The sequence below is a fragment of the Aestuariibaculum lutulentum genome (genome assembly GCF_032926325.1).
GTDB lineage: Bacteria > Bacteroidota > Bacteroidia > Flavobacteriales > Flavobacteriaceae > Aestuariibaculum > Aestuariibaculum lutulentum.
The window spans coordinates 2,202,501-2,260,171 of record NZ_CP136709.1 but is presented as its reverse complement, the minus strand read 5'-3'; the positions used below and the strand labels follow the sequence as shown (position 1 = coordinate 2,260,171).

Below are 57,671 nucleotides of genomic sequence, written 5' to 3'. Positions count from 1 at the left end.
GACTGGACTTTTCTAAGGCTTTAGTAAAAATAGTGTTTGATGCTTCAGTGGCTTCAATAGTTTTATCTTTCACCCTTAAATTTGAAAAATATAATTTCTGGGGTGCATCTAACGTGTCAAAATCTTCGGGGTTAAAATAACTAAGCCCATCGATACCTCCCAAATAAATATTTCCTGAAACATCTCTAAATCTTGCATGAGAATCAAACTCTTTCCCTTGAATATTGTCGGCCTCATAATAATGAGAAAAACGGTAATTTTTTGTATTGAATTTAACAATCCCGTTATTGGTACCCAACCATAAATTACCTTCCAAATCGTCTTGAATACTATAAATTAAATCATTTGGAAATTGTTTTTGTTTTCTCCAAGATTGAAAAGTATTATCGGCTTTCAACAAGCTAAGTCCATTGCGCGTGCCTAACCAAACCCGATTGTAATTATCGAAGACTATATCATTTATTGCATTATGAGCTAATGTATTTTCTAAAGAGTCATTTCGTTTATAATTTAAAAAAATAGGGGCACTATACGGCTCTTTTTGAAAGGACAATTGACTCAATCCATTTTGAGTTCCTATCCAAATTCGGTTTTGTTTATCAACACGAATACATTGCGTGGCATTACTTACCAATGAATTTTCGTCATCGCTATCGTTATAATAACGAATCACATTAAAAGTACCATCCTGCTCGTATTCCAATCTAAAAATTCCTTGTTCATAAGTAGCCCCCCAAAGATTATTTTTGTCATCTAAGGCTAAATCCATCACAAAATTCATATTTATAGAATTAGAATTTCCTGCATCATAATAAAAGTTTTTAAATACAGGCTGGTCTGGATTAAAGGTTTTTAAATTAATCATACTCAACCCTCGAGTGGTACCAAACCACATTCTCTGATTCCTTATATCGTGAACTATAGCTCTAACAACCGAACCAGCTATAGAATTTGCTGTATTTTTATTATCGATATAATGGTAAACCTTTTCAGGAGTTATTAAGTTTAAACCACCATCAGATGTTCCTATCCATAAATTATCGTAATCCTTATAAACAGAAAAAATAACGTCGTCATTTAACACCTGCCTCCCCTTTTTACTTTTAGATATATTCTTAAAATAGGGCTCTTGAAAATCTAAAATATTAAGTCCGCTAGCTGTTCCTACTAATATTTTTTTATCCGATAATCTATGTAGAGATTGAACAGTATTATTGGTTAACCCTTTATCGGACTCTTCTAAATATTCAATTTTATGAAGTACCTGGTTGTTCAACGAATTAAATAAATACAACCCTCTTCCCGTAGCCACCCATATTTGATTTTTGCCCTCCTCCAAAAAATCAACAACATGCATAGTTTTAAAGGCGCCTGAAGTCTCTAATTCAACATTTTTAAAAGTTTCTTTATCTATGTCATATATATAAAAACCCTCATAACTTCCTATAAAGAGCTGATTTCCTACCCTGTAAAACGCCTGTATATTCCCCTCTAATGACATATTAACTTCAGGATTTTGATTGAGATGTTTAAACCCTTTCACTTGTCCATTTACATCCCCTATCCAAATCCAACCATAATCATCTTTATAAAAACAAGTAACCTCATTCGCATCGTAAACCTGTTCAGCAACATACCCATCTACCCCTCTATTAAACGGGTTTACATTATAAATCCCATGATTTCTGGTGGCCACTAAAATATTCCCCCCTGCTTCCGGACTTATATCTGTTATTATTTCTTTAGAAAGCGTTCCATGCAAATCAATTCTGTCAAACCTATCATTCAAAGTACTATAAACACATAACCCGTTTCCCTTGGTACCAACCCATAATAACCCTTTGAAGTCTAATGCCATTCCAGAAATATAATTTCCGGAAAGGCTTAAACTATCGGCAACACGATTTCTATACTCTTTAAAAATAGTTCCGTCAAAACGATTTAACCCATCGGCAGTACCTACCCAAACAAATCCCTGTTTATCAACAGCCAAATCGTTAACAGAAACCTGAGACATCCCATCATTTAGACTAAAGTGTTTAATTCTATATGTCTTGGTTTGCGCAGCTAAAAATATTCTGGAAAACATCATGAGACATAACCATAAACAGATATATTTTTTATCTCTTTTCAATAACAATATCTCCGATAATTTTGTCATAATCTAAACCTAAAACATTCTCATTAAGAACATCTTATAATATTAAATTTAACAAAAAATAAAATACCCATTGTCTACAATTTAGAAGATATTTATTCTTGATGCTCTTTTAAAAATTCGTTAAACCTCTTACATTATTTTAATTTAACTCTCATATTCACTATCTTACGCATTATGATTTACGAAGACAAAGCAAAATATTCAGACATTCTAAAAAATTCCATTAATTATTTAGAAAACCATGGTTTTGAAAATATCAAAGCAGACATTGACGGTTACGAAACCCCAAAATCCTATACAAAATCTGGCAGCAACATCTCCATCACTCCAGATGTAGTTGCAATAAAAGAGGGGCGTAAATATTATTTTGATATTAGCTTAAAATCTGAAAAACCCAATCTGTTAAAATCAAAATGGATTTTTCTAAATACTCTAAGTGCCATGAAATCTTCAAGGTTTAGACTAATTACTACGCGTGGGCATTATGCATTTACTCAGGAAATGTTAAATTCTATCAACCTAAATAATGAAAATTTAATTAAACTTTAAAACTCCTGAAACCGTTTAAAACCTGTGACTTCAGCCAAAATCCTGTGTCTTAAAAAGAGGACAAAAAAAAGAATTTAATAATTTTTGTAACATTTTTTTGCCTTATTACGTATAACTATATACAAAAGTAATATTCATATAATTATTTACAGGAGCACTTTTTAAATGAGACAACTTAAAATTACGAAGCAGGTTACCAATAGAGAAACAGCTTCGCTAGATAAGTATTTACAAGAAATTGGTAAAGTTGACTTAATTACAGCCGACGAAGAAGTAGAATTAGCACAACGTATTAAAGCTGGAGATCAGGTAGCTTTAGAGAAATTAACAAAAGCTAATTTACGTTTCGTTGTATCGGTAGCTAAACAATACCAAAACCAAGGTTTAACCCTTCCCGATTTAATTAACGAAGGTAACCTGGGGTTAATTAAAGCCGCTCAGCGTTTCGATGAAACTCGTGGTTTTAAATTCATCTCGTATGCTGTTTGGTGGATTCGTCAATCTATCTTACAAGCATTAGCAGAGCAGTCACGTATTGTACGTTTGCCTTTAAACAAAATTGGTTCTATTAACAAAATTAATAAAACCTTCGCTTTCTTAGAGCAAAGCCATGAACGTCCGCCAAGTGCCGAAGAAATTGCAAAAGAGTTAGACATGACTATTAACGATGTTAAAGAGTCTATGAAAAACTCAGGACGTCACGTAAGTATGGATGCACCATTAGTTGAAGGTGAAGATTCTAACTTATACGACGTATTAAACAGTGGTGAGTCGCCAAACCCAGATAGAGAATTATTACACGAATCGCTTCGTACCGAGATTGAACGTGCTCTGGAAACTTTAACGCCTCGTGAAGCCGACGTAATTCGTCTGTATTTTGGTTTAGGAAATCAACACCCAATGACGCTTGAAGAAATTGGAGAAACCTTCGATTTAACTCGTGAGCGTGTTAGACAAATTAAAGAAAAAGCTATTCGTAGATTAAAACATACGTCTAGAAGTAAAATATTAAAAACATATTTAGGTTAGTAAACTTTTTACGACTAAATAAACGTAACAACAGTTACACATAACTGTTCGTTTTTTGATTGATGAAAGAACCCCCGGCTGATTACCGGGGGTTTATTTTTATATATTATTTAACCTATTTAGTTACAAGCTTTTCTATATTTGCAAAAAATTTACAAAAACACAACACAACATGAATTCTAAATTAATTGCCCCATCGTTATTAGCTGCAGATTTTGCTAACCTTCAACGCGATATTGAAATGGTTAATCAAAGTGATGCCGATTGGTTTCATATAGATATCATGGATGGTGTTTTTGTTCCTAACATTTCTTTTGGTATGCCTGTTTTAGAAGCTATTGGCAGACATGCTAAAAAAACTCTGGATGTACACTTAATGATTGTAGATCCTGACCGATACATTAAAACTTTTGCAGACTTAGGCAGCGATGTATTAACAGTACATTATGAAGCCTGTACTCACTTACACCGTACACTTCAAGCTATTAAAGCCGAAGGTATGAAAGCCGGAGTTTCCTTAAACCCACACACTAATGTGAATCTTTTAGAAGATACTATCAACGATATTGACTTAGTGCTTATTATGAGTGTTAACCCAGGTTTTGGAGGTCAAAGCTTTATTGAAAACACTTACGAAAAAGTAAAACAGCTTAAAGCATTAATTGAACGTAAAGGTGCCTCGACCATCATTGAAATTGACGGTGGTGTAACTAATAAAAATGCCAAAGCATTAGTTGATGCCGGTGCCGATGTTTTAGTTGCCGGTAGCTACGTATTCAAAAGTGAAACACCAATTGAAACGATAAAAGATTTAAGAGAAATCGCTAACTCTTAATATTTTTTCACAAAGTACTTCAACAAATCTCTTGTTGTAACAATACCAATTAACATGCCTTCCTCAACAACGGGAAGTGCATGAAATGAACTATTTGCCAAAATAGTAGCTGCTTCTTTAATAGTTGTATCTGCTGTAATGGTAATGACATTTTTTGTCATCACTTGCTCAATGGTATAGCTGTTATAAACAACCGTATTGATATCGTGTTCATCAGCGGTAGCTTCAGCTAAACTTATCTTTTGAAGATCGGTAAAACTTAGCATACCAATTACAACATCTGCTCCCACTACAGGAATATGCTTAATACGGTATTTATTAAAAAGCATTTCGGCACGTTCTAAATCGTCCGTTCTATTCAGAGCTATGACATTTTTCGTCATAATATCTGCCACAGGTATTAAAGCGTTCATAGTCTATTAGTTTTTTGGTTATATATTATTAGTGGTTGGTTTTAAGCTTGGGTATTACAATCAAAAATGATTCAGCAAATACTTTATCAAATCTGTTGTGGTTACAATACCTACCAGTCTATTACTATCTACAACCGGCAAGGCATGAAACTCGTGTTCGGCAAATATTTCTGCCACTTCTTTTATAGTACTTGTTGAAGTGACCGTCAAAACGTTTTTAGTCATAACTTGTTTAACTTTAAACATTTTGTACACCAAAACATCCGCATCATCCTGTTGGTCTTCTGTTAAATCTGCAAAACTTAATCTCAGCAAATCATTATAACTTAACATACCTCTTAGATAAAACCCAGAAACTATGGGTATATGTCTTATATGATGAGTTTTAAAAAGGTGCTCGGCAGTATCTAAATTATCATTCTCTTTTAATGTAATAACAGGCGTTGTCATTATCATCGAAACTGGTGTAGTACGTATCATCTTCTTTACTGTTTTACACCATAAAATTAGCAAAGACCCTGTTAAAGTTTCATGATAAAAATCATGTTATAATTCTAATATCCTACTATATTGAAGTTAAGCATCTGTTTAACCTTCACATAGATTTCAGGAAATTCTAACTGGAAAGTATTAGGGGTTTCTATGAAGTTTTCAATGACTACTGCTAAAAATTCAAACTGATTGGTGAAAGCATATTTTCTGAAGTAACCCGAGGTCATTAAACGAGCTCGAAGGGCTTCATCATTAACCAGTAAATCTGATAATTCTTTAAACGTATCACTAAAGATTGTAGAGCTCACATCGCGCTCTTTTATGCTATTAATATGTATGGCATGGGTTAGCTCATGGATTCCCAGGTTTAAATTATCGTCTGCTGTTTTATACCCTTCTTTAAAATCTTCCCAAGACACTACTAAAGCTTCCAATTTAGGATTAAACTCCCCTTTGTGATAGGCATCATTGGTTTTTGAATAGAACTTTGTCGGATAAACAACAATTTTAGAAATCAGACCGATATAAAAATCTCTAAAACCGAAAGTAAGCATCACTGCTGTGGCTGAAATTAAAACCTTTATTTCATCGTTTATTTCAACACCTGATCTACCTATAAATTCTTTATCCTCGATAAAGCGAAATACACGGTGTTCAAAATAACGTTTAGATTTGTTTGGTAGTTTATTATAAAAAGTAAATTGTTTCTCAAGAATTAAACGTTGACTTTTATCCAGACGTTTTAAATAAAGATATACATGATTATACATGGGTTTTCTGTACTTCATCACATAAGCCATCTCCACCATTTTAAAGATATAATTAAAAATAATCCCTAAAAGGAAAACAACTAAAATACCAAGTAGTATCGTACTACTCATATCCACATCCCTTGATAGTACCAGATTCAACATAAAATAACTTAATGTATTTGGGGTTACATTGGCTAACTTAATCAAAAAAACGGCTTGTCGTTATGCAAACTCTTAAAAACCTATAATTAACTAGAAAAAAGCCTTACCGCGAACGGTAAGGCAAAAAAAAAATTGCTATTTGCTATATAACTCTTCCTCTCAATAACAAATAGATTATACTGCGTAACTAATTATAAAAGCCCTTTCCCATATAGATAAAGATTAGTTCAACAATTGATTTAAAAGCGTTAAGTAGAAAGCCTGAAAAGACTTTCTACTTATAAATTTGTTAATTAATTTCTACTACCTTTTTAGGAATCTCTTTAACAGGTTCTTTTTTTAAAAGGTTTAATTTTAAAATGCCGTTTTTGTAAGTCGCTTCAATCTCTTTACTAACATCTACAGTTTCTGGAAGTCTTAAAGAGCGTTTAAAAGAATTATAACTAAACTCTTGACGGGTATAGTTATCTTCTTTCTCCTCTTTCTCCATTTTTTTCTCACCACTTACATACAAGACATTGTCTTCAATAGTCACTTCAAAATCTTTTTTATTGAATCCTGGGGCAGCAAATTCAATTTCAAAATCGGTATGATGTTCTTTCACGTTCATTGCGGGCATCAATCCTTCTTCTGCAAAAAAATCTGAATTAAAAAAGTCATCAGAGCCTAAAAAACTCTTTAAGTCAAGATTATTCCAAGGAAATAATCTGTTTCGGTTGTTAAACTTTGTTAGTGACATGACAATTAATTTTTGATTATTAATTTACTGCTCTAATGTAGCATTTAAGAACTCTTTATAATATGATAAATATCAGTTAATGAGCGTTTATCCGAATAAATTTAAAAGAAATTGAAGTTGTAAATTAACCTTTATGATGTTTGTCAGTAATGGATTAAATGATAATCGTTAACTTTAAAAATCTATAATATTAAATATCAATTTTAGGATGAGTGTGCATATTGAAGCCGAAAAAGGAGCTATTGCTGAAACTGTTTTATTACCTGGAGATCCATTACGTGCACAATGGATTGCCAATACTTTTTTAGAAAATGTGGTTTGTTATAATAAGGTTAGAGGCATGTTTGGCTTTACAGGATATTATAAAGGCAAGCGTATTTCTGTTCAGGCTTCAGGTATGGGAGTACCTTCAGCCTTAATTTACTATCATGAGCTAATTAACGTTTATGGGGTTAAAAACCTGATTCGCGTCGGTACCGCCGGATCTTATCAAAAACATGTAAAGCTAAAAGATATTGTTATTGCGATGGCAGCTTCGTCCACCTCAGCCATTAACGCCTCAAAATTTGGTCATTATACGTATGCGCCAACGGCAAGCTATAATCTATTTGAAAAAGCTGTTGATTATGCTAAAGCGAATCAAATTCCTTTCCATGCCGGAAATGTATTAACTGCCGATGTGTTTTATGATGACAATCCGGAGTTTTATAAAACCTGGGCAGACTATGGTGTTCTTTGTGTTGAAATGGAAACCGCTGGTCTTTATAGTATCGCTTCAAAAAGCAATGTCAATGCTTTAACTATTTTAACCATTTCAGACTCTTTAGTCTCCAAAGAAACAACTAGTGCGAAAGAACGAGAAAGCACCTTTGATAAAATGATTGAGATAGCTTTGAATATTGGTTAAAACAAAAACACTATGTAACTTTTTTAAATTACATAGCGTTTTTATAATGTGAATCCTTTTAAAAGGATTACATTTCCCAAAGCCTTAAGCTTTGAAAATAAAAACACCTCACTTACAAATTCAAGCAAGCTTGATTTGACGTAGGGTGTTTTTATTTATTCGTGACCGCGAAGGGATTCGAACCCCCAACCCTCAGAGCCGAAATCTGATATTCTATCCAGTTGAACTACGCAGCCAGTATCTCTTTTTAAGAGACGATATTATTATGCTAATTTTTGTCTAACAATAGTCGATATGGTTTTTCCATCGGCTTTTCCTGCCAATTCCTGAGATACAACCCCCATTACTTTACCCATATCTTTCATACCTTCAGCGCCAGTTTCAGCAATAACTTTCAGTACTATTTTCTCGATTTCTTCTTCCGATAAAGCTTCCGGTAAAAACTGACTGATAACTTCAGCTTCTGCTAACTCAGGAGCTGCTAAATCCTCACGTCCTTGCTCTAAATAAATAGTAGCGCTGTCTTTACGTTGCTTAACTAATTTCTGAAGCATTTTAAGCTCTTGCTCTTCGGTTAAACCCTCTTGAGCGCCCGCTTCGGTTTGCGCTAATAAAATAGCTGATTTTACTGCTCTTAAAGCCGTTAAAGCTGTTTGGTCTTTAGCTTTCATGGCTTCCTTTAACGCCGTCATGATATCTTGTTGTAAACTCATTGGTATATTTTATTTGATTGCGAATATAATAAGAAAAATAGTTTCGTTACCCGATTTAGAGGCATAAAAAAAACCCGTAAAGCTGAGAGAGGGACTTTACGGGATCCATAACATAGAAAGGGTAGTGTACTAAATTAATCTACATTGTCATGTAAGAATGAATTATTACTTCTTAATTGAATATCATCGTTATCGTCCAGACCAACGCTAGTTCTTGACATATTGGTTTCCGATGAATGTCTGGCTTCGTTTAAATTTACACCTTGACGCTTGTAAGCCGGAACTTTTTCTATATCGTCTATTTTTGCATTATTAAACTTATAGTTAAAGTCTTTCATTTTACGTCTGCGTTCTTCAGCACGTTCTTTTAACATATCTGAAATCGGACTGTTCATAGGATCAATTTCTTCGGCCGGATTGGCTTCAGAAACTTCCTGTTTAATCACCTTTTTCTCGAAAACCACATCTTGATCGTAATCTTCTAAAACATTAACCTGCTTCTTAGCTTTTGAGGTTTCTGGCTCTGCATAATCTTCCAATGCATAACGAATATCACCTTTTTCACTGGTTTCGTTTACCGGAATAAGCTCTACATAATCATTAACCTGAATTTGCTTCACTTCTTCATTCAAATCAAAACGTAATGGCTCTTTTGTTTGTTTTGGTTGTTCTTTTTCTTCGTTTAAAATTGGTAAATCGAAGGTTAAAGTGATTTGTTTTTCCTCATCAACATCAACAATCGGTTCTGGTTTCGACATTCTGGTTACCGGTTTGATAACAAAATCGTCGTCCTCTTCAATATGTGCTTTTACTTCTTCGTATTGCACATTAATGTTTCTAATAAATTGTGACGTTGGAATGATATCGAAATCATTTACAGGCTTTTGGTTGGTTTCCTGCTTTTTTTCGAAAACAGGCTCCTCCTCTTCCACATCAAAATCTAAAGTATGTCTAACCACAGGTGGTTCTTTCTTTACTTCTAACTCTATAATAGGCTCGATTATTACCGGATCTTTAGTTTTAGCTACAGGCGTTTTAGTTTCTGTATCATCACTACCTAAAGAGTGTATAACTTTTTTAGTTTCGGTATTAGAAATCTCGTCTTGTTGCTCTACATTAAAACCCGTTGCAATGATAGTTACTGCGATTGATTCTTCTAAAGCATCGTCTTCACCAACCCCCATAATGATATTTGCACCGTGACCTGCTTCATTTTGAATGTGATCGTTGATTTCTCCAATCTCATCAATGGTGATTTCATGCGAACCAGAAACGATTAATAATAATACGTTTTTTGCTCCGGTAATCTTATTATCGTTTAATAAAGGAGAGTCTAAGGCTTTACGAATAGCATCTTGAGCACGGTTTTGTCCAGCAGCAATTGCCGACCCCATGATAGCAGTTCCACTATTACTTAATACCGTTTTAGCATCACGTAAATCGATATTTTGAGTGTAGTGGTGTGTAATAACCTCGGCTATACCACGAGCAGCTGTGGATAACACTTCGTCAGCTTTAGAGAACCCGGCTTTAAACCCAAGGTTTCCATAAACTTCACGAAGTTTGTTGTTGTTTATTACAATTAACGAATCAACTACATCTCTTAATTCTTCAATTCCTTTTTGTGCCTGTTCGATACGCATTTTACCTTCGAACTGAAATGGCATAGTTACAATACCCACTGTTAAAATATCCAAGTCTTTAGACATTTTAGCAATAATAGGCGCAGCACCTGTACCTGTACCTCCACCCATTCCGGCAGTAATGAACACCATTTTTGTGTTGGTATCTAACATCGTTGCTATGTCTTCAAAACTTTCAACGGCAGAATTTTTACCAACTTCAGGATTGGCACCTGCACCTAATCCTTCGGTTAAATTTACTCCTAACTGGATTTTATTTGGCACACCACTGTTTTGAAGCGCCTGGGCATCGGTATTACAGATGTAAAAATCTACCCCTTTAATACCTTGTTGGAACATGTGATTGATAGCGTTGCTACCGCCACCGCCAACACCAATAACTTTAATAACATTTGATTGATTTTTTGGTAAATCAAATGCGATGCTTTCGAATTCTTTTTTGCTGCTCATAAATTCTGTTTTACTGGTATAATTTAATTTTTCTTTATTCTTCTATTTCTTCCTCGATAATCGAGTTTTAAAATGTCGAGATTTCTCTCGGGTTCTTATTAATTCACTTCTAAAATGCACTACTAATTCAGAAGTTGATTTATTCTGCGTTATCTAAAAAATCTTTAACGCGCTCTGTTAATTTATCTAAAAACGAACGACGTTCCTTTACAGGTTGTGGTTCTGGTTGTTCCGTTTGTTCTTCAACTTTCGCAATTTCTGCGGCATCTTCAACAACAGGAATTTCTTCTTCAACAACTTCTTCCTGTTGTTCTACACGTCTGCGTTCCTGACGTTTTAATCCGTCTAAAACTAAACCTACAGCTGTCGCATATAACGGACTTGTAATTTCATCATCACTATCGCCAGCTAAATGCTCGTTAGGATACCCAATTCTGGTATCCATACCTGTAATATATTCAACCAATTGCTTTAAATGCTTTAACTGAGCGCCTCCTCCTGTTAAAACAATGCCGGCAATAAGTTTCTTTTTTTGTTCTTCGTGTCCGTAATTTTTAATTTCTACGTAAACCTGTTCAATAATTTCAACCACACGTGCGTGAATAATTTTCGAAAGGTTCTTTAATGTAATTTCCTTTGGTTCACGACCTCGTAACCCCGGGATTGAAACAATCTCGTTATCTTTATTTTCTCCAGGCCATGCCGAACCAAACTTAATTTTTAATAATTCGGCTTGTTTTTCAATAATTGAACAACCTTCCTTGATGTCTTCAGTAATCACATTACCACCGAAAGGAATCACCGCTGTATGACGAATGATGCCATCTCTGAAAATTGCTAAATCGGTTGTACCACCACCTATGTCGATAAGCGCTACTCCCGCCTCTTTTTCCTCCTGACTTAAAACCGCGTTAGCCGATGCTAAAGGTTCTAACGTTATGCCTTCTAAATTTAAACCTGAACTTTTTACACAACGCCCAATGTTTCTAATAGAAGATACCTGACCAACTACCACGTGGAAGTTGGCTTCTAAACGACCGCCATACATCCCGATAGGCTCTTTAATTTCAGCCTGACCATCAACCTTATATTCTTGTGGTAACACGTGAATGATTTCTTCACCAGGAAGCATCACTAATTTATGCACCTGATTGATTAATCGGTCGATGTCATCATCATCGATAACTGTTTCAGAATTCGCACGGGTGATATAATCGCTGTGTTGTAAGCTTCGAATGTGTTGTCCTGCAATGCCAACAGTAACATTTTCTATTTTCATACCGGCAGCGGCTTCAGCCTCTTGAACTGCCTGCTGAATAGATTGAATGGTTTGCGTAATATTATTAACGACACCACGATGTACACCCAAACTTTTAGACCTACCAATGCCTAAAATTTCGACTTTACCGTAATCGTTTTTACGGCCAATCATGGCCACAATTTTTGTGGTTCCTATGTCTAATCCTACTGCTAAATTATGCTCCATTGCTTAAATTTTGGTACAAACTACTTGGTTGTCAAACTGTAAATTGACCTTACTATAATTCTTAAGCGTATTCTCTTTTAAATTCTTTTGATAGAACGCTTTAAGATTATTAATCTTCTTATCTAAAAATTTAGTATCGCCTAACTGTACTAAAAAGTTGCATTGTCTGAGTTTTAAAAATATTTTCTCGTCTTTGCTTTGATAAATTTCTATGACATGCTTTTCAAGGAAATCATCGGTTGTAATCTTTTTGGCTACAGTATAAACTTCTGCTAAATTATTTTCTTCAATAAAACCAGTAACTAGTGGCACTCGTGCGGAGTAATTACCAGATAAAGGCATGTATTTGCCATCACTATCTATGTAATAAGACGCATTGGTGCTAACTCTTGCAATAGGTGTTTTTTGCTCTACTTCTGCATTAAGTGTTCCGTTTACAGCGAGATACACTTCTGCATTTTTGATCATTGGATTAGATTTTAGGGCATTCTCTAATTCATTCAAATCTAAAGTTTCTTTAGCAACATTTTTAACTTCACCAAAATTTTGTATTAACAATTTACTAACAGCCTCATCTGTAATGTATAAATTGTCTTCTCCAACAAATTTAACGTGTGGATGCATAACCACTCTTGATGCATTTCTATTTGATGCAAAAGCAAACAGAAACCCAACCAATATGAGTAACACGCCCATTTTTATGTAATTCCAGTTAATTCGCAACGCTAAATTCCTTTTTAATTCGTTTTACTTCTTCGCCTATATCGCCTGCTCCAATAGTAAGAATAACTTGTGCCTCACTTTTATGAATCTCTGCTAATAGGTCTTCTTTATCTACTAATTTCTTATTGTTATTATCGACTTTATCTAATAACCACTGAGATGTTACATTTTCAATTGGCAACTCTCTTGCCGGATAAATATCTAACAATAACAACTCATCAAACTGTGCTAAACTTACAGCAAATTCATCTGCAAAATCACGTGTTCTACTAAATAAATGCGGTTGAAAAACAGCCAACACTTTTTTATCAGGATACATCTCCCTTACGGCCTGATGAACCGCATTAATTTCTTCCGGATGATGTGCATAATCGTCTATAAAAACCAAATCGTCTGTTTTGATCTGATAAGTAAATCGACGTTTTACACCTTTGTAGGATGCTAAAGCTTTGGCGAGCTGCTGGTTAGGGCAACCATACTCTACAGCCATCGCCAAGGCTATTAATGCATTCGACAAATTATGTCTCCCGGGCAGGTTAAATTCTAAATTTTCAAGTACTGTGGCTGGTGTTTTCACATCAAACACATAAGTACCGTTTACTATTTTTATATTTTTTACACTGTAATCAGCGTTATCTTCAATGCCGTAAGTAATTCCAGAAATAGGCAATCCGTTTTTAACAAACAACTTTCCATTCGGTTTTATGCGTTTCGAAAAATCTTCAAAAGACTTTTTCAATTCTGATGCATCGCCATAAATATCCAAATGATCGGCATCCATAGAGGTGATACAGGCTAAATCTGGTGACAAGGTTAAAAATGAACGATCAAACTCGTCAGCCTCTACAACTGATACCTCAGTACCATTTAAAATTAAGTTTGAATTGTAGTTCTCACTTATTCCACCTAAAAAGGCCGTAACAGGCACCTCGCAAACATTCATTAAATGACCAAGAATACTGGTTGTTGTGGTTTTTCCGTGTGTTCCTGCCACAGCTAAACAAAAGGTATTCTCTGTAATTAACCCAAGTATCTGAGAACGTTTTAACACCTGAAAACCTTCAGATTTAAAATAGTTCAACTCGGTGTGATGTTTAGGAATTGCCGGTGTAAAGACCACTAACGTCGTTTCAGTATTTTTAAAAGCCGATGGAATATTCGCAATGGCATCTTCAAAATGAACAGCCACACCCAAGTCTTCTAGACTCGATGTAATATCGGTAGGGGTTTTATCGTAGCCGGCAACCGCTTTTCCATTGGCTACAAAATAGCGTGCCAAGGCACTCATACCGATACCCCCGATACCTACAAAATAAACATTATGTATGCTGTTTAAATTCATTTAACTTTTTACCTTAAGAAGTTTTTCAACTTCATCTACTATATCATTTGTAGCATTTACTAATGCTATGCTTTTAATATTTTCTCCTAACTCTTTTTGCCTTTGTGGCGAAGCTACCAACTGCGAAAATTTATTCTTAAAATCTACTTCCAGTTCATCTTCTTTAATAATTATGGCTGCATTATGATCTACAATAGCCATGGCATTTTTTGTCTGATGATCTTCTGCCACGTTTGGAGACGGAATAAAAATAACCGGCTTACCAACAATACACAGCTCTGAAACAGAACTCGCTCCTGCACGTGATATAACAATATCGGCTGCAGCATAAGCAAAATCCATATTATTCAAGAACTCATGTACCTGTACATTTACTGTGTTGTTGTAAATTTTATATTGTTGATAATACAACTTACCACACTGCCAAATAACTTGAACGTTTTGTGTATCGAAGAAATCAAGTTCCTTTTCAATCAATTCATTAATACGTCTTGCCCCTAAACTTCCACCTAAAACCAGTAAGGTTAACTTACCTTCTTTTAAGTTGAACAACTTTTTTGCTTCTTCGGTTTTAGAATTGATATCTAACAAGCTTTTTCGAACAGGATTTCCTGTTTTTACAATTTTATCGGCCGGAAAAAAGCGTTCTAAACCATCGTAAGCGACACATATTTTTTGAACATGCTTTGCTAACAATTTATTTGTTATTCCGGGAAACGAATTTTGTTCCTGTATTAAACTCGGAATACCATTTTGCGATGCCATGTACAACAACGGTCCGCTTGCAAAACCTCCAGTTCCTATAGCCACATCGGGTTTAAACGATTTTACAATTTTTCGAGCGTTATACAAGCTACTCATTAACTTAAACGGAAACATTAAATTCTTCATCGTTAACTGACGTTGAATTCCGGAAATCCATAAACCTTCAATTTTATAACCGGCCTGTGGTATTTTTTCCATTTCCATTCTATCTTTTGCTCCTACGAATAAAAATTCGGCATCCTCAAAACGATGCTTCAATTCATTCGCAATAGCAATTGCAGGATAAATATGCCCTCCTGTTCCTCCGCCAGACAATACAATTTTATATGTTTTTTTTGTCGCCACTAATTAATCCTATTTATATCGTTTCAGATAAAATTTCCAACGGATTTTCTTCTTCCGTTAGCACTTCCTCTTGTTCTTTTATTTCTTCACGCTGAGCGCTTACACTTAATACTATTCCAATAGCCAAACAGGTCATCCAAATAGATGTTCCTCCACTACTAATTAATGGCAAGGTTTGTCCTGTAACAGGAAACAATTCAACCGCTACTGCCATATTTATTAATGCCTGAAATACGATTGGCAGACCAACACCAAGTGCCAGCAACTTACCAAAAACTGTATCGGCTTTTTGAGCTACTATTACAATTCTGAACAGTAACCACATATACATGACCATGATGAATACCCCTCCAATAGAGCCATATTCTTCAACTATGATGGCAAAAATGAAATCGGATGACGACTGGGGTAAAAAGTTCTTTTGAATACTTTTACCTGGTCCGACACCCTGAATGCCACCAGAAGCAATCGCTATTTTTGCTTTTTCAATTTGATAGTCGGCTTCGGTATCTTCATTATTCGAGAAATTCTCAATACGACTCATCCAAGTATCTACACGGTTTGGCATAACGCCCGGGAAGGCTTTTGCCACCAAAACAAACATGGCTAAGGCTAAAATTCCAGAGCCTATAATAACTGCTAAATAACGTATTGGATAGCCTCCTAAAAACACCAACATTAAAACCATTAAAAATATAATAGCCGCTGTTGATAAATTGGCTGGCAAAATTAATGCTAATACTAAAAATACCGGCATCCAAAGTGGTAAAATTGACTCTTTAAATGTGATAACCTCATCTTTCATTTTCGACATATATCGCGCTACATAAACCAAAAGCACAACCGCTGCGAATGTTGATGTTTGAAATGACATGCCAACAATAGGAATTTGAATCCAACGACTCGCATTGGCGCCATCGATAGTGGTTCCTTGTAACATCGTGATTCCCAGCAACACCAATACAACCGGAATCATGATAAGCGACAAGCCTCTGAAATATCGATACGGAATTTTATGTACGCCGTACATAATGGCAAAACCTAAAAACAAGTGCATGAAATGCTTGATAAAAAAGCCGAACGTATTGCTGCTCTCTCCTTTATACGCCAAATTACTAGCCGCACTATACACAGGCAAAAACGACAAAATAGCCATTAAAGCTACTATCGCCCAGATTAATCTATCGCCTTTTATGTTTTTAAATAATGCCTGCACTATTTTTACCTATTATTATTTCTTAATCTTTATAAATTTCTAACTGCTTCTTTAAACTGACGCCCGCGATCTTCGTAATTTTCAAACAAATCGAAACTTGCACATGCCGGAGACAGTAATACGTTATCTCCAGATTCAGATAACTTATACGCCATTTTCACAGCATCACTCATACTTTGAGTTTCAACCACAGTATCGACCATGCCTCCAAACGTATCGATAAGTTTATCATTATCGACACCTAGACAGATAATAGCTTTTACTTTTTCGTTTACAAAAGCGAATAACTCCTCATAATTATTACCCTTATCAACCCCGCCAACAATCCAGATTGTTGGCGCATCCATACTTTCTAACGCATAGTAAGTTGCATTTACATTTGTCGCTTTAGAATCGTTTATGTACTGCACTTTGTTTATTTTAAGTACCTGTTCTAAACGATGCTCAACACCTTGAAAACTCTCTAAGCTTTCGCGGATAGTCTGCTTTCTAATTTTAAGCAAATGCGCTACGGTTGAGGCCGCCATAGCATTTTTAATATTATGCTTTCCTTCTAATGCAAGATTGTTTGTTGACATATGTATCTGGTTGTTATCAATTGCTATAATCATCTTTTCCTCTTCTAAATATGCGCCCTTCTCTACTTTTTTTGTTATTGAAAACGGTAATAATGTCGATTGAACCGGATGTTCCTTTAACCAATTTGTGATGACTTCATCGTCGGCATCATAAATTAAATAATCTTCTTTGGTTTGATTTTCTGCAATCCTGAATTTCGATGCGATATAATTTTCAAACTTGTAATCATATCGATCTAAATGATCAGGAGTTACATTAAGCAATACGGCAATTTTCGGTTTAAATGTTTCAATATCGTCCAACTGAAAACTGCTGATTTCTAAAACGTAATTCGGGTAATCGTGCTCTAAAACCTGTTTCGCAAAACTATCACCAATATTTCCGCCTAACCCTACATTCAACTCCTGCTTTAAAATATAATGCGTTAACGTTGATGTTGTGGTCTTACCATTGCTTCCGGTAATTCCAACAATGGTTGCTTTGGTAAACTTTGATGCGAACTCAATTTCTGAAACAACCTGAATTCCTTTTTCACGAATTTGTTTTACCAAAGACGCTTTATCCGGAATACCAGGGCTTTTCATTACGATATCGGCATTTAAAATTTTAGATTCCGAATGCGTTTCGTCTTCCCATTCAATCTCATTATTTATAAGAACCTGTCTATATTTATCTTTTATTTTTCCTTTATCTGATACAAAAACCTCGTATCCCTTTGCTTTCGCTAAAAGTGCAGTTCCTACTCCACTTTCTCCTCCGCCTAACACTACTAACCTTTTCTTTGTCATTCCGTTTTCAATTCATAAGATTCCTGCCTCCGCAGGAATGACAACTTTTATCTAATTTTTAAGGTCACGATGGATAGAATAGCTAACAAAATGCCAACAATCCAGAATCGTGTTACTATTTTACTCTCGTGATATCCTGATTTTTGATAATGATGATGTAACGGCGACATTTTGAAAATGCGTCGTCCTTCACCATATTTTTTCTTGGTGTACTTAAACCAACTCACCTGCATCACCACCGATAAATTCTCTGCTAAGAAAATCCCACACAACACCGGAATTAACCACTCTTTACGAACCGCAATAGCAATTACAGCAATAATTCCTCCAATAGTTAAACTTCCCGTATCTCCCATAAACACCTGCGCCGGATAAGTATTGTACCATAAAAACCCGATTAAGGCTCCAACAAATGCAGTGATATAAATAGTCATTTCCTCAATACGAGGAATGTACATGATGTTTAAATATTCTGAGAATACAATATGCCCAGAAACAAAAGCGAATATCCCTAGAGTTAACACAATAATCGCTGATGTTCCCGCTGCCAGCCCATCAATACCATCAGTTAGGTTTGCACCATTTGAAACCGCTGTGATAATAAAAATGGTGGCCAAAATGAATACTAGCCAAGCGTATTTTTTTAAATCAGGACTAATCCACGTGATTAAATCAGCGTAATCAAACTCATTTCCTTTTACAAACGGAATAGTTGTTTTTGTAGATTTTTCTTCACCATTAAACAACTTTGCCGGAGATACATTCCCATCCTGAGCAATTATTTCCTGCTGCTGTTCAACCGACACTTTTTCTTTTATGGTTACATCGTTATGAAAATACAAGGTTGCTCCAACAATAACCCCTAGTCCGATTTGCCCAAGAACTTTAAAACGTCCTTTTAAACCTTCCTTATCTTGTTTAAATTTCTTTAGGTAATCGTCAATAAAACCAATAACCCCCATCCAAACCGTTGTTATTATCAACAATATAATGTATATATTTTCAAGTTTAGCCAATAGCAATACAGGAATTAAAGTTGCCAAAATGATGATGATACCCCCCATAGTTGGCGTACCAGCTTTTTCACTTTGTCCTTCAAGACCTAAATCTCTAATGGTTTCACCCATTTGCTTTTTTTGTAAAAAACGTATAATTCGTTTACCGTAAATAGTAGATATTAACAATGACAGAATCATAGCCAAAGCCGCTCTAAAGGTGATGAACCCAAAAAGTGAAGCTCCCGGAAATTGGAATTGTTGTTCTAAATATTCAAATAAATAATACAGCATCTACTATTCTTTTATTTCTGTAATTGTTTTAAATAATCGTTCACCATTTTAAAATCGTCAAAGTCGAAACGCTCGCCTTTTATTTCTTGGTAGGTTTCGTGGCCTTTACCCGCAATTAAAATGATATCGTTAGCCTGCGCCATCTGGCAAGCCGCCTTAATAGCCTGAGCACGATCTACAATCGTTAAGGTCTTTTTAAAATTTTGAGGCTCTACACCTTTTTCAATATCTTCCAATATCGCTTCCGGTTTTTCACTCCTCGGATTATCACTTGTAAAAATCACTTTGGTACTCAAAGCCGAAGCAATATGTCCCATTTTAGGACGCTTGGTTTTATCACGATCACCACCACATCCAACAACAGTAATCAACTCTTCGTTTTTGGTTCGAATACTATTAATGGTTTCCAATACGTTTTTAAGCGCATCAGGTGTGTGAGCGTAATCTACTATAGCCGTGATTTTATCATTGGAAATCATATACTGAAAGCGTCCGCTAACACTTTCCAGTTCACTGATTAATCGAAGCACCTCTACTTTTTCTAACCCTAACAACTCTGCAGTCGCATAAATAGCTAATACGTTATACGCATTGAAGCTACCAATTAGACGTGTCCAAACTTCGGCTTCGTTGATTTTTAACAATAAACCTCCAAATTGATTCTCTAAAATCTGCGCTTTATAATCGGCGTAACTTTTTAAAGCATAGGTTTGTTTTCTGGCTTTTGTGTTTTGTAACATCACCAAACCATTCTTATCATCAATATTCACTAAAGCAAAAGCTTCTTTTGGCAGATTATCGAAGAAGGATTTTTTCACATCTCGATATTCTGCAAACGTGTTATGATAATCTAAATGATCGTGCGATAAATTGGTGAACACCCCTCCTTCAAAATGTAATCCGGTGGTTCTGTGCTGATGAATACCGTGTGAACTGACTTCCATAAAACAGAACTCAACACCTTCATCATTCATCATTTTTAAATACTTGTTAATCGTTAATGAATCTGGCGTGGTATGAGTGGCTTTAAACTCCTTATCACCCACCATGATTTTAACAGTTGACAGCAAGCCCACTTTATACCCTGCTTTTTTAAACAACTGATATAACAAACTCGTTACTGTTGTTTTTCCGTTTGTTCCGGTAACCCCAACAAGTTTTAAATTTTCAGATGGCACATCGTAATAATTCGATGACATAATCGCCAAGGCCTTATGTGAATTATCAACCTCAACATAAGTCACACCTTCCACCAAATTATCAGGCATAATTTCACAAACAACAGCTATCGCTCCTTGTTTAATAGCGCCATCAATATACTTATGTCCATCAACCACACTTCCGGTAATAGCCACAAACACATCATCGCTCTTGATGTTTCGGGAATCAAAATCGATAGCCGCAACATTCACAGCCGTATTACCTACTACTGCATTTATGGTTACTTTATATAATATATCTTTTAAAGCTATCATGAAGCTGTTAATATGATGGTTTGATTATCTTTTAATTTGATATTTTTTTCAATCGACTGGCTTTTTACCACGCCGTTACCTTGTAATTTCACAGTGACGTGCACCTGCATATTTTCTAACAACGCCACAGCATCCATAACTGGCAACCCAACAACATTAGGCATGATAGTTTTATAAGTCTGAGCCGTTTCATAGAAACCATTAAACTCTTTTTCTACCGAAGCACGCTTCACCTCTAAAGTTTCCACTTCATCAATAATTGGTGTATCGGTATGAATTTTTTGAGCAATTCTTTGAAATACAGGCCCAGTTACATCGGCACCATAATACCCTTTCTTTACACTTGGTTTATGAATAACCACAATGCAAGAGTATTTTGGATTATCGGCAGGGAAATACCCGGCAAACGATGAAATGTATCGTCTGTTTTGCTTCCAGTCTTTCATCCAATATTCTGTTTGTGCTGTACCCGTTTTACCTGCCATCGAAAAATACGGCGAATATAAGGAACGCCCCGTGCCACGCTCGACAATATGCTTCAAAATATCCTGAATTTCTTTCAGTGTTTTCTCTGAACATATTTTATCACCTTCTTCAACCTCTGCAAACGATTCTACGACCTGATCTAATTCTTTTACTTCACGAATAAACTTAGGCTTCACCATAACCCCATTATTAGCAATAGCATTATAAAAGGTTAAAGTTTGCAACGGCGTTAATTTTAAGTTATACCCATAAGCCATAGACGGAAGCGCATTTCTACTCCATATTTTATCTCCCGGCTTCGGAATTACAGGCTCCCCTTCTCCAAGAATTGGCAACCCTAAAGTTTTATCTAAGCCCCAATCCTGTAAATGATTCACAAATTTTTGAGGTTGTTTTGAATACCCTTGATCAATAATCGTTGCCAAACCAATGTTAGACGACACCTCTAACGTTCTTGCCGCAGAAATTTTACCATGACCGTGTGTATCCTTTATTCCTTTTCCATAAAACTGCTTATACCCAACTCCAGTATTTATTATTGTAGAGGTATCAACAACTTTATCTTCTAAAGCCGCCATTAAAGCCATCACTTTAAAGGTAGAACCTGGTTCGTGTGCTTCACCAACGGCATAGTTTAAGCGCTCGTAATATTTTCCGTTTTCATTTCTACCTAAATTAGAAATCGCACGAATTTCGCCAGTTTTAGCTTCCATAACCACAACACACCCATGCTCAGCCTCGTATTCTTCAAGCTGTTTTAACAACGCATGATGCGCGATATCCTGAATATTAACATCAATAGTTGTATAAACATCATAACCGTCTTTAGGTTCAATTTCGTTAGCGTCGCTTAATGGTTTCCACTGGCCTTTTCCTATTTTTTGCTTTCTGCGCTGTCCATCTGTTCCTCTCAGGTATTTAACGCCAAAAGCGCCATCAATACCGGCGCGAGTTACATTTCCATCTTCATCAAATCTTTCATATCCTATAGAACGTTGAGCAATGGCCCCCATAGGATGTTCGCGTTTGGTGGTTTGCTCTACAATTAAACCTCCTTTGAATGCTCCTAATCGTAACAGCGGAAAATTTCTTAATCGAATATAATCGCCATACCCAACATTTCTTGCCAGTAAAAAATAACGATTTCTGTTAGCACGCTCTTTACGTAATGCTTTTTGATAATAACTTGAGGATTTTCCCGAGTACTTAGCCAGAGAATCGCTAAGCGGAATAAGATATTCTTCGAAAGTTGCACTTGAAGGCGTTAGCAAATCGATGCGTACATCGTACTTAGGTACCGACGTTGCCAATAAATTCCCTTTAACCGAGTACACATTACCACGGTTCGCCGGAATTTTCACATTCTTAACCACGCGTGTATCGGCTAATGCACGATATTTTTCACCTTGTAAAAACTGTATACTGAACAACTTAAACAACACGGCAACACCAAAGACGAACATACATCCTGATATAAAATACAAGCGGTTTAATATGTTTTTGTCGTTTACTGCCAAGTGTTGGTTAGTTTTGTGATTTAATTTTTATTTTTTTTGGCGGAATTACCGATGGCGCAATTCCCTTATCTTTCATTACATTAATTACTGCCGATTCCATTTTTAACTTCATCAACCGAGACCGACCATCTATAAATGCTGAACGCATTTCGTTGACTTCATTTTTCAATCGTGCAATTTCGTACACTTTTTTATCTGCACTATGCGAGCTCGCAATCATTACTATAGCCAAAACCGAAACAAAAATGATGAACCTCCAGTTTTTAAAAGCATCATCACTAACTAAAAATGTTCCTTTTAATATGCGATAGATATTCTGCTTCATTATACCTTTTCTGCTATTCTTAATTTCGCGCTTCTGGCTCTGCTATTTATTTTTATCTCTTCTTTTGTTGGAACTATTAAACCGCCTACTTTTTTAAAAGGCACTTCAAAATTCCCAAACATATCGCGCTCCGGTTCTCCTTCAAACATTCCGTTTCTTATAAAACGCTTTACTAAACGATCTTCTAACGAGTGGTATGAAATTAAACTCAAGCGCCCTTTTTCATTTAACAACTCAGGAGACTGAAGCAACAATTCTTTAATAACCTCTATTTCCTGATTCACTTCTATACGAATCGCCTGATAGATTTGTGCTAAAATTTTATTTTCATGCTTTGGCGACAAAAACTTTTTCAGTACAGCTTTTAACTGATCACTGGTAACAATTGGAGCTTCTTCTCGTTTTTCAACAATTAGTCTCGCCATTGCCGACGCTGAACGCAACTCACCATACTGAGCCAACACCGCTCTCAACTGCTCCTCATCATATTCGTTTACCACATGATATGCCGATAATGCACTATTCTGATTCATTCGCATATCTAATTCAGCATCAAAACGGGTTGAAAATCCTCGTTCCGCAACATCAAACTGATGCGACGACACACCAAAATCTGCCAAAATTCCATCCACTTTTTTTACGCCATAAAATCTTAAAAAACGTTTTATGTGTCTAAAATTTTCATTGATTAGCGTAAATCTCGGATCATCAATTTTATTTTCAAGAGCGTCTAAATCCTGATCGAAAGCAAACAATTTTCCTTTCTCACTCAGTCTACTTAATATTTCTCTACTATGTCCGCCACCACCAAAAGTCACATCTACATAAATGCCATCCGGATTAATATTCAATCCATCCACCGTTTCTTTTAACAATACCGGGTTATGATATTCCATAATCTTCATCATCTTGTCCCATTACCTCTTCAGCTAAATCTGCGAAATCATCAGCTGCATCATCAATGGCTTGTTCATATAAATCTTTATCCCATATTTCAACAATGTTTATCGCCGAAGCAACAACAATCTCCTTTGAAATATTTGCAAACACCGTTAAATCTTTTGGAATTAACAAACGACCGTTAGCATCAATCTCAACAATTTTAACACCAGCTGTAAAGCGACGAATAAAATCGTTATTCTTCTTTTTAAACCTGTTTAGCTTATTCATCTTAAGCATCAGCCTTTGCCACTCTGCCATGGGATACAATTCTAAACACTTTTGAAATACTGAACGACGCAACACAAAACCTTCTTCTAAAATAGAAGACAACTGCTTTTTCAACGGCGCAGGCATCATTAATCTACCTTTGGCATCTACTTTACAATCGTATGTTCCTGTTAGTAAGTCCACTGTGATTTACAAATACGTTAACGGTTTGTGTTTCAAATATATTGAAAAATTTACCACATTTTACCACAATTTACCACTTTGTTGATAATTTTTTGATGAAATGAAGCTAAAAACCGTTTTGATGCTACCACAAACCCAATCCCCACTTATAATCAACAGGTTACACATAATCATTTATCAACAGCAATTTTATTAACATCTCTCTCCAAAACTATTATTTTTGAGATTTGTTTAAAATCACCGTAAGTATAGATGAAATAACTATATTTGTTTTAAAGTAACGACACCTGATTAATGACGCATCGTTTAAAAAAAGAAAAGAACTACAGCTATATTGAAGCTGGCGAAGGTACGCCAATTATTGTTTTACACGGCTTAATGGGCGGATTAAGTAATTTTGATTCGGTAATAAAACATTTTAGCCAGACCGGCTACAAGGTCATCATCCCAGAACTACCTATATACACTAAGCCATTACTAAAAACTAATGTTAAAAGTTTTGCCGGCTTTTTAAATGAATTCATTGAATTTAAAGGTTACAATGAAGTTATTCTATTAGGAAATTCTCTTGGAGGACACATTGGTTTATATTACACCAAATTATACCCGACTAAAGTAAAAGCTTTAATAATTACCGGAAGCTCTGGACTGTATGAAAGCGCCATGGGTAGCGGTTACACAAAACGCAGTGATTACGAAGTTATTAAAAAGAAAGCTCAGGATGTTTTTTACGATCCTGAAGTAGCAACAAAAGAGATTGTTGACGAAGTTTACGCTACAGTAAACGACCGTAATAAACTTATAAAAACTTTAGCTATTGCCAAAAGCGCTATACGCCACAACATGGCTAAAGATTTACCTAAAATGCAAACACCAACCTGTATTATCTGGGGAAAAAACGACACGGTTACACCTCCGGAAGTTGCTGTAGAATTTAATGAGCTTTTACCGAATTCAGAATTATTCTGGATTGATAAATGCGGACATGCTGCCATGATGGAGCACCCGGAAGAATTCAACAAAATTCTTGAAGCCTGGCTTAACAACAAAAGTTTATAGCCAATAAAACACAATTAAGATTTAACACGACATCGTGTAAACTGATATAAATTACCCTCATGCAAATAAAAACTGCAGAATTTGTTATGAGCAACTCCGACGTTGCTAAATGTCCAAAAAGCATGTTACCAGAATATGCCTTTATCGGGCGAAGTAATGTTGGAAAATCGTCGCTTATAAACATGCTTACCAACCGAAAAAGTTTAGCCAAAACATCTGGAAAACCAGGAAAAACACAGTTAATAAATCACTTTTTAATTAACAAAAACTGGCATCTGGTAGATTTACCTGGATATGGTTATGCTCGTGTTTCGAAAAGCACAAAAAAGGTATTTCAAAAGTTTATTACCGAGTATTTTAGCAAACGTGAACAATTAGTAACAGCCTTCGTTTTAGTAGATATCCGACACGAACCACAACCTATCGATTTAGAATTTATGCAGTGGTTAGGAGAAAATGGCATCCCTTTTTCAATTATATTTACAAAAGCCGACAAATTAAAACCGAAGGCCATTGAAAATCATATTGAAGCTTACCAAAACATTCTTTTGGAAACATGGGAAGACATGCCAAATTATTTTGTGACTTCATCGAGTAAAGAAATTGGTAAAGATGATGTTCTCAATTACATAGATGAACTTAATGAAAATATGCAATTAAGCTCAAACTAAGCCTTAACATCTAACGCATCACGCAGTGCATTACCTATAAGCATAAAAGCCATTACCAAACTCATAATACAAAGTCCTGGTATAAGTGCTAAATAAGGTTTTCCGAGAATAATATAATTGTAGTGATCTTTAATCATGGCTCCCCAGCTTGCCATAGGTGGTTGTGCTCCAATACCTAAAAAGCTTAAACCACTTTCAATTAAAATCGCGGAGGCAAAATTGGCTGCCGAAATTACAATAACAGGCGCCATAATATTAGGCAAAATATGTTTTGCTATAATTCTAAAATCATCAAAACCTAAAGCCCTGGCCGCTGTAACATATTGCTGCTCTTTAACACTTATTACCTGCCCTCTAACCACTCTGGCCACCTCAACCCACATGGTTAAACCTACAGCAATAAACACCTGCCAAAAACCTTTTCCTAAAGCCAGAGTTATAGCAATAACCAGAAGTAACGTTGGTATAGACCAAGTTACATTAATTACCCACATAATCACCGCATCAATTTTACCTCCAAAATACCCTGCTAAACTTCCCATAAAAATCCCGAGAATTAACGAAATAAAAACGGCTACAAAACCAATAAAAAAGGAGATTCTCGCCCCCACTAAAATACGACTCAACAAATCACGCCCATATTTATCGGTTCCAAACAAAAATGTTTTCTCCTTTACAAAACCATCAACAGATCGATTAGGAAAACCAGCTAAACTTATTGTTTTTTCAACACCTTTTAAACCATCAGATGCATATTCTGTATAGGTTAACTCTCCTTCTTTTATTTGGTAATCTGAAACAGGAATTTCCGTATCGGTTGTTTTCGTTCCAAAGAATATTTTATCAAAAGCACTTTGTTCTATTTGCAACTGAGATGGAATGGTTAACATTGTTACTTTAAAACCCGGTTTTTTGGAATGGATAGCCAAATGCATTTGATTAGCATGCTGCGAACTATCTGGAGCAAACACATAAGCAAACACCGAAATAATCCCCACAAAAATCACAAAACCAAAACTAAAAACGCCCCAAAAGTTCTTTTTAAACTTTTGGAGCGCTAAGTGTTTTAAGGAGTTCGATTTATAACCCATAAACAATATTAGTTTTTCACCTCAGCATTGGCTGTAACTATCTTTTTAAGACGCTGAGACGCTTTCATATCTTCCAACACATTAAGAGCTTCTTCAACATAAACATCCTGACTTAAACTCTCGTGCCAGCGGTTACGTTTTTCTTTCAAATCGGTTGTATCCTTTTCAAAAAGCGATCTTTCGTAAGATGTTGAATTAAAAGTAAGATTCGTTTTATAATCTGAAATAGCCTCAAATCGTTTAGCTTCTTCTTCATTTAAATCCAGTTCAGCTTTATATTTTTTAAAATTCAATGACACGACAGTTTCATCAATTTTACCTTTTACCCATTTCGCATTTTCTTCAATTAACTTTAACTGCTGATTATTTTTCATTCGTTCTTCACTGCTTTTTACAATAGCATCGTAATCAAAATAATTCCAAGGTGTATAATCAGCTGAATCGATTTCATCCCATGGTAGAGGATTATCTTTATCCTTCTCTCCTACTTCAATAAAACTGAAACGACCAGGCACTTTCACATCGCTTTTAACACCTTCCAACTGAACAGAACCCCCGTTAATTCTATAATACTTTTGAGTGGTTAACGCTAAAGCGCCTAAATCGCCACTCGTATTATTTCTTAACATGGTGTTTAAGTTAATGACATTCTGAACTGTTCCTTTTCCGTAGGTTTGCTTACCTCCTATAATAATAGCTCGCTTGTAATCCTGCATAGCTGCCGACATAATTTCGGAAGCTGAAGCCGATATTTCATTCACTAAGATTACTAATGGCCCATCCCAAGAAATTGAACTATCTCGATCTTCCAGAACTTCTTTAGCCTTACCTGTTGAACGCACTTGCACAACCGGACCATCTTTTATAAACAACCCAGCCATATCAACAACCGTTGGCAACGATCCTCCACCGTTATTACGTAAATCTAAAACCAGACCTTCTATCCCTTCAGATTTTAATCGTGCAATCTCGGTTTTTACATCTTTAGCTGCATTGATATTTTTATAATCTTTAAAATCGACATAAAACGATGGCAAATCAATGATACCAAACGTCATTCCGTCCTTTTTAACTACCGACGATTTTGCATAAGTATCTACCAACTCAATAACATCTCTGGTTAAGGTAATATCCTTAATGGTTCCATCAACCTTTTTAACGGTTAAAGTCACTTTAGTTCCCTTTGGACCTTTAATATATTTAATAGCATCATTAATACGCATGCCAACAATATTTACCGGCTGGTCTTCGTCTTCCTGCTTTACTTTTAAGATTAAATCTTCAACCTCTAATTCCTGACTTCTCCATGCCGGACCTCCAGAAATCAAACTCACTACTTTAATATAGTCGTTACGCTTTTGAAGTTGCGCCCCAATTCCTTCTAATTTACCAGACATGCGCTGATCGAAATCTTCTTTACTGTTTGGAGCCAAATAATAGGTGTGCGGATCGAACTCTTCAACAATCGTATTCACATAAATAGCGAACCAGTCTTCACGTTGAAAATCCTCTAAGTTATCGTTGAAATAAATCTCTATCGAACGCAGCGTAGATTCACGAGCTTCTTTCTCAATCTCTGCATCTGTTTTCATAACATGAGACGGATCTTTTTCTTTTGCTCTTAACTCTTCCTCATAAATATCGTCATAATTTGAAAGTGCAGAGAACTTAAGTTGTCTTCTCCAACGGTCTTTCAATTCTGCTTTATTTTTCACAAAGCCTGTTTGCTCGTAATCGGTGTTAAACGATTCATCAAGTGTGTAATCAAAAGGTTTTGACAATACTTCGGCATAAATCTCTTTAGCTTCTGCTATACGCTTCACCAAACGCTCATGCACCACATTGAAAAACGTAATATCCGTGGCTTTAATCTGGTCATCAAGCGTTAATTTATACTTAGCAAAATCTTCGTAATCCGACTGATAAAAATAGCGTTTTACAGGATCTAAAACATCTAGATAATTTTTAAATAATTTCTCTGAAAACGTATCGTCAAACATTACAGGATCATAATGTCCATTCTCCAAAACAAAAGTTATAACTTGAATTAATAACTTATCTTTATCAGGATTATCAAACTTTTTTGTAGTAAAACTGCAGGATGCAAACCCCAGAAGTAAGGCCAGCAGCAACACTTTATATTTCCTTCTCATAACATTTTTCATTCGGTTAATATTCAACGACACCTAAGATGTCCGACATTTTTTTACTAAAATAAAGAAAAAAGTATGCCAAGCCCGGCATTTGCTACTAATTTTTTGTTAAACACAATAAATAAAGTGTATCCTACGGAAATTATGTATTTTAGCGTTACAATTTTCAGAATGTAAATGACAGAAAGACCGCTTATACTTGTAACGAATGACGACGGCATAACAGCACCAGGAATTCGAACTCTAATTTCAATTATGAATACCCTTGGAGATGTGGTAGTTGTCGCTCCGGACAGTCCGCAAAGCGGTATGGGGCATGCAATCACTATCGACTCTACATTATATGTTGAACAGCTAAAAGTTGATGACGGACCTCAAACCGAATACAGTTGTTCAGGTACTCCTGCCGACTGTGTTAAACTGGCTATTCGAGAAAAATTACATCGTAAACCCGATTTATGTGTCTCAGGAATTAATCACGGTTCGAACTCCTCTATAAATGTTATTTATTCTGGTACGATGAGTGCTGCCATTGAGGCAGGTATCGAAGGCATCCCTGCCATTGGTTTTTCATTGTTAGATTACAAATGGAGTGCCGATTTTGAAGCTGCCAAAAGTTTTGTAAAAACCATTACCGAAAATGTTTTAAAGCATGGTTTACCAAATGGTGTTGTACTTAATGTTAACCTTCCTAATTTACCGAAACAAGATATTAAAGGTATTAAAGTTTGCAGACAAGCCAGAGCCAATTGGGTGGAAGAATTCGATAAAAGAAAAACACCTTCAGGCAAAGACTACTATTGGCTTACTGGACGATTTGTAAACTTAGATGGTGGTGAAGATACAGACGAGTGGGCTTTAGAAAATGGTTATGTTTCTGTTGTACCCGTACAATTCGATTTAACAGCGCATCATTACATTCAAAATTTAAACTCCTGGAATTTAAATGATTAAAAAAGAACTTTTTATAGGCATTACCGTTGGTTTAATCGCCAATGCTATTGGCCTAATATCAATCGCTACCCTTTTAGGACAAGGCGAAGATTTTACAACCGTAATAAAAGCGGCGTACAACGAAGGCTTTTTAGGAAAACTTATAAGCTTAGGAGCTGTTTTAAATTTAATAGCATTTTTTATCTTTATAAGAAAACGTCAGGATTATCGCGCTCGCGGCGTATTAATCATCACTATTTTTGTAGCGGTATTTACCTTTATTTTTAAACTTTTTTAAATGAAGTATTACATTTTAGCAGGAGAAGCATCAGGCGATTTACACGGCTCTAACCTAATGAAAGCATTATTTGAAGTCGATGCTCATGCTGAAATCAGATTTTGGGGAGGAGACCTTATGCAGTCTGTTGGTGGCACTCTAGTTAAACACTATAAAGAACGTGCTTTCATGGGCTTCGCTGAAGTGATTATGAACCTGAATAAAATCTTCAAACTTATTGCGTTTTGCAAAGAAGATATTAAAGCCTACAATCCAGATGTTCTTATTTTTATAGACAATTCGGGTTTTAATCTGCGTATTGCCAAATGGGCAAAGCAAGAAGGCATTACCACAAATTATTACATTTCACCTCAGGTATGGGCATCACGAGCTAAACGTGTTTTTGATATTAAACGCGACATCGATGCCATGTATGTTATCTTACCCTTTGTTGAAGACTTCTACAAAAAGTACGATTATAAAGTAAACTTTGTTGGGCATCCGCTTATCGATGCCATTGCGAACAGAGATCAGGTTAACGAAACTAAATTTAGAGAAGCCCATAATTTAGGCAACAAACCAATTATTGCTTTGTTACCCGGAAGTCGAAAACAGGAAATAAAGAATATGCTTTCGGTGATGCTGGAAATGGTTGATAGTTTTAAGGATTATCAATTTGTTATTGCCGGTGCACCAAGTCAGGATTACAGTTTTTATGAAACTTTTATTAAATCGAATAACGTAAAATTCATATCGAATAAAACTTACGATTTATTAAGCATTTCAACAGCAGCGTTAGTCACTTCGGGTACCGCTACTTTAGAAACAGCATTATTTAAAATACCCCAGGTTGTCTGCTACAAAGCCAATGCCATTTCATACCATATTGCAAAACGTATAATAACTTTAAAGTTTATTTCGTTAGTAAATTTAATTATGGATAAAGAAGTCGTAACTGAATTGATTCAGAATGATTTCAACAAAAAAAGGCTAAAACAAGAATTAACTCGTATTTTAGACGAAACGGAACGTAAAAAAATGTTCTTGAATTATTACGAATTAGAAAAAGCCCTTGGCGGAAAAGGTGCCAGCAAAAAAACAGCTCAATTAATCTACAATTCAATAAAAAAATAAAATACTTTATGAGGAGTATTTGTATCCTACTTATTTTAACACTTGGTTTTACAAGCTGTAAATCTTCAAAAAGTGCCAGAAAAAAAGATAACCAAGTTGTTATTGATGCCAAACGTGCGTTAAATAATTATGATAATTTAACTACTGAAGTTGAACTTATAAAGACTGAATCTGAAACAATCGAGGAAGACAAAGGTGAAATAAGTAAAGCTGATGCCATTACTAATTATGCCTTACAATTTGAAGGGGTAAGATACAAATGGGGAGGTACAACTCCTGAAGGTATGGATTGTTCGGGATTGGTTTTTGAATCCTTTAGAGCTTACGATATTATTTTGCCTCGTATCTCTCGCGATATGGCAAAACTTGGAGATAAGATTCCTTTGAAAAAAGTTCAGGAAGGCGACCTTTTATTTTTTAAAACCGCTAACCGCAGAAATAACATAAACCATGTTGGATTAATCGTTACTACTGATAATGATATTCAATTTATACACGCAACAACCAGAGCCGGGGTTATTGTTTCTAAACTGTCTGAGGACTACTGGACAGATACCTTTGTAGAAGCCCGTAGAATTCTATAAGTTTTTTCTTATATTTATTGAGTATGAAAATACTCAATTTCACTATAATCAAGTTGACGCTATGCCTCATTGCAGGTATAATCATTGCTTACCTATATGCCTTCTCAATTAATTTAAGCCTGATTTTAGCAATAACAGGACTTGTTCTACTTTTCTTTAGCTATGTCATTGCGAAAAAACAATTTCAGAAAACCATCTGGTTTGGATTATTAAGTTACCTAACCATGATATGTATTGGTATATCGACGGTGACACTTCATAATCCCATAAATTCCAAACACCATTACACCAAAACCCTCGACGAAGATTCCATACCTAAAACAACTTTTAGAATTCGGGAAGTATTAAAATCAAACCATTATTACGACAAATATATTGTCGATATTCTTGAACTAAACAACAATCAAGTTTCCGGAAAAATACTTTTGAATCTTCAGAAAGACAGTATCAACAACAAATTACATGTTGATGATATCTATATTACAAAAACAGAATTTAAAAATCTTCCTACTACTTTAAATCCCGGACAATTTAATTACAAAGCTTATCTACATAGGAAATACATCTATCATCAATTCACTGTAAACAATAATGAACTCCTAAAGGTTCAGTCAAAAAACAGGACCATATTTGGTTATGCCGATATACTCAGAAAACATATCAACATTAAGTTACAGGCATATCATTTTAAACCTGAAGAACTCGCCATAATAAACGCTTTATTTCTTGGACAAAAACAAAATATAAGCGAGGAAGTTTATAGTACTTATGCCAATGCAGGGGTCATTCATATTCTCGCTGTTTCAGGTTTGCATGTTGGAATTATTCTAATGATTTTAAACTTCATCTTAAAACCGATAGAGTATTTAAAATATGGTAATATCTATAAAACACTATTACTTCTTATTCTGCTATGGAGTTTTGCCATTACAGCAGGGTTGTCGGCTTCGGTAACCCGAGCAGTTACTATGTTTAGCGTTTTGGCGATTGCGATAAACTTAAAACGTCCTACCAACATTTACAATACACTAGCATTAAGCATGTTTATTATTCTATTATTTAAACCTTTATTCCTATTCGATGTCGGTTTTCAACTCAGTTATTTAGCGGTTCTTTCTATTGTTACAATCGATCCTCTGCTTTACAAAATTTGGACTCCAAAAAATAAAATTCTAAATTTTTACTGGCATACATTAACGGTTACCATTTCTGCTCAAATAGGTATTATTCCTATTAGCTTATATTACTTTCATCAGTTTCCCGGATTATTCTTTATTTCGAATTTAGTCATCATTCCCCTACTTGGGTTTATTCTTGGTTTTGGTATACTGATTATATTTTTAGCTCTTCTGAATGTACCATCAAGTATTTTCAACACTGGTTTTGGTTACCTTATATCCTTACTAAACCAATTCATTTCGTGGATTACCAGTCAGAATCAGTTTGTATTCAAAGACATTCCTATCAATATATTCCAAGTTTTTGCTTCCTATTTTCTAATTATTACCGGTATTTTACTTTACAAAACAAAAAGTTACCATTCTTTAAAACTATTTTTAGTCGGAATTATAGGATTACAAATGGCTTTCATTTATACATCACTACATATACCTCATCAAGAATTTGTTATTTTTCATAAAAGCAGGCATACTTTAACCGGAAATACTATTAATAACAAAACAATCTTTAGTACAGATATAGATAGTCTTAATTTATTTAAAAATATTATTAAAGATTATAAGGTCTCAAATCACATAAAAAAGGTTTCTACAGATTCTCTTAACCCTGTCTATATACTAAACGAAAAAAGACTAATTATTGTAGATAATATAGGCGCATATCATGTAAAATCTTTCCAACCCGATTATGTATTACTAATACAATCTCCTAAGATTAACTTAATTCGGCTGATAGATTCCATAAAACCCAAAACCATTATTGCCGATGGCAGCAACTATAAATCTTATGTAGAACAATGGAAAACGGTTTGCTTAAAACGAAAACTCCCCTTTCACTATACAGGTGAAAAGGGAGCCTTTACTATTTCATATTAAATGATATTTAGCTTTTAAATTCAGGTTTAAACGCCTTATAATAATCGTTAAATTTCTCCTGAGAATCCATGTCTTTATGATCATCATTTTTGAATAACTTCAAATACAACTCTAACTGATTAGGTTGTTGATAACCTCGAATAGGTGCAATTAAATCGCCTTTTTCATCCATAAAGATTATTGTTGGATAGGCACTCACCTGAAAGTATCTTGTTAATTCATGAGCCGAATTACGTCGACTGGCCAATTCTGGTTTATATCCGGGATTTGAAAACGTTTTGCCTTTATAACTCACCTGGTCATTGCCTTCTGCATTAAATTTAACAGCATAATAATTCTTATTTACATAATCGGCAACATCGGGATTATGAAAAGTATTTTTATCTAACATTTTACACGGACCGCACCAACTGGTATACACATCCATCATAATCTTTTTAGGGGTTTTCTTTTGAAGCTCTAAAGCCTGCTCCAAGCTTACCCATTTTATTTCCTGTGCTATACCGCTAACTGAAGTTAAAGTAGCTAACAGTAATATAAATCCTATTTTTTTCATAACCTTTAAGTATCAAAACCTATGCCTAACTTACAAAAAAAGCTCCGAACACGGAGCTTTTTAAATGTATTTAACCTTTATATTCGATTAACGCACACCATGCATTAATTTTTTCAATACTGGATTTAATGCCAGAATTAACAATCCTGCTACTACCGGTACAATAGTAAATATTAAGAAGAACGTAGATAAACTATACTCTTTGGTAATGTTTTCAATTTGTCCACCAACAACAGCTGCCAATTTATTTCCAATAGCAATGGCCAGATACCACATACCAAACATTAAAGCAATCATTCTTGCTGGCACTAACTTACTAACATATGATAATCCAACAGGCGATAAACATAACTCACCAAGCGTATGGAATAAATATGCTAAGATTAACCAGATCATACTCACTTTTACACCTTCCTGAATACCGTAAGCTCCAAACGCTAACAATCCAAAACCAACAGCCATGATAATTAAACCTAAAGCATATTTAGCTGCAGCTGAAGGATTGTATTTACTCTCCCACCATTTCGAGAAGAACGAAGCAAATACGATAATAAAGAATGAGTTTAAAATACTAAACCATGACACAGTAATTTCAGATACATCTGAAGTAAACTCTCTTACTAACATCCAGCCTACAATGGCCCACATACATAAGAAACATACCACCAATACAATATTTGAATACGGGATTTTTTTGAAAGTTTTCTTCCATAAATCGTATAAAACATAAGTGATGATACATAAAGGCACAATGGTTAATATAGCATTAAAGATATTAAATGTTGTTGCCGAATTTCCTGTTAATACACGGTCTACATTATCACGTGCAAATAACACTAATGAAGACGCTCCTTGCTCGAAAGATAACCAGAAAAATACCGTAAAGAATGCAAAAACAATAAAAGCAAGCATACGATCTCTAACAACTGCTGAATATCTAAAAATACGTCCGATAACCAATACCAGGAACAACACTAAAGCGATTAATACAGCCACATACTGTCCTTCAAGTGCTCCAACTTTAAACGCCGAAAACATATCAATTCCTGCAATTTTAGACATCGGGTCGTTAATAGCATAGCCCAAACCTACGATAGAGCATATAATAATTAACACTTTATCAACTAATGTAAATGGGTTTGGCTTTTCTTCTACCTCTTCCTCTTCTACTTTAGCTAAATGGTCGTCGCCATCAACTGTATCTTCTACAAGATGTTTACTTGATGGTTTCTTTCCTATTTGTCCAAATAAATTTCCTGAGAAAGCAAATTGAAGCGTTCCCAACAACATAAAGATTCCCGCAAGACCGAATCCGTAAGACCAGCCAATTTTTTCAGCTAAATAACCACAAAGCATCATTCCGAAGAACGCCCCGGCATTAACCCCCATATAGAAAATAGTATAAGCACCATCTTTCTTCTCTGGGTTTTTCTTGTACATTTCTGAAATGATAGATGTAATATTTGGTTTAAAGAATCCCGTACCAACAACTAACAAACCTAATCCAAAATATAAAGAGAATTCGGTTTCTACAGCCATTGAAGCGTGCCCTAAAGTCATGATAATGGCTCCAATGATTACCGCCCAGCGATAGCCTGTTAATTTATCGGCTACAATACCTCCAATAATTGGGGTAATGTATAAAAGCATGGCATATGTACCAAAAAGCGCTCCTGCATTTTCTGCAGACCAGCCCCACCCCGGGTTATCGCCAATAATAGAAAATGTTAAAAAGTTAACCAGTAACACGCGCATTCCGTAAAAGGAAAAACGCTCCCACATCTCGGTGAAAAATAATACGAACAACCCTGCAGGATGTCCTAAAACTTTGTCTTTAAAAAGATTTTCAATATCTGTCGTCATATATAATTAATGGTTGATTTAATTCTATTTTTTTTCTATTTTATTCTTCATGCATTTCACGCTCGTTGTCTTCTGCCCCGTGGGTTAAAGCTTCCAATTTATTTCTAAACAGCATAACAAGCATACCGAATATTAAACAGAATACAGCAATACCCGTAAAAATGGCATATTCCCCTAAACTTTCAGAAGCTTCTCCTAATAATCCAGCTACTTTATTACCAAAACCTGTCATAGCAAAATAAATACCCATCATTAATGATGCATATTTTACTGGTGCTAATTTCGTAATGTATGATAATGCCACAGGAGAAATACAAAGTTCTCCAATAGTATGGAACAAATAAGCTAACACTAACCAGTACATCGCTGAAGAACCAGCACTCTGATATTGCGCCGCAGCAGCCGTCATAAAGAAAAAGCCTGTTCCCATAATCATTAAACCAATAATCATTTTAAACAGTGATGAAGCTACTTTACCTTGTAATTTACGTTTTGCCCAATAGCCAGCAACAGTTGTTCCTAAGAAAATAATAAACATGGCATTTAACGACTGAAACCAAGATGCCGGCACTTCCCAACCTAGTAAATTTCTGTTGGTATTGTCCATCGCATAAATATTCATTAAACCTCCAGCCTGCTCAAAAGCACCCCAGAATACGATTACTAATAAAAACGAAATAAACAATACAACGACTCTATCCTTTTCAACTTTAGTAAGTGGTTGGTTCATTAATTCTTTGTCAGAAGAACTTTCAGAACCTCCTAAAAAGTTTCCAACGTGTTTTAAATGTTTTTGACCTGCAACATATTGAATAAGACCTAAAGCCATTCCAATACCAGCTAAACCAAATCCATAATGCCATCCGTATACTTCACCTACAAAGCCAACAATTAAACTGGCTAAAAAAGCTCCAACGTTAATCCCTATGTAGAAAATAGTAAAACCTTTATCACGTCTTACATCTCCTTGTCTGTAAAGCCCTCCAACCATTGTTGAAATATTTGGTTTTAACATCCCCACACCTGCAATGATTAATCCTAAACCTGTGTAAAAGGCCCACATCTGCTCAATAGCCAAAATACTGTGTCCTGCAACCAAAAGAATACCTCCATAAAGTACCGCTTTCTTTTGCCCAAGCATTTTATCGGCAATCCAACCACCAGGAATAGATGCTACATAAACCAACATGGTATACCATCCATATAAAGCTAAAGCCTCGCCGTTAGACCAACCTAAACCAGCATTAGCGCCCTGAGTTTCGGCTACTAAATACAATACCAAAATGGCACGCATTCCGTAGTAAGAGAATCTTTCCCACATTTCCGTAAAAAACAGTACATACAGTCCTATTGGATGTCCAAATAATTCTTTGTGTTTAGTTGTAGTAATTGCGTCTGACATATATTTTGTGTTAGTTATTTAAAAAACTAAGCTGTACGAATACAGCTTAGTTGATTTATTTTATTTTATCTCCTAAATTTTCGTTCAGGAAGTTAGTCATTTTTTTGAAAAGATGTAGCCTCGTTTTTCCACCATAAATACCATGGTTTTTATCCGGGTAAATCGCCCAATCGAATTGCTTATCTGCCTGCACCAAACTCTCTACCAATCTCATGGTATTCTGTACATGCACGTTATCATCTGCAGTTCCATGAACCAATAGAAAATCACCTTGTAATTTATTTACATGATTGATTGGTGAATTATCATCGTATCCACTTGCATTATCCTGAGGTAATCCGTTGTAACGCTCAGTATACACCGAATCGTAAAAACGCCAGCTTGTTACCGGAGCTACAGCAATCGCCATTTTAAAGACATCGCTCCCTTTAAACAAACAGTTACTACTCATAAAACCACCGTAACTCCATCCCCAGATTCCTATTCTGCTTTCATCAACGTATGGTAATGTTGCTAATTGCTTAGCTGCAGCAATCTGATCTTCAACTTCGTACTTTCCTAATTGCTCATAGGTCACTTTTTTAAAGGCCGCGCCTTTAAAACCGGTTCCGCGACCATCAACACAAGCGACAATATAACCTTCTTGTGCTAAATGCTGGTACCAGTAATCGTTATAAGAATTCCAAGTATTAGCTACTTGTTGAGAACCTGGTCCTGAATACTGAAACATTAAAACAGGGTATTCTTTATTAGCATTAAAATTGGCAGGCTTAATCATCCACATGTTTAAATCGTTCCCATTTACATTAATGGCACTGAATTCTTTTGTAGAAATGGTATACTCCGATAACTGTTCTAGAAGTGCTTTGTTATCTTTTATGTTTTTTACAACTTCTCCTGTCGATGCTTTGTTTAAAGTGTATACCGGAGGGGTTGTTGTATTTGAAAACGTATTAATGAAGTATGAGAAATCGGCACTAAAATCGGCGTTATTTGTTCCTTCTGTTTGCGATAAACGTTTTTTACTACGTCCGTTTAATTTAACAGAATAGACATCACGATTAATTGATCCGTTTTCTACTGACTGATAAAAGATTCTATCACTTTTCTCATCGTAACCATAGTAGGCGGTTACTTCCCAGTTTCCAGTAGTTACCTGATTGATTAAATCACCCTTTTTCGAATAGTGATAAATATGATTATATCCATCCTTTTCACTTGTCCATATAAAGCTATTATCCTTTAAAAAGGTTAAGTTGTCTGTAACATCAACATAAGCCTTATCGGTTTCAGCTAACACTAAAGACGATGTGTTTTTAGAAGCATCAATCAACCATAAATCCAATTCGTTTTGCTTTCTGTTTAAATAATGTGCACTTAAAACGTTCACATCGTTGGTCCATTTAATTCTTGGAATATAAAAATCGTTATACTCTTTACTTACCTTAACAGCTTCAATGGCTTTAGTAGATAAATCATATAAATGAAGTGACACTAAAGAATTCGCCTCTCCTGCTTTTGGGTATTTAAATACCTGCTGTGTTGGATACAGACTTTCGCCGTAAACATCCATGGAAAACTCAGGCACATTGGTTTCATCAAAACGGATGAACGCAATTTTTGTTCCATCGGCATTCCACTCAAAAGCACGAACAAAAGCAAACTCTTCTTCGTAAACCCAGTCGGTTATACCGTTTATAATTTTATTCTTAACACCATCTGTTGTTACTTGTGTAGTAGCTCCAGAAGATAAATCTTTAACATAAATATTATTGTTGTAAACATAGGCTATTTTCGAACCATCTGGTGAAAAGGTAGGTTCCTGAATACGTTCATCTGAAACCGAAATCACAGATTTGTCTGCAACATTATACACAAAGTAATTTCCTAAAACCGAATGACGATAAATAGACTCTTCATTTGTTGCTAAAAGCACTTTAGTTTCATCTGTACTAAATGTGTAATTTGTAAAGTAACTTATCTCCTGAATGTCTTTGGAATCGACAAGCGTTTTAACTTTTTCAAGCGTTTTATAATCGTAAATATCTACCGAAGTTGAACGTGTGCTTCTATCGAAGTTAAACACTGAATATTGCTGACCATTTGCCATAGAATGAAGCACGTCCATACGTTCTGTTCTAAACGTACCATCCCATATTTCTTCAAGGGTAATTTGCTTATTTTGAGCGGTTAAACTTGCTACGAATAGTACGCAAACATAAAACGAGAATTGTAGGTATTTCATTAAAAAAAATATTTATTTCGTAAACAGAGCCCAATTTTACTAAAAATAATATAAAACACCCTTTTTATTAACACTTTAATAACGTCTTTAAATAAAAAAATCGAGTTCAATATTGCATTTAAGTATAGTATCTTTGCGAAACCTATCGCGTTAAAATAAAATATAACGGGATAATAAATAGCAACCAAAAATTCAAGGTTCTCCTTGAAACAGTGATATCTCGATAATCGAGTAAACAAACAACTTATGAGTAAAACAATTGCCGGTTTTTCAAAACTATCAAAATCAAAGAAAATTGATTGGATGGTGGAAACCTATTTTTCAAATGCCGAACAAGCTAAAACGGTATTAAAACAGTATTGGAATACCAACGAAAAATTACAAACCTTACACGACGAGTTTATTGAAAATACCATTACCAATTATTATTTACCACTTGGTGTGGCGCCAAATTTTTTAATAAACGATACGCTGTACACCATACCCATGGCTATTGAAGAAAGTTCGGTAGTCGCTGCTGCGAGTAAAGCGGCAAAATTCTGGTTAGACCGCGGCGGATTCAAAACAACTGTGATTTCCACAACCAAAATCGGTCAGGTGCATTTTATTTACCACGGTAATGCCGAAACATTAAAAAGCTATTTCAATTTTATAAAACCGAAATTAATTACAGATGCCCAACCCATTACCAAAAATATGGAGAAACGTGGTGGCGGTATTTTAGATATTGAGCTACGCGATAAAACAAACGACATTGCTGGCTATTACCAGCTTCACGCTTCTTTTGAAACGCTGGATGCCATGGGTGCTAACTTCATCAATTCATGTTTAGAGCAATTTGCCAAAACATTTAAAAACGAAGCGCAGTCTTTTGAAGGTTTTACAGAAGCTGAAAAAGACATTCAAATTGTGATGAGTATTTTATCAAATTACGTTCCGGAGTGTTTAGTACGTGCTGAAGTGAGTTGTAAAGTTGAAGATTTAACGGAAAACGAAAATATTTCAGCCGAAGAGTTTGCTACTAAATTTATTCAGGCGGTTAATATTGCTGAAATTGAACCTTACCGCGCCGTAACCCACAACAAAGGTATTATGAACGGTATCGATGCTGTGGTTCTGGCTACAGGAAACGATTTCAGAGCCATTGAAGCCTGTGCGCATGCTTATGCTTCGCGCAAAGGAAAATACAGTAGTTTATCACACGCTAAAGTTGAAAATGGAATTTTCACCTTCTGGATTGAAATGCCTTTAGCTTTAGGAACAGTTGGGGGATTAACAGGCTTACACCCCTTAGTAAAATTATCTTTAGAATTACTATATCACCCGAGTGCTAAAGAACTTATGCAGATTGTTGCCGTTGCCGGATTAGCCCAAAATTTTGCAGCGCTGCGTTCATTAACTACGACAGGTATTCAACAAGGCCATATGAAAATGCATTTAATGAATATTCTAAATCAGTTTGAAGCCACTAATGATGAAAAACTAATTTTAACCGAACAGTTTAAAGACCAGACCGTTTCGCATAGTGCCGTAGTTGAAGCTATTGAAACCCTACGTTCTAAAAGCAACTAAATCATATATGCAGGAATTTTACAGCAACGGTAAACTTTTAATTTCTGGTGAATATGTCGTACTTGATGGCGCTAAAGCTTTGGCTTTACCCACTAAGTTTGGGCAATCTTTAACCATAATGCCAATAGACGAAACTAAACTCTTCTGGAAAAGTTACAATAATGATAAATCGTTATGGTTTGAAGGTACTTTTGATATTGAAAACGGAACACTAAAAGCGCATCAGGATAACGAAGTTTCAAACAGAATTGTTCAAATTTTGCAGACAGCGCAAACTTTAAACCCCGATTTTTTAAGTTCAAACCAAGGCTATAATATTTCAACAGCATTAACATTTCCTAAAAATTGGGGATTAGGTACATCATCAACCCTTATTAATAATATTGCTGATTGGGCAGAAGTAAATGCCTACGAGTTATTGAAAAACACCTTTGGTGGCAGTGGTTATGATATTGCCTGTGCGCAAAACAATTTACCAATCACGTTTCAAAGAACACAAAATGATATTGAAGTAAATGCTTTGAATTTCAATCCTGAATTTAAAGAGCATATTTATTTTGTGTATTTAAATGAAAAACAAAACAGCCGAGAGGGCATCGCTACGTACAACAGCAACAAATCGAATATCGAACCTGTTATTTCTGAAATTAATAAAATAACAGAACTACTTCTTAATTGTGAGTCTTTAACAACATTTGAAGACTTATTAACACAGCATGAAAGCATCATTTCAAAAGTCATCAAGCAACAAACTGTTAAAGACCGGTTATTTCCAGATTTTAACGGTGTTGTAAAAAGTCTTGGTGCCTGGGGAGGTGATTTTGTTTTAGTAGCAAGCGAAGATGATCCAACATCCTATTTTAAAACCAAAGGTTATCATACCATATTAAGATATCAGGATATGATTCTTTAAAACAAAAAGCGGAACTTTAGAAAGTTCCGCTTTTTGTTTTATTATTTAGCTTTTGGCTTCATTATATAGGAAGCGAGAAAACCAACCAGGAAAATGGCCATGGTGCCAAATACAATGGTTAAATAAGTATGGAATGAAGCACCGATGGTGTCCGGTCCGAATACACGTCCAGCAAACGTCATCCATAAGATGACTAAAATTCCGGCAATCATACCAATAATAGCTCCTTTAACATATTTAAATTTTGAGAACATCGCCAAAAGAAACAACCCTAACATACCTCCACTAAAGATGGATGACAATTTCCACCAGGCATCTAAGGCACTTTTTACATCAATCATAGCTATACCAATACCAACACCTATTAAACCAATAATGGCCGAAGAAAAATACAGCACACGCATATGCTGTTTATTTGATGCATTCTTATTAATATAACGGTTGTAATAATCGGTTAAAAACACCGTTGCCGAACTATTAAAACTTGTTGAAATGGTACTCATTCCTGCTGCAAAAATAGATGCAATCATTAAACCTGTTAATCCAGGAGGCAGTGCATTAACTATAAAATTAGGAAATACTCTATCAGCTTTCACTATATCCTGTAATTCCAAAGGAAGTGTTTCGGCTGAATGATAATACCCAAATAAAGCGGTTCCTATAAACAGAAACAACACAGAAATGGGCAAATAAATTAATCCACCAATTAATGCAGAACGTTGGGCTTCCTTATCAGACTTCAACACCATATAACGCTGTACATAATTCTGATCGATACCGTAATTCTGAAGATTAATAAACACCCCATAAATTAACACCACCCAAAACGTTGGCTCGGTGAAATCGAGTTTAAAACTTCCTAAACTAAATTTATCATATGCTGATCCAATTGAAAAAATCTGAGATGGACCTTCCGGCATGCTAAAAAGCATATAAATAATACATCCTAAGGCACCAACTATTAAAAGAATACCCTGAATAGCATCGGTCCATAAAACGGCTGTAATACCACCCAACATAGAATAAACAGCAACAATAATTCCGGTGAATAAAATAATGGTGGCAATATCCCAACCAATAATAGCATTTAGAGTTAATGCCAATAAATAAAGAATCGTCCCTACCCGCATGAGCTGCGTTAACAAATAACACAGTGACACATACAAGCGCGCCCAAGCACCGAATCGCTGTTCCATAAATGTATACGCCGATGGACTGTTGATTTTTCGATACAACGGCACAAAATATTTAACAGCGATTAGAGTTGCAATGGGTAATGACAAACTAAACACTAAAGCATTCCAATTAGATTGAAATGCATTACCCGGTAAAGCCAAATAACTTATGCTACTCACAAAAGTTGCAAAAATTGACATGGTAACCACCCATCCGGGTATATCTTTATTGCCGACTGTATAAGATTCAGGTGTTTTGTTTCTTTTAAAGAACGAACCCCCAAATAAGGCTATTCCTCCTATGTAAAGAAAAAACACAACAAGATCTATAGAATTCATTAATCTTTCTACATTTTAATTCAGTTGGCAAAAGTAATATCTTTTTAAGTTTAATCTGGTTAGAATTAAACTGTATCTTTTATTTTATAACAGGTTATCTATCTCTGCTTTAATTCTGTTAACACTTTCAACGACCTGAGTCATTTCTTTTTCTTCAAATGTATTGAACGGTGGCGCAATATACGGTTGGATTAGTCCTAATACCGATAAGGCCGATTTTAATCCTTTTAAATAACTGGATCCATAAGATCCAATAGTATAAATTTTTGTTGCCACATCCATGACTAAATTCTGTAACACCCGAATTCGATCGAAATCTCTGGCTATGGTTGCATTATACAATTCAACATACAACTTCGGAAACATGTTGGCCCCACCGTTAACACCTCCACTTCCGCCCATTAAAATGGTTTCGGAAGTAATTTCTTCCGGGCCTACTAATAATGAAAAATCTTCTTTATCTTTTAACACATAACACAATGACTGATAATACACTGTATTTGCAGAGCTATCTTTTAAGCCGATAATATTTGGGTGTTCGGCTAAACGTATTACTGTTCCGCGATCGATATTCACTTTGGTATGTGAAGGCATATTATATAAGAACAATGGCAGAGGTAACTGACTCGCCAAAGCCCAGTAATATTTATATAATTCCTCCTGACCCAAACCATAATAAAACGGTGGTGCAGCCACTACGGCAGTAGCCCCTGCACGATAGGCTACATCTGCTAAATGTAAACTCTCTTCAATTGACGTATCGGTAATACCAACAAAAACAGGAATTCTTCCATTTACAATTCTACAAGTTTCGTTAATAAGTAATTCTCTTGTTCGATAACTTAAACTTGTAGACTCTCCGGTTGTTCCCAAGATAAACACACCATGAACACCTCCTGCTATTAAATGTTCTAATAAACGATGAACACTTTCAACATCTAAAGACAGATTATCTGATAGCAAAGGGGTAACCATAGGCGGCACGATACCCTTAACAATAGTTTGATTGGTTCCTGAAGACATTAGTAATGTTAAATTTATTTGGTTTAGCTTAATTTACAACTAATCTGTGATTAATTACTTACCAATATTAACAATTTAACAACAAAACAATGTTATTATTAATCGATGGTCAATTTTATAAATTTAAAATTAAAGCATAAAAAAGCGGGACAATAACTTGTCCCGCTTTTTTATTTCTATGTTTAAGCTTCTTATTGAATCTGAGTTTCTACTCGGTTATCTTCAATATCAGCAGCTTCTTTTAATGCATTGTATAACTTAGATGTTACAACATTCATTTTTTGTTGTTCTACACGATTAGCAGCAGCCTGGTAATTTTCTAAAGCTACAGCTGGCTCTACCTTAGTAACCTGAATCATGTAAACACCATTGTTACCATCAATTAAATCTGAAGTATCACCTTCGTTTAATCCGAATGCAGCACCAACAACTATTGGCTCTCTACCAGCACCCGAAATGGTTGGATTTTTCATATTGATAGCAGAAGCTGTTCTAACTGATGTATTTTGGCTAGAAGCTAAATCGTCTAAGTTAGTTGCAGATACTTTATCTCTAAGCATTTCAGCCTTTTTCTCCTTACGAATAATTGGTAATACACTTGCAGTTGCTTCTTCAACAGACATTAATCCTTTTTCATGCTTAGCTACTAATTGAGCAAGTACATATCCGTTAGTAACAGAAAAACGTTTAATAGTCCCTACTCTAGTGCCTTCTTCGAAAGCCCAACGAACAATTTGTCTTTGGTTTCCAACACCTGGAATATTTTCGTCTAAAACTTTAATACCGTTTACTGGTCGTACTACAAACTTTTGAGCTTCGGCTTCAGCATCAAAATCTTTACCGTCTAATACTGCTAACTCAAAGCTTGAAGCATCTCTAAATACTTTATCAATTGTAGCTTCAGATGGCTCAATTCTTCTTGCAATTGTTCCAACCTGAACCGCTTTTTGTTTTTCTTTTAAACCTTCAATTTCGATAATGTGGTAACCGAATACGGTTTTAACAACACCTAAATCACCAACATTTCCTTCGAATTCGAAATCGTTGAATTCTGGAACCATGGTATTGTATGGATGCCAGTCGTAACGACCTTCGTTATCAACACTTCCTTTATCTGAAGAAAATTCAGTTACTAATTCTGAGAATTTAGAACGATCTCCTTTAATTACTGCTAATAAACTATCGGCAGTTGTTTTAGCCTGAGCATCAGTTTGAGTAACTTCTGCACCTGCCATTTGAGCTCCAATAAATGGAATTAAAATATGTCTTACTTTAGCAGAATCCGGAACTTGTTTAACAGCAACTACTTTAGAAATTTTGTAGTAACCGTTATCTTTATAAGGTCCGTAAATCTCACCTGCATTTAATTTAAAAATGCTATCTGCAATAGTTGAAGGAATGCTAGATTTAAATAAGAAACGATTATCGAATTTAATATCTGAATTTGAATTCACAAATCCTTCATCATCCGTTGTGCTTAAAAATCCTTTTACAGTTTCGTTAGCTTTAGTTGTACTGTTGTACTCTTCTTTATCTTTTAAAAGATCAACTAATTCCCCTTTAATTTCGTTTTCATCTTCAACAGATGCTACTTCATTAAACTGAACAAACTTAATATCTCTTGAAGCTTCTACTTCGTATTTCTTTTTGTTTTTGCTAATGTAGCTTGAAATATCAGATTTAGACACTTCAACCAAACTATCGGCAATCGAGCTGTAAGGTAACTGCACATATTTAATATCTACTTTGTTTCCTTCTAATTTATACTCTAATTCGCCTTCAGCTAAAGTACCTGTTAAACCCGCTTTAACCATGCTAAAGTAGTTTTGTTGTAAAGCATTTGACGAAACCGTTTTTTCATACTCTACCCACTGTGCATAACCTTCAGGAGACGTTTCTTTTAAGTTTGCGATATACTCGTTTAACTTATTTTCATCAAACAAGCCTGCTTCATTTAAAAACTCAGGGCTATTAGCCAAAGCTGTTTTTAAAATATCACGCATCTGATCTTTCTCTACAGTAATACCTAACTCTTCAAATTGAGTTTCTAATACTGCGGTTCTTACTTCTTGCTCCCAAACACGGTTCATAACCTGAGTACTGGTTGCGTTTGGACCTAATTGGCGCTGCGCGATTTCTACTTTTTGAAGAAAATCTTCTCGGGTAATCTCTCTTCCATTAATTGTCGCCACTACATTGTCGCTACCTGCAAAAGCACTTCCGCTTTTAAATAAATCTGCTAATACAAAAGAAAATAACGCCAGTGCTATGACTACTATTAAAAATAGGGAGCGTTGTCTAATCTTATTTAAAACTGCCATCTGTAATTAAAAATTTTAAAAAATCCTAGTTGGATTTAGCTTGTTAAGTTCTATATATGTGACTCTCGCACATACGTCGTGGGCGAAAATACTATTTTCTATTTAATAATAAAAGCCCTTAGATGCGATTTAATTAAACATTAATCCTCATCTAAAATTTTAAGCTGAATAAGGTCTATTTTGGTATTGGAAACTTCGATGATTGAAAACTGAAATTTATCGATTTTCACCACTTCGTCCTGTGCAGGAATTTCCTCGGTGTGATTAACAATTAAACCTCCTAAAGTCTCATAATTTTCACCTTCGGGAAGATTTAATTTGTAAGTCTCGTTAATATAATCAACTTCCAAACGTGCTGAAAACGTGTAAGTTTCATCATCAATCTTCTCCTCTATTAAGTCTACCGTATCGTGTTCATCTTCAATTTCTCCAAACAGCTCTTCAACAATATCTTCAACCGACATAATCCCTGAAGTTCCTCCATATTCATCAAGTACTACGGCTATACTTTTTCGCTTTTTAATAAGCACACTTAGTACATCTTTAATAAGTACTGTTTCCGGAACAAATTCTACTGGCAAGACCATGGCCTTGATATTTTTTGGTTTTTTGAACAATTCGAACGAATGCACATAACCAACAATGTCGTCTATAGTTTCTTTGTAAACCAAAATTTTAGTAAATCCGGTTTCGGTAAATAAACTGCTTAAATTTTTAAGAGAATCGTTAATTTCGATAGCCGTAATTTCGGTACGAGGCACCATAACCTCGCGGGCTTTAACTTCGGAAAATTCCAGAGCATTTTGAAAAATCTGAATTTCAGAATCGACTTCTTCATGCTCTTCAACCGATTCCATTTGCTCACTAATATAATTCCCCAGTTCTACTTTTGTAAACGCCAGCTGAATCTGGTCGCCTTCGGTTTTAAATACATGTTTTAATATGAAATCGGAAATCCAGATAACAAAATCGGATATAAAACTAAACAGGATATAAAACACATAAGCCGGAATGGCTAAGGTTTTAATTAAGGTGTTGGCGTAAATTTGAAAGAACACTTTCGGTAAAAATTCTGCCGTAATTAAAATAACCAATGTTGAAATTATAGTTTGCGTTAACAAACTAAAATCGTCTAACATGACATTTACAAAATTATATGGCGATGGCAGTAACGACTGAAACCATTCCACCAATAAATCGCCCATAAAAAACCCGTAAATAACCAAAGCTATATTGTTACCAATAAGCATGGTTGCAATAAACTTCGATGGTTTTGCGGTAAGCTTTTTTAAGACGTTGGAAAGCAAGCCTTCCTGCTTTTTCTCAATTTCAATGTGAATTTTGTTTGAAGACACATAAGCAATCTCCATTCCTGAGAAAAAAGCCGATAGTAATAATGAAACAATTATGATAACAACATAAATGCTCATCTATTTTCTGTTGTTTTTATTACTGTATTTATTTGCAAACTTCCTTCTGAAGAAAAAGATAAAAATCGCTAAACCAGCTAAGGCGAAAGACACATAGGCCCCATTACCTTTTCCTAATTTAGTTATACCATCGTAAAGGAATAACACAGCGAAAACCAGATATGCGTATTGAAAAATTTTAGAAAATGTCATAAAGTTATATTATATCTCCAATGCATCTTTTAGTAAAAACACACCGGAGTTTTTGTTAATTTTTATAATGTAAAGATAATTAAATTTGAAGTAAGCCGAATTTTAATTTCAGGAGATTAAAGAAAATCTAATCTTCTACAGTAATGATACCTGTTACTTCAAGTACCTCGGCATTTGTGAATTTGGAATTCGAATCGAAACCATTACCATTAATAATATCTACTTCAGAAGCAAAAGTTACAGGTTTATTGGTAAACAACCATTCTTTCTTTTGATCGTAATACAACTGATTGGTTTTTAACTCTCGATTATCAACCGTGGTAATAACCACATTCCCCTGTAAATCGATTAAATCCGTCTTACCGTAAACTATAGCATAATCGGCAACAACGGTACTTTTCTTATTGTTTTCGTCATACAAATACAAGGTAATACCATCTTGAAATTCATTAAATGGAAAATCACGATTACTATAATCCAGCATTTTTGCACTTAACAAATTGGCTGTTACACGACCAGAATCGGTATATTTTAAATTAATATGTTCCGCAACACCCATAGGTTCGTTTTCAGACATCCCTATTTGCTGCACTTCATTATAACTGTTGTTACATGAAAAAAACATAGTCACCGTAAATGCGGTGACTATGTATAATATTTTATTTAATTGTTTTGTACTCATTAAATATTTGGAACAGTTACAGAACCATTAATCCAACATCCGATGCTGATTACTTTTCCAGCACTACCAGAACTAAAGATTTCTGATTTCTGTGGTGCTTTAGCATTGTAACTTGCTACAGACTGCGCAGAAGCTTTCTTTAAAGTGGCATCTACATTTCCTGCTTTAGCTGCTTCCTGAGCTGCTAACCAGTAAACCGCTCTTTTGTTAAATGGTGTATCACCACAGCTATTAGCACTTGCAGCATACATAGCGGCAATAGCTAAATACGGACGACCATTAGATGGGTTTAATTTTAGAGCTTCACGGAAATAATTTCTTGCCTGACCAAAACTTCCAGACTTTTTAAATTTATCACCTACTCTATAATATAATTTAGATTTTTTGTAATTATCTGTTTCTAAATTAATAGCTTCTTGATAAAACTTAACAGCCTCACTTGATTTTCCTTCTTTATCCTTTAATACACCTAAGTAATAAGCAGAGTTAGCTGAAGGATTTAATTCGTGTTGTGCATTTACCAACTTAACAAATAACGGGCTATCTGTACAGTCTTTCTCGTACATTTTAGCTACAGCTCTACGCACCCAGGTTTCATTAGTTTTGTTAGCTTCAAAGTCTTTTTCATATAAAGGGATTAAGTTATCGCAGTTTGCACGATCACCTAATTTTTTATCCATAGCTCCAGCAACCTGATCGTAAGCTCCTAAATAACTTTCGTAATACTTTTTGTATTGAGCATCTTTTCCTGTTAAGGCTGTACCAGCTGCTTCTTCTTTTTCGATAAGTGGATTTAACTTCGCTGAGTAGTTTTCTACTTCACTGTCAATTTTCTCAGCAACATCATCATACTTATCAAATAACTCTCCTGCACTTTTCTTTTTAGCATCATATAAATCTACCATTAAAGAAAAGTAGGTATATAAACTTTTAGGGTTTGTAAACGTTGCTTTGTCTAATTTATAAGCAGCATCAAAACAGTTGTATAATTCCTCGTCTGTTTTGTTTAAAATTTCTCTGTTGTCATATTGTAACTGACACGCTTTTGCTGCATACTCTCCCTTTGGTGTTTTGCTTGGAAAATTTTCTGCACGTTGCTCATATAACAATACTAAATCGTTAATAAAAGCCGATTTTTCTGCCCCTTGAGCCTTTTCTATTTTAGCTTCCAAGATTTTTTCACCATCAATATAAATGGCATTATTAAACTTCGGGCATTTGTTTCTTACAGCCATCCAAGGCTCGTAAGCTGCATCATAATTTTTTGCCTTTACATATTCATGGAATATAGAAAGCTTAGTCATACATTCCTCATCCTGTTGTGCAAACCCAGTGAAGCCAACAAGTAATAAAGCAAATAAAAATGTAAATTTCGTCTTCATGTTTCTTAATTTTTCTCTTTTCTGTTAGTCATATTTCCTTTTCTGAAACCATCTATCGTTCAAAGATAAACTTAATTGGAAATTAATAAAATTCTCTTGTATTAAATTGCTGTTAGTTGTTCCTCTTTTACCCAGTTCTAGACCTAAGTTTGCATTAGAGAAAAATGTACCAACTGGTAATCCTACTCCAAAAGACATGCCAAACTCGTTTATAGACTCATCTTCAAACTGTAAACCTGTATTCTCAAAATGCATTCCGGCTCTATAGGTTACTCGTTTAAAGTAATGATTGAATGAATTATATTGTGGAATATAAAACCCTCCAATGGTATACTTTTTAGAATCTTCGTAAGTTGAAGCTGCTGTTCTGTATAGTGAATTTGAAAATTTACTAGAACTTAAAAATTCGGTTTCAATACCTACAAACCATTTTAAAGGCTGACCAATTCCAGCTCCAAACGATAATTTTGAAGGCATCGTTAAATCTGTATTTTTCAAACCGTCTTCCTCTAAATCTTCTTCTATAGTATCTACAACATATTCCTGTCCTGTACTAGACAAGGTAATGGTAGAATACGAGCGTTCGTTTTCTGATGCCAGATCACTCTGCGGTGTATAAGTCAAGGCTGAAACAAATTCCAGCTTCTCATTTAACATGGTCTTATAGTTCACCCCAAGGTTTACATTTAAACCACTTAAATCTGATCTGTTATTTTCTCTGGACTGATATTGCGTTGGAATATCATCATCATCATAATTATAAACTATTGTGCTGTTTTGAATGTTACCAAAGTTATATTGAACATCAACACCTACATTTAAACCTTTGGTTATTTGGTAACCTAAACCCATGAAGACTTTGTTTAAACCACCTTCACCTCTAAATCTATGAGAAACACCTTTATCACTCAAAGATTCTAATTTATAACCCACCGATGTATATGGCATCAAACCAAAACCTACACCAAATTTTCCCATTGGGATATTCATGGCTAAATAATCGAATGTTGTTGACGATGTTTTATCGCTACCCGAGTTACTTTTTAAGTTAATACTTGAATATGTACCCCCTACCGTATATTTAACAAGGCTGCTACCATCGTTAAGACCTTCAAAATTATTTCCGGCATACGACGCTGGGTTTCTTAAGTTAACATGTATACTATCTGAATAAATACTAAGGCCTCCCATGCTTCGATTTTCTACAGTACCTTTAAATTTTAAGCTACCAATACCGTAAAAAGAATATGGCGAGGCTGTTCCCTCTTGCCCGTAACTTTTAATTGCAATAACTGCAATAAAAATTAATACAAGTTTTTTAATCATTCGTTTGAATTAAATTGTAATATTTGATTTAAACCTTCTAAAAGAAAATTCAGGTTGACAAATATGGTACTTTTTAATTGTTTAGACAAGAAATTACAATCGCCCCCTGTTAAAATAACTGTTAAATCTGAATATTTTTCTTGATAATTAAGAATAATTCCTTCGATTTCATTTAAAACGCCATAAACAACTCCGGAATGTATTGAATTTATTGTTGAATCTCCTATGATACTTTCAGGCATCTCTGTATCTAATAACGGTAAATTAGCCGTTAAATTATTTAGAGACTTGTATCGCATTCTTAACCCTGGAGAAATGGCACCACCTAAATATTCATTTTCCGATGTAACAAAATCGTAAGTGATACAAGTACCTGCATCAATGATTAACGTATTCGTATTAGGAAATTCGGTTACTGCAGCACACACCAACCCGATACGGTCGACACCTAAAGTCTTAGGTGTTTGATACCGATTTGTGAATGGTAAATTGGCAGTACTGTCAATTACCAACAGATTAAACATGCTTTTTATCTCTTCAATTGTATCTGTTTCTAAATTACCGACAGAAGACACTATTGCCCGTTGTATATTTGTATAAGTACGCTTTAAATCTTTTAGAGCTTCTAGAATTATCGATAAATCAACAACCTGTTTCTCTATTAACCTATTTTCACCAAAAACAGCTAGTTTAACCAGCGTATTCCCCACATCTATTACTAAATTCATCTGTTTTATTAAAACCGTAAATTTACAAAACAAGAATTAATAAAATTTATTTTTTCATACACCTCTGATTATAAATCAGATAGCAAACAAACACATAAAAACCATATTTTTTTTCAGTTTTTTCTTGGTGAACATATAAAAAGATTATAAATTTGCAACCGCTTAACAGAGGTACCTTAGCTCAGTTGGTAGAGCAAAGGACTGAAAATCCTTGTGTCCCTGGTTCGATTCCTGGAGGTACCACTACAAAAATCCTGAAACATGTGTTTCGGGATTTTTTGTTTTTATAGGTTAACTTTTTATCTAGATAGGTAATTTATCTAAATTATGAATCCCTCAGATATCAGAAAAAATAAAGAGATATCAACCCGTTGAAGTCCTTTTATCATCTAAAGGCAAGAGTGTACACAAACAACGAGTATGCCCTAAGAAGTTAAAAGTATTTATAATGGTCTATATTTATTTCCACCAACATCCCTGATTTACAACACAAACGACAATCGTAAAGTTTAAACTAATAAAAACTACAATATCTTTTCACTTTTCTTTTGGTGAAAAGTGAAAAACCATCTATATTTGCCACCTCTTAAAAGAGGTACCTTAGCTCAGTTGGTAGAGCAAAGGACTGAAAATCCTTGTGTCCCTGGTTCGATTCCTGGAGGTACCACTACAAAAATCCCGAAACATAGTTTCGGGATTTTTTTGTTTTTATAGGTTAACTTACAATGCTTAAAACCACATTGGATGATTAGTTTTAAATTTGAATAGGTGTTATATCTAAATAAACGCTTTTAACAAAAAGAAGCTCAGCAATCTGTTCTGGGTTCAAGGACAAATTATCTTAAGATCAACTCAGACAAATAATTTAAGTTAGACGAATTTACCTTAATTAAAAAATTACTTCCTTGAACTAATTTCCGAATTAAAAATCTTAAAAACGCATAAAATTAATCTTCTGAGACGATCTTAGTTATGACTATAAATTCTCCTTAGAATCTCTCACAATCATTTCTATTACCAATAACTAGAACTTCACCTTAACATACTAGATTTAGCCTTATGATTGAATAACTAGTCAATTAATTTCAAGTACTCTACTGGAACTTCTAACAACTCTTGATAACACCAACTATTAGGACAATCATTATTTAATTCTGAGTGCTCTGCTATTCTAATGATTACCGTACCATCTCCATTATCTGTTCCTGTGTAAACTTCACCGATTGCAAAAGAACGTTCTGTTATCCCTATCACACCACCTACCATTACTTGTGCAGAATACTCTACTATAAACTCGAACCTCTCTTTCGACGTTTCGCTATCGGAACTACATGAGTTAAAAACTAAAGAAATAACAACCAGAAATATAAACCTTTTCATTACCTATTTTTTACCAATAGATACAAAATTCCTACAAAAATTAAGTTTAGAATCTAATTTTATTTAACTTTTATATTCAACTAAACTTAAAAGTCATGTTTAAGCAGGAAGAAATAATCGCTAAGACAATTACAGTGTTCACAAAATAATATTTATTAAGCTTTATAATTTAGAACATTATCAAATCATGATGGTGTAACGCCTACCGAAATACCAATAAATAATTCCTATAAAGTCTAATGATTCAGTTTATTTGAGACTACAAAATCATTAGAACTAAACCAAAATGAAGAAGTATAAAACAAAAAAATCCCCAACAAATTAATGTTGAGGATTTCCAAAAAAGGCAACGACCTACTCTCCCACAAATGGCAGTACCATCGGCGCTAACGGGCTTAACTTCTCTGTTCGGAATGGTAAGAGGTGAGCCCCGTCGCTATAATCACCTTAAATTTTAGGTTGGTGTAACTTACATCAACCGCGCATCACGCGCTAATATTTTAACATATTGAAAAAAGAACCATATCGGTTAGATACTATTTAAAAAATCTGTACTCTTAAAAAAAACAGGCGTACAATAAGCCTATGGGTTATTAGTACTACTCGGCTATGACATTACTGCCTTTACACCTGTAGCCTATCAACGTGGTCATCTCCCACGACCCTTTAAAGAAATCTCATCTTGTGGTGGGTTTCGCGCTTATATGCTTTCAGCGCTTATCCCTTCCCAACGTAGCTACTCTGCAATGCCGCTGGCGCGACAACAGATACACCAGAGGTTAGTCCAACTCGGTCCTCTCGTACTAGAGTCAGATCCACTCAAATTTCTAACGCCCACTGTAGATAGAGACCGAACTGTCTCACGACGTTCTGAACCCAGCTCGCGTGCCACTTTAATGGGCGAACAGCCCAACCCTTGGGACCTTCTCCAGCCCCAGGATGTGACGAGCCGACATCGAGGTGCCAAACCCCCCCGTCGATATGAGCTCTTGGGGGAGATCAGCCTGTTATCCCCGGCGTACCTTTTATCCTTTGAGCGATGGCCCTTCCATGCGGAACCACCGGATCACTATGCTCTTGTTTCCAACCTGATCGACTTGTAGGTCTCTCAGTCAAGCACCCTTATGCCATTGCACTCTACGCACGGTTACCAAGCGTGCTGAGGGTACCTTTAGAAGCCTCCGTTACTCTTTTGGAGGCGACCACCCCAGTCAAACTACCCACCAAGCACTGTCCCCTCGTCGAGGGTTAGACTCTAGATAAGCAAAGGGTGGTATTTCAACAATGACTCCCCGAATCCTGGCGAACCCGGTTCAAAGTCTCCCACCTATCCTACACATTACTTATCCAAAACCAATACTAAGCTATAGTAAAGGTGCACGGGGTCTTTTCGTCCCACAGCGGGTAATCGGCATCTTCACCGATACTACAATTTCACCGAGCTCATGGCTGAGACAGTGTCCAGATCGTTGCACCATTCGTGCAGGTCGGAACTTACCCGACAAGGAATTTCGCTACCTTAGGACCGTTATAGTTACGGCCGCCGTTTACTGGGGCTTCATTTAAGACCTTCGGATTACTCCTAAGCCCTCCACTTAACCTTCCAGCACCGGGCAGGTGTCAGGCCATATACGTCATCTTTCAATTTAGCATAGCCCTGTGTTTTTGATAAACAGTCGCCTGGACCTTTTCACTGCGGCCCCACCGGAGTGGGGCGACCCTTCTCCCGAAGTTACGGGTCTATTTTGCCTAATTCCTTAGCCATGAATCTCTCGAGCTCCTTAGAATACTCATCCCAACTACCTGTGTCGGTTTAGGGTACGGGCTGCTTCTCTCGCTTTTCTTGGAAGTCGCTACTCTGGATTATCACTGCAGCCGAAGCCTTAGTGTACTATCGCGGTGTTACCACTCGCTTCAACGAACTATTCCGTCAGTTCGCACCAAATTTACGCCTCCGTCACTTTTAATAAGAGCAGGTACAGGAATATTAACCTGTTGTCCATCCACTACCCCTTTCGGGTTCGCGTTAGGTCCCGACTAACCCTCAGCTGATTAGCATAGCTGAGGAAACCTTAGTTTTTCGGAGTGCGGGTTTCTCGCCCGCATTATCGTTACTTATGCCTACATTTTCTTTTCTAACCAGTCCAGCATGACTCACATCACACCTTCAACCCTGTTAGAATGCTCCCCTACCAGTTATAATAAATTATAAATCCATAGCTTCGGTAGTATACTTATGCCCGATTATTATCCATGCCGAACCGCTCGACTAGTGAGCTGTTACGCACTCTTTAAATGAATGGCTGCTTCCAAGCCAACATCCTAGCTGTCAAAGCAGTTCAACCGCGTTTTTTCAACTTAGCATACATTTGGGGACCTTAGCTGATGGTCTGGGTTCTTTCCCTCTCGGACATGGACCTTAGCACCCATGCCCTCACTGCTGATAAACATTTTATAGCATTCGGAGTTTGTCAGGAATTGGTAGGCGGTGAAGCCCCCGCATCCAATCAGTAGCTCTACCTCTATAAAACTATTAATCAACGCTGCACCTAAATGCATTTCGGGGAGTACGAGCTATTTCCGAGTTTGATTGGCCTTTCACCCCTACCCACAGGTCATCCGAAGACTTTTCAACGTCAACCGGTTCGGTCC

General features: G+C 35.5%; 48 protein-coding genes, 3 tRNA genes and 2 rRNA genes (2 of these 53 cut by a window edge). 15 read left to right on the top strand and 38 right to left on the bottom strand.

What is annotated here, in order from left to right; genetic code table 11:
• Positions 1 to 2,161: the 5' portion of a hybrid sensor histidine kinase/response regulator transcription factor gene (locus R1X58_RS09565; RefSeq protein WP_240574689.1), read on the bottom strand. 1,931 nt of this gene lie to the left of the window's left edge; only the first 2,161 of its 4,092 coding nucleotides appear in the window; the start codon lies at positions 2,159 to 2,161; its stop codon lies beyond the left edge, outside the window.
• Between the two features lie 174 nt (positions 2,162 to 2,335).
• On the opposite strand from R1X58_RS09565, the gene R1X58_RS09560 reads away from it, so the two are divergent.
• The 3 genes from R1X58_RS09560 to rpe all read left to right on the top strand — a co-directional run bounded on the left by R1X58_RS09560 (position 2,336) and on the right by rpe (position 4,574).
• Positions 2,336 to 2,710: a hypothetical protein gene (locus tag R1X58_RS09560; protein ID WP_240574688.1), complete on the top strand. Its 375-nt coding sequence runs from the start codon at positions 2,336 to 2,338 to the stop codon at positions 2,708 to 2,710.
• Positions 2,711 to 2,875: 165 nt separating this feature from the next.
• Positions 2,876 to 3,739 carry a sigma-70 family RNA polymerase sigma factor gene (locus R1X58_RS09555; RefSeq protein ID WP_042497104.1) on the top strand — a complete coding sequence of 288 codons (864 nt, stop codon included), beginning with the start codon at positions 2,876 to 2,878 and terminating at the stop codon, positions 3,737 to 3,739.
• 172 nt (positions 3,740 to 3,911) lie between these two features.
• Positions 3,912 to 4,574, top strand: a complete 663-nt coding sequence (gene rpe / locus R1X58_RS09550; protein ID WP_240574687.1) for a ribulose-phosphate 3-epimerase — start codon at positions 3,912 to 3,914, stop codon at positions 4,572 to 4,574.
• Here the strand turns inward: rpe and R1X58_RS09545 are convergent.
• From R1X58_RS09545 to R1X58_RS09530, 4 genes are all read right to left on the bottom strand, one after another.
• A complete protein-coding gene (locus tag R1X58_RS09545) occupies positions 4,571 to 4,987 on the bottom strand; it encodes a CBS domain-containing protein (RefSeq protein WP_240574686.1) in 417 nt (138 codons plus the stop codon). The two genes, rpe and R1X58_RS09545, sit on opposite strands and share 4 nt — an antisense overlap.
• Before the next feature lie 60 nt (positions 4,988 to 5,047).
• Complete coding sequence (locus tag R1X58_RS09540; protein ID WP_240574685.1) at positions 5,048 to 5,467, bottom strand: CBS domain-containing protein; 420 nt, start codon at positions 5,465 to 5,467, stop codon at positions 5,048 to 5,050.
• A gap of 74 nt (positions 5,468 to 5,541) precedes the next feature.
• The gene (locus R1X58_RS09535; RefSeq protein WP_317292970.1) at positions 5,542 to 6,360 is read right to left on the bottom strand and encodes a zinc-dependent peptidase; all 819 of its coding nucleotides are present in this window, start codon (positions 6,358 to 6,360) and stop codon (positions 5,542 to 5,544) included.
• A gap of 322 nt (positions 6,361 to 6,682) precedes the next feature.
• Entirely contained in the window at positions 6,683 to 7,132 is a 450-nt protein-coding gene (locus tag R1X58_RS09530; RefSeq protein WP_240574683.1) for an Hsp20/alpha crystallin family protein, read from the bottom strand.
• Between the two features lie 208 nt (positions 7,133 to 7,340).
• On the opposite strand from R1X58_RS09530, the gene deoD reads away from it, so the two are divergent.
• A complete protein-coding gene (gene deoD, locus R1X58_RS09525) occupies positions 7,341 to 8,039 on the top strand; it encodes a purine-nucleoside phosphorylase (protein ID WP_240574682.1) in 699 nt (232 codons plus the stop codon).
• A 162-nt stretch (positions 8,040 to 8,201) separates the two neighbouring features.
• Here the strand turns inward: deoD and R1X58_RS09520 are convergent.
• The 15 genes from R1X58_RS09520 to mraZ form a co-directional block, all read right to left on the bottom strand.
• Positions 8,202 to 8,275, bottom strand: a tRNA-Arg gene (locus R1X58_RS09520).
• Between the two features lie 27 nt (positions 8,276 to 8,302).
• Positions 8,303 to 8,752: a GatB/YqeY domain-containing protein gene (locus R1X58_RS09515; protein ID WP_240574681.1), complete on the bottom strand. Its 450-nt coding sequence runs from the start codon at positions 8,750 to 8,752 to the stop codon at positions 8,303 to 8,305.
• 134 nt (positions 8,753 to 8,886) lie between these two features.
• Positions 8,887 to 10,845, bottom strand: a complete 1,959-nt coding sequence (gene ftsZ, locus R1X58_RS09510; protein WP_240574680.1) for a cell division protein FtsZ — start codon at positions 10,843 to 10,845, stop codon at positions 8,887 to 8,889.
• 139 nt (positions 10,846 to 10,984) lie between these two features.
• A complete protein-coding gene (gene ftsA / locus R1X58_RS09505) occupies positions 10,985 to 12,331 on the bottom strand; it encodes a cell division protein FtsA (RefSeq protein ID WP_240574679.1) in 1,347 nt (448 codons plus the stop codon).
• A 3-nt stretch (positions 12,332 to 12,334) separates the two neighbouring features.
• Positions 12,335 to 13,027 carry a cell division protein FtsQ/DivIB gene (locus tag R1X58_RS09500; RefSeq protein ID WP_306468592.1) on the bottom strand — a complete coding sequence of 231 codons (693 nt, stop codon included), beginning with the start codon at positions 13,025 to 13,027 and terminating at the stop codon, positions 12,335 to 12,337.
• Positions 13,028 to 13,043: 16 nt separating this feature from the next.
• Positions 13,044 to 14,396 carry a UDP-N-acetylmuramate--L-alanine ligase gene (gene murC / locus R1X58_RS09495; RefSeq protein ID WP_240574677.1) on the bottom strand — a complete coding sequence of 451 codons (1,353 nt, stop codon included), beginning with the start codon at positions 14,394 to 14,396 and terminating at the stop codon, positions 13,044 to 13,046.
• Complete coding sequence (gene murG, locus R1X58_RS09490) at positions 14,397 to 15,506, bottom strand: undecaprenyldiphospho-muramoylpentapeptide beta-N-acetylglucosaminyltransferase (protein ID WP_240574676.1); 1,110 nt, start codon at positions 15,504 to 15,506, stop codon at positions 14,397 to 14,399.
• Positions 15,507 to 15,519: 13 nt separating this feature from the next.
• Positions 15,520 to 16,722: an FtsW/RodA/SpoVE family cell cycle protein gene (locus tag R1X58_RS09485; RefSeq protein ID WP_240574675.1), complete on the bottom strand. Its 1,203-nt coding sequence runs from the start codon at positions 16,720 to 16,722 to the stop codon at positions 15,520 to 15,522.
• 29 nt (positions 16,723 to 16,751) lie between these two features.
• Positions 16,752 to 18,089, bottom strand: coding sequence for a UDP-N-acetylmuramoyl-L-alanine--D-glutamate ligase (murD, locus tag R1X58_RS09480; RefSeq protein ID WP_240574674.1), 1,338 nt, complete (start codon positions 18,087 to 18,089; stop codon positions 16,752 to 16,754).
• A gap of 47 nt (positions 18,090 to 18,136) precedes the next feature.
• A complete protein-coding gene (mraY, locus tag R1X58_RS09475; RefSeq protein WP_240574673.1) occupies positions 18,137 to 19,378 on the bottom strand; it encodes a phospho-N-acetylmuramoyl-pentapeptide-transferase in 1,242 nt (413 codons plus the stop codon).
• 11 nt (positions 19,379 to 19,389) lie between these two features.
• Positions 19,390 to 20,853, bottom strand: coding sequence for a UDP-N-acetylmuramoyl-L-alanyl-D-glutamate--2,6-diaminopimelate ligase (locus tag R1X58_RS09470; RefSeq protein WP_240574672.1), 1,464 nt, complete (start codon positions 20,851 to 20,853; stop codon positions 19,390 to 19,392).
• A complete protein-coding gene (locus tag R1X58_RS09465; protein ID WP_240574939.1) occupies positions 20,850 to 22,802 on the bottom strand; it encodes a penicillin-binding protein in 1,953 nt (650 codons plus the stop codon). Before R1X58_RS09465 ends, R1X58_RS09470 begins: the two co-directional genes overlap by 4 nt.
• Before the next feature lie 61 nt (positions 22,803 to 22,863).
• A complete protein-coding gene (locus R1X58_RS09460) occupies positions 22,864 to 23,181 on the bottom strand; it encodes an FtsL-like putative cell division protein (RefSeq protein WP_240574671.1) in 318 nt (105 codons plus the stop codon).
• Complete coding sequence (gene rsmH, locus R1X58_RS09455) at positions 23,181 to 24,077, bottom strand: 16S rRNA (cytosine(1402)-N(4))-methyltransferase RsmH (RefSeq protein ID WP_240574670.1); 897 nt, start codon at positions 24,075 to 24,077, stop codon at positions 23,181 to 23,183. Before rsmH ends, R1X58_RS09460 begins: the two co-directional genes overlap by 1 nt.
• Positions 24,064 to 24,534: a division/cell wall cluster transcriptional repressor MraZ gene (gene mraZ / locus R1X58_RS09450; RefSeq protein WP_240574669.1), complete on the bottom strand. Its 471-nt coding sequence runs from the start codon at positions 24,532 to 24,534 to the stop codon at positions 24,064 to 24,066. The genes rsmH and mraZ overlap by 14 nt, the downstream gene beginning before the upstream one ends.
• Positions 24,535 to 24,828: 294 nt before the next feature.
• Between mraZ and R1X58_RS09445 the strand changes: the two genes are divergently transcribed.
• Together R1X58_RS09445 and yihA are read left to right on the top strand one after the other, a co-directional pair.
• Positions 24,829 to 25,593 (top strand): alpha/beta fold hydrolase, encoded by a 765-nt coding sequence (locus R1X58_RS09445; RefSeq protein WP_240574668.1) that lies wholly within the window; start codon positions 24,829 to 24,831, stop codon positions 25,591 to 25,593.
• 59 nt (positions 25,594 to 25,652) lie between these two features.
• Positions 25,653 to 26,264, top strand: coding sequence for a ribosome biogenesis GTP-binding protein YihA/YsxC (yihA, locus tag R1X58_RS09440; RefSeq protein WP_240574667.1), 612 nt, complete (start codon positions 25,653 to 25,655; stop codon positions 26,262 to 26,264).
• Here yihA and R1X58_RS09435 read toward each other — a convergent pair.
• Together R1X58_RS09435 and R1X58_RS09430 are read right to left on the bottom strand one after the other, a co-directional pair.
• Positions 26,261 to 27,355: an ABC transporter permease gene (locus R1X58_RS09435; RefSeq protein ID WP_240574666.1), complete on the bottom strand. Its 1,095-nt coding sequence runs from the start codon at positions 27,353 to 27,355 to the stop codon at positions 26,261 to 26,263. The two genes, yihA and R1X58_RS09435, sit on opposite strands and share 4 nt — an antisense overlap.
• Before the next feature lie 8 nt (positions 27,356 to 27,363).
• Positions 27,364 to 29,508: a carboxy terminal-processing peptidase gene (locus R1X58_RS09430; protein WP_240574665.1), complete on the bottom strand. Its 2,145-nt coding sequence runs from the start codon at positions 29,506 to 29,508 to the stop codon at positions 27,364 to 27,366.
• 177 nt (positions 29,509 to 29,685) lie between these two features.
• Here R1X58_RS09430 and surE point away from each other — a divergent pair, with 177 nt between their 5' ends.
• From surE to R1X58_RS09405, 5 genes are read left to right on the top strand one after another with little or no spacing between them, the layout of a single operon-like run.
• On the top strand, positions 29,686 to 30,462 hold the full coding sequence (surE, locus tag R1X58_RS09425) for a 5'/3'-nucleotidase SurE (protein ID WP_240574664.1): 777 nt from the start codon (positions 29,686 to 29,688) through the stop codon (positions 30,460 to 30,462).
• The gene (locus tag R1X58_RS09420) at positions 30,455 to 30,739 is read left to right on the top strand and encodes a hypothetical protein (RefSeq protein ID WP_240574663.1); all 285 of its coding nucleotides are present in this window, start codon (positions 30,455 to 30,457) and stop codon (positions 30,737 to 30,739) included. The genes surE and R1X58_RS09420 overlap by 8 nt, the downstream gene beginning before the upstream one ends.
• Complete coding sequence (gene lpxB, locus R1X58_RS09415) at positions 30,740 to 31,852, top strand: lipid-A-disaccharide synthase (RefSeq protein ID WP_240574662.1); 1,113 nt, start codon at positions 30,740 to 30,742, stop codon at positions 31,850 to 31,852.
• A gap of 8 nt (positions 31,853 to 31,860) precedes the next feature.
• Positions 31,861 to 32,436, top strand: coding sequence for a C40 family peptidase (locus R1X58_RS09410; RefSeq protein WP_240574661.1), 576 nt, complete (start codon positions 31,861 to 31,863; stop codon positions 32,434 to 32,436).
• A gap of 23 nt (positions 32,437 to 32,459) precedes the next feature.
• On the top strand, positions 32,460 to 34,490 hold the full coding sequence (locus R1X58_RS09405) for a ComEC/Rec2 family competence protein (protein WP_240574660.1): 2,031 nt from the start codon (positions 32,460 to 32,462) through the stop codon (positions 34,488 to 34,490).
• 7 nt (positions 34,491 to 34,497) lie between these two features.
• Here the strand turns inward: R1X58_RS09405 and R1X58_RS09400 are convergent, their stop codons facing one another.
• The 4 genes from R1X58_RS09400 to R1X58_RS09385 form a co-directional block, all read right to left on the bottom strand.
• Positions 34,498 to 35,046, bottom strand: coding sequence for a thioredoxin family protein (locus R1X58_RS09400; protein ID WP_240574659.1), 549 nt, complete (start codon positions 35,044 to 35,046; stop codon positions 34,498 to 34,500).
• An 87-nt stretch (positions 35,047 to 35,133) separates the two neighbouring features.
• Complete coding sequence (locus tag R1X58_RS09395) at positions 35,134 to 36,909, bottom strand: peptide MFS transporter (protein ID WP_240574658.1); 1,776 nt, start codon at positions 36,907 to 36,909, stop codon at positions 35,134 to 35,136.
• Between the two features lie 40 nt (positions 36,910 to 36,949).
• Positions 36,950 to 38,311 carry a peptide MFS transporter gene (locus R1X58_RS09390; protein WP_240574657.1) on the bottom strand — a complete coding sequence of 454 codons (1,362 nt, stop codon included), beginning with the start codon at positions 38,309 to 38,311 and terminating at the stop codon, positions 36,950 to 36,952.
• Positions 38,312 to 38,366: 55 nt separating this feature from the next.
• The gene (locus R1X58_RS09385) at positions 38,367 to 40,556 is read right to left on the bottom strand and encodes a S9 family peptidase (protein ID WP_240574656.1); all 2,190 of its coding nucleotides are present in this window, start codon (positions 40,554 to 40,556) and stop codon (positions 38,367 to 38,369) included.
• A 246-nt stretch (positions 40,557 to 40,802) separates the two neighbouring features.
• Here R1X58_RS09385 and R1X58_RS09380 point away from each other — a divergent pair, with 246 nt between their 5' ends.
• On the top strand, positions 40,803 to 42,128 hold the full coding sequence (locus tag R1X58_RS09380) for a hydroxymethylglutaryl-CoA reductase, degradative (protein WP_240574655.1): 1,326 nt from the start codon (positions 40,803 to 40,805) through the stop codon (positions 42,126 to 42,128).
• 7 nt (positions 42,129 to 42,135) lie between these two features.
• Complete coding sequence (locus tag R1X58_RS09375) at positions 42,136 to 43,041, top strand: GYDIA family GHMP kinase (RefSeq protein WP_240574654.1); 906 nt, start codon at positions 42,136 to 42,138, stop codon at positions 43,039 to 43,041.
• 41 nt (positions 43,042 to 43,082) lie between these two features.
• Here R1X58_RS09375 and R1X58_RS09370 read toward each other — a convergent pair whose 3' ends face one another.
• The 9 genes from R1X58_RS09370 to R1X58_RS09330 form a co-directional block, all read right to left on the bottom strand.
• A complete protein-coding gene (locus R1X58_RS09370) occupies positions 43,083 to 44,555 on the bottom strand; it encodes a sodium:solute symporter (RefSeq protein WP_240574653.1) in 1,473 nt (490 codons plus the stop codon).
• 84 nt (positions 44,556 to 44,639) lie between these two features.
• Positions 44,640 to 45,578 carry a dihydrodipicolinate synthase family protein gene (locus R1X58_RS09365; RefSeq protein WP_240574652.1) on the bottom strand — a complete coding sequence of 313 codons (939 nt, stop codon included), beginning with the start codon at positions 45,576 to 45,578 and terminating at the stop codon, positions 44,640 to 44,642.
• Between the two features lie 191 nt (positions 45,579 to 45,769).
• Positions 45,770 to 47,899, bottom strand: coding sequence for a SurA N-terminal domain-containing protein (locus tag R1X58_RS09360; protein ID WP_240574651.1), 2,130 nt, complete (start codon positions 47,897 to 47,899; stop codon positions 45,770 to 45,772).
• Positions 47,900 to 48,039: 140 nt separating this feature from the next.
• A complete protein-coding gene (locus R1X58_RS09355; protein ID WP_240574650.1) occupies positions 48,040 to 49,329 on the bottom strand; it encodes a hemolysin family protein in 1,290 nt (429 codons plus the stop codon).
• Entirely contained in the window at positions 49,330 to 49,521 is a 192-nt protein-coding gene (locus tag R1X58_RS09350; RefSeq protein WP_240574649.1) for a hypothetical protein, read from the bottom strand.
• A 127-nt stretch (positions 49,522 to 49,648) separates the two neighbouring features.
• On the bottom strand, positions 49,649 to 50,203 hold the full coding sequence (gene lptC / locus R1X58_RS09345) for an LPS export ABC transporter periplasmic protein LptC (RefSeq protein WP_240574648.1): 555 nt from the start codon (positions 50,201 to 50,203) through the stop codon (positions 49,649 to 49,651).
• Entirely contained in the window at positions 50,203 to 51,585 is a 1,383-nt protein-coding gene (locus R1X58_RS09340) for a hypothetical protein (RefSeq protein WP_240574647.1), read from the bottom strand. The genes lptC and R1X58_RS09340 overlap by 1 nt, the downstream gene beginning before the upstream one ends.
• A gap of 24 nt (positions 51,586 to 51,609) precedes the next feature.
• On the bottom strand, positions 51,610 to 52,911 hold the full coding sequence (locus R1X58_RS09335) for a hypothetical protein (protein ID WP_240574646.1): 1,302 nt from the start codon (positions 52,909 to 52,911) through the stop codon (positions 51,610 to 51,612).
• A complete protein-coding gene (locus tag R1X58_RS09330; protein ID WP_240574645.1) occupies positions 52,908 to 53,639 on the bottom strand; it encodes a type III pantothenate kinase in 732 nt (243 codons plus the stop codon). Before R1X58_RS09330 ends, R1X58_RS09335 begins: the two co-directional genes overlap by 4 nt.
• 170 nt (positions 53,640 to 53,809) lie before the next feature.
• Between R1X58_RS09330 and R1X58_RS09325 the strand changes: the two genes are divergently transcribed.
• Positions 53,810 to 53,882 (top strand) — tRNA-Phe (locus R1X58_RS09325).
• A 351-nt stretch (positions 53,883 to 54,233) separates the two neighbouring features.
• Positions 54,234 to 54,306: transfer RNA gene (locus R1X58_RS09320), tRNA-Phe, on the top strand.
• 404 nt (positions 54,307 to 54,710) lie between these two features.
• Here the strand turns inward: R1X58_RS09320 and R1X58_RS09315 are convergent.
• The 3 genes from R1X58_RS09315 to R1X58_RS09305 all read right to left on the bottom strand — a co-directional run.
• Positions 54,711 to 54,893: a hypothetical protein gene (locus R1X58_RS09315; RefSeq protein ID WP_240574644.1), complete on the bottom strand. Its 183-nt coding sequence runs from the start codon at positions 54,891 to 54,893 to the stop codon at positions 54,711 to 54,713.
• A gap of 467 nt (positions 54,894 to 55,360) precedes the next feature.
• Positions 55,361 to 55,469, bottom strand: a 5S ribosomal RNA gene (gene rrf, locus R1X58_RS09310).
• A 123-nt stretch (positions 55,470 to 55,592) separates the two neighbouring features.
• A 23S ribosomal RNA gene (locus R1X58_RS09305) occupies positions 55,593 to 57,671 on the bottom strand; it runs 751 nt beyond the window's last position.

Bases quoted from the DNA above. Each gene is read 5' to 3' on its own strand.
- rpe (WP_240574687.1), top strand. From the start codon at position 3,912: ATGAATTCTAAATTAATTGCCCCATCGTTATTAGCTGCAGATTTTGCT.
- murD (WP_240574674.1), bottom strand. From the start codon at position 18,089: ATGACAAAGAAAAGGTTAGTAGTGTTAGGCGGAGGAGAAAGTGGAGTA.
- ftsZ (WP_240574680.1), bottom strand. From the start codon at position 10,845: ATGAGCAGCAAAAAAGAATTCGAAAGCATCGCATTTGATTTACCAAAA.
- R1X58_RS09385 (WP_240574656.1), bottom strand. From the start codon at position 40,556: ATGAAATACCTACAATTCTCGTTTTATGTTTGCGTACTATTCGTAGCA.
- R1X58_RS09340 (WP_240574647.1), bottom strand. From the start codon at position 51,585: ATGAAGACGAAATTTACATTTTTATTTGCTTTATTACTTGTTGGCTTC.
- deoD (WP_240574682.1), top strand. From the start codon at position 7,341: ATGAGTGTGCATATTGAAGCCGAAAAAGGAGCTATTGCTGAAACTGTT.
- R1X58_RS09430 (WP_240574665.1), bottom strand. From the start codon at position 29,508: ATGAGAAGGAAATATAAAGTGTTGCTGCTGGCCTTACTTCTGGGGTTT.
- surE (WP_240574664.1), top strand. From the start codon at position 29,686: ATGACAGAAAGACCGCTTATACTTGTAACGAATGACGACGGCATAACA.
- R1X58_RS09360 (WP_240574651.1), bottom strand. From the start codon at position 47,899: ATGGCAGTTTTAAATAAGATTAGACAACGCTCCCTATTTTTAATAGTA.
- rsmH (WP_240574670.1), bottom strand. From the start codon at position 24,077: ATGGAATATCATAACCCGGTATTGTTAAAAGAAACGGTGGATGGATTG.
- murC (WP_240574677.1), bottom strand. From the start codon at position 14,396: ATGAATTTAAACAGCATACATAATGTTTATTTTGTAGGTATCGGGGGT.
- R1X58_RS09460 (WP_240574671.1), bottom strand. From the start codon at position 23,181: ATGAAGCAGAATATCTATCGCATATTAAAAGGAACATTTTTAGTTAGT.
- R1X58_RS09375 (WP_240574654.1), top strand. From the start codon at position 42,136: ATGCAGGAATTTTACAGCAACGGTAAACTTTTAATTTCTGGTGAATAT.
- ftsA (WP_240574679.1), bottom strand. From the start codon at position 12,331: ATGGAGCATAATTTAGCAGTAGGATTAGACATAGGAACCACAAAAATT.
- R1X58_RS09535 (WP_317292970.1), bottom strand. From the start codon at position 6,360: ATGAGTAGTACGATACTACTTGGTATTTTAGTTGTTTTCCTTTTAGGG.
- R1X58_RS09515 (WP_240574681.1), bottom strand. From the start codon at position 8,752: ATGAGTTTACAACAAGATATCATGACGGCGTTAAAGGAAGCCATGAAA.
- R1X58_RS09420 (WP_240574663.1), top strand. From the start codon at position 30,455: ATGATTAAAAAAGAACTTTTTATAGGCATTACCGTTGGTTTAATCGCC.
- lpxB (WP_240574662.1), top strand. From the start codon at position 30,740: ATGAAGTATTACATTTTAGCAGGAGAAGCATCAGGCGATTTACACGGC.
- R1X58_RS09560 (WP_240574688.1), top strand. From the start codon at position 2,336: ATGATTTACGAAGACAAAGCAAAATATTCAGACATTCTAAAAAATTCC.
- R1X58_RS09555 (WP_042497104.1), top strand. From the start codon at position 2,876: ATGAGACAACTTAAAATTACGAAGCAGGTTACCAATAGAGAAACAGCT.
- R1X58_RS09370 (WP_240574653.1), bottom strand. From the start codon at position 44,555: ATGAATTCTATAGATCTTGTTGTGTTTTTTCTTTACATAGGAGGAATA.
- R1X58_RS09335 (WP_240574646.1), bottom strand. From the start codon at position 52,911: ATGATTAAAAAACTTGTATTAATTTTTATTGCAGTTATTGCAATTAAA.
- R1X58_RS09395 (WP_240574658.1), bottom strand. From the start codon at position 36,909: ATGACGACAGATATTGAAAATCTTTTTAAAGACAAAGTTTTAGGACAT.
- R1X58_RS09445 (WP_240574668.1), top strand. From the start codon at position 24,829: ATGACGCATCGTTTAAAAAAAGAAAAGAACTACAGCTATATTGAAGCT.
- lptC (WP_240574648.1), bottom strand. From the start codon at position 50,203: ATGAGTACAAAACAATTAAATAAAATATTATACATAGTCACCGCATTT.
- R1X58_RS09400 (WP_240574659.1), bottom strand. From the start codon at position 35,046: ATGAAAAAAATAGGATTTATATTACTGTTAGCTACTTTAACTTCAGTT.
- R1X58_RS09545 (WP_240574686.1), bottom strand. From the start codon at position 4,987: ATGAACGCTTTAATACCTGTGGCAGATATTATGACGAAAAATGTCATA.
- R1X58_RS09410 (WP_240574661.1), top strand. From the start codon at position 31,861: ATGAGGAGTATTTGTATCCTACTTATTTTAACACTTGGTTTTACAAGC.
- R1X58_RS09355 (WP_240574650.1), bottom strand. From the start codon at position 49,329: ATGAGCATTTATGTTGTTATCATAATTGTTTCATTATTACTATCGGCT.
- yihA (WP_240574667.1), top strand. From the start codon at position 25,653: ATGCAAATAAAAACTGCAGAATTTGTTATGAGCAACTCCGACGTTGCT.
- R1X58_RS09540 (WP_240574685.1), bottom strand. From the start codon at position 5,467: ATGATACGTACTACACCAGTTTCGATGATAATGACAACGCCTGTTATT.
- R1X58_RS09435 (WP_240574666.1), bottom strand. From the start codon at position 27,355: ATGGGTTATAAATCGAACTCCTTAAAACACTTAGCGCTCCAAAAGTTT.
- R1X58_RS09390 (WP_240574657.1), bottom strand. From the start codon at position 38,311: ATGTCAGACGCAATTACTACAACTAAACACAAAGAATTATTTGGACAT.
- R1X58_RS09380 (WP_240574655.1), top strand. From the start codon at position 40,803: ATGAGTAAAACAATTGCCGGTTTTTCAAAACTATCAAAATCAAAGAAA.
- R1X58_RS09530 (WP_240574683.1), bottom strand. From the start codon at position 7,132: ATGTCACTAACAAAGTTTAACAACCGAAACAGATTATTTCCTTGGAAT.
- mraY (WP_240574673.1), bottom strand. From the start codon at position 19,378: ATGCTGTATTATTTATTTGAATATTTAGAACAACAATTCCAATTTCCG.
- R1X58_RS09330 (WP_240574645.1), bottom strand. From the start codon at position 53,639: ATGAATTTAGTAATAGATGTGGGGAATACGCTGGTTAAACTAGCTGTT.
- R1X58_RS09500 (WP_306468592.1), bottom strand. From the start codon at position 13,027: ATGGGCGTGTTACTCATATTGGTTGGGTTTCTGTTTGCTTTTGCATCA.
- R1X58_RS09365 (WP_240574652.1), bottom strand. From the start codon at position 45,578: ATGTCTTCAGGAACCAATCAAACTATTGTTAAGGGTATCGTGCCGCCT.
- R1X58_RS09405 (WP_240574660.1), top strand. From the start codon at position 32,460: ATGAAAATACTCAATTTCACTATAATCAAGTTGACGCTATGCCTCATT.
- R1X58_RS09465 (WP_240574939.1), bottom strand. From the start codon at position 22,802: ATGTTCGTCTTTGGTGTTGCCGTGTTGTTTAAGTTGTTCAGTATACAG.
- R1X58_RS09350 (WP_240574649.1), bottom strand. From the start codon at position 49,521: ATGACATTTTCTAAAATTTTTCAATACGCATATCTGGTTTTCGCTGTG.
- R1X58_RS09470 (WP_240574672.1), bottom strand. From the start codon at position 20,853: ATGATAGCTTTAAAAGATATATTATATAAAGTAACCATAAATGCAGTA.